Below are 53,204 nucleotides of genomic sequence, written 5' to 3' on the forward strand. Positions count from 1 at the left end.
CAATCTCTAGAATTCTACGTACAAACGCCACTCATTACGATATACATTAAGCCCTTCCTAGCAATACCCATAAACATGGCACTTGCTTTTTTGGTACTATTTCCATACATATTCATAATAATACTATTCGCATTGCTCATTGGTATATACTATGTTGATATTCGTAGAATTACCGCATCCTTTAAGAATTTGATTCGTAAAGGTACGCATTAACTATTAAATTAAACTCAATCTTTAGCCATAATAATTGAATGCTTACTTCATGGTTAATGGAAACATTTACAATAATCAATTACCACAGGAATATGTCAATGGTTTGGATGCATACGCATTGGAACCTTTACCACCATCAACATACCTAGCAATAAGCTACCAAAACGCATACCAAACAGCATTCCAAGCAGAAAGCCAAAGAGCATTAAATAATTATCAGGAAATAACATATCAAGGAATATTGAATAACCTTTATTCTGGATTTATTAATGGAACATTTGGATATAAGGAGAACTATAATGGCTTAACAATTGAGATAGGTAATGGGGGGGCTCCATTAATTGAAGATATTACTAATTATCAAGACATCCCATATCTGTTTATTTCTGTTGGATCCGGTGGAGGTTCGGGTTATATGTATTTAAACTGGATTATCGCAACTTTTGGAGTCCCTTACGAGTTAATAGTACCTTAGAAATAAAAACTAACTATAGCTTGTGCCCAACCCATATATGACAAATTTTAGATTATAACCATAGCTGTCTATCAATCCATAAGGTATTATTGTCCCATTATTCATAATTATTATTTCTCCTCCAGAAAATGTCCCCCCCATATGTTGTAGGTTCATTGTTTCTTGTAGTATTGTTCCTACTCCTGGTTGATACCATAAGTCAGATGTTCCAGATACTGTTGCTGCCTCCTTGTATCCTACATCTAGTGCGTATGCTAGTTTTGTTAAGTCACTTGGATCACTTACAACTACTGTCCAGTATCCTGGATTAATCTTATCTAATAGTATTGTGTTTCCCTGTACCGGTATTTGAATTACTCCCGTTGAATTACCAATAACTACCATGTAGCTCAATGGTATGAACTGTTGACCATTGATTGTTGTTCCCATGTTTTGTTGATTGAAGGAGTTGATTACATTGATTGCTTGATACAGCGTGCTGCTGGATACATTGTACGTGCTAACCACGTGCAAATTACCCTGAGAATCATAGTAGAACAGCTCAAACAACCCATTACTGGGCATTAAAAACACGTACGGTGCGTTGATGCTTACGTACGTGATCGATGGTCTTGGAGTGAGTGGGTGGGTTAGGAGTAAGGTGGCCACCACGGCAGCAATGATTACGATTGCGACCGCAATGCCGATGATGACTGCCCTACCCATTGCCTATTGCCTCTGTGTGGGTGAATTAAGCATTGCGCATTGGCGAGTCAAACAACCCTAACGCCTAGCTTGCTTAGGGCGTTGTTCACGTACTGACCAGCCAAGCAAGGCCTCGGTAGTTTCCAGAATGGCTTTCCTCTGCCTATTTCCTTGACCTCGATTATCCCGATCAGCGTTGGCGTTGTTGATACTGACGCTTGAATGTTCAGTACCGTGTCGGCTCTAATCAAGCCTTGACTAACGAGCCTGCGGTACATCCTGACTATGTTCGGAGCCTCGCCTAATCGCTCAATGATTAAGGCGTAGCCCGAGTCCACAAGGGTGATGAGTGATTCGGCGTTCTCCGGTGGCCAGATGAGGTTGTTGTCCCAGCAGAATTGGCGCCTTACCTTCCCCTTGATCAACACGTCGCCTGGGTTTATTGGCATTTCCTGGGTGTCGAATGCCCTTGGTGTTGTTGAGGCGATTAGCAGTAGGTCCCTTGTGACCAAAGCCACCGAGCCAAGTCCAACCACCACCGAAGCCGGAGGCCTAAAACCATAGACAAACAAGTCCCTTTTCCTAACACGCCCAACCCTAAAAACAAGCATCAAAAATCAAAGCAACAAGCTTTAAAGGGGCTGGACCTAAGGAAGCAACAAACACGTGAAACAACAAACAGCAAACCCTAGGAGTGAGTGAGTAAGATCCAATTCATGCCGGGGACTTGCTGAACAAATTCCTCGGCATCCGAGGAACAATTCCCATTGAGTCCTTGGTGTTAATAGAACAAAAAGCAGTTCATGCTAGGGACTGCTGTCTCTTGTTTAATGGCTCTCTTGATTGCGGTCTTTCGTTGATGCATTGTTTGTGCTTCTCAACCGTGGGTCTCGGTTTACCATGTGGAATTGTCCATGGTGTTTTTGGTATTGATCTTTCGGCTTGATTCTTCGAGTTGCATGGTCTCGGTTCTCCATGACACATGTTTGTGCTTCTCGAATGTGGTTTCCGTGGCTTTCGTGTTGCACGTTTCGTGGTTTTATTCCACACGGCTTCGTGGCTTGGCTTTTAAGCCAATGCCTTTTTGCTCGTTGGATGAGGTTTAGGAGTGTTAGGGTTAGGGAGGATGTTTATGAGTTATTGACTAGGCTGTCCGAGGCTGGCAACACCTCGATTAGTGAGTTGATCCGCCAACTAATCACGGCTTACCTAGCCATAAACGAGATCAGGGAAATGCTAAGGCAATGCCTAAGCCAATCAGGCATCAGCGTCAACAATAGGGTCGTTAATACCGAGTCCATTAGGGACTCCATTAGGGAGGCTCCTAAGGAGTTAATTAACGAGCCTTTAATCAACCTCGAGGATAATCCGTGGGTCCAGATCATTAGGTCTAGGGTGGCTGGCAATGAAAATTGAGAAGGATATTGAGGGGTTGGCCATCGAGAGGTTGAGGTCTAAGTTTCCCGGTAAATCAAGCTCGTGGGTTAGGCGTGCCTTGAAACGCTTCGAGAGCGGCTCGGTTAGGCAGGTAAACGAGAATGCCTGGATAGTGAGTGGTGACCCAAGGCTTGGCGACAAGTACCCGAGCTACATTGTTCGCCTCAGGATGGGAAGTACTTCTGCTCGTGCTTCGAGACCAACTGGGGAGTGAGGAGGAGAAGCGAGGTGTGCACGCACATAGCCGCAGTCATACTACACAGGGAATACTCAAGGCTACTACAGCCGATTTATGCGGCGGTAATAACCATGGAATGCGAGGGGGACTACCACCTCGAGGTCACGGACAAGGAGGTCAAGGTGATTAAGCAAGTGAAGGCATTGAGCAACGACGTCCTTAAACCAAGGTACAGGGTCACGTACATAATAACGAGCAATAACCCAAAGACGGTGAGGGTTAGGTACGCATGCGGTGATGAGGTTGATGAACAAGAGGTAACATTAAGCAAAACCATGAGGTACTTAATCGAGCTGCTATTGAGGGGTTAGTGCGTCAAGGCACTTGGCAAGCACGCTTAGCCGAGGAAGCGAGGATCAAGACCGAAGCCTCCGAACAAAAACCAACACGCAGGAAGTAGGCAGTAATACTCAACGTATCGCCGGGAGATGCGTGCTGCATTTTACCTCCCCCCCCACAGTCTTCCAAGGCATCTTGGGGGGGAGTGTCGTTACGAAGGCCCCCCTCCCACCCCCCCCTTGGCTGAACCACCCAAGCCTTCACGGCTTAAGCCTGTACTTGCCACCCTCACACCCCCCCTCCTAGCCAGTTCCTCTATGTTGGAAAGTACTGGCTTTAACAACCCAACAATCGTAAATGGCGAACAAAGCAGCGCCCCAGCCCAACCATTACGCAACCGCAACACTTTAATAATTAGGATGCCCAGGGGCTAACGCCCCACACAAGCCCTACTAGCGGGAGGTCCCGGGTTCAAATCCCGCCGGGGGGCACCACCATGGTGTTGGTTTTGTACGGTAAGTGGCGTTTATTCTTGTTTAGTTGAATAAACCTAGGTTTGGTTTTGTTAAGTCCTGTTTTTCATGTTTTCATTCCTTGAGCTGAGTGAGTTTCGTAGTGGGCTTTTACATACGGTATTGCTTTCTTAAATGGCTTAATTAATGCATAATTATCGCTCAGTATGGCTTCGTTTTGCTGTCACGTATTGCTCCTCTTAATTACGTGTTTCGATCCTGGTTCATCCTATTGTCATGAATAAAAGTAGTTATTGTGCGATGGGGTGTGTCTGTTTAGTTTGTAGATGGTTTTTGTGACTATGATGCTAGTTATTATACCTATGATTATGGCCAGTAGTACCATGGTTATGAGTAGTAGGTAGTAATTGTTGCTGGTGAGTGCGGGGGGGTGTGTCTGGGTCTCGCCTAATATGGAGGTGGGCCCTAATGAGGTTGGTGATGCTGAGGGTAGTGTGCCAATGATATAATTATTACTGGGGGGGCTTACGGCGATACAGGTGGGGGGGTAACCAGGGTTAACGTTTGTGGGGGGGATGGTATTAATCGTTGGGTAGTGCATCAGTACGCAGGTATTATTGGCCATAGCACGACCTATTAATATTGGCCTTACGTATACCGTGATTATCACGGAATTATTGCCAGGTACCGCAACCTTTAAGCCGTAGATTATTAATAACTGGGGAACCGTTTTATTGACTAATGACTCAATCACCGTGACGTTAACTGGGTATCCATACGCATTGATTGTTTTATGGAATACGCCCACCACCGTGGTGTTACTGCCAAGACTTACCTCGCCCTGGTAGTAGAGGATGTATGGTATTGAGGGTAACCTGCTTAGGTAAACCACACCGTCATTGACGCTGGTACATAAAGACCTTGGTAAAAACGGTGTATTGGGTATGTATTGGATCAATACCCATGGATCCGCGAGTATTACGGGAACTGCGCACAGAATGCCACCCCCCCGCACTAACTCACCGTTTGGTGCCTCAATACGCACCTCAACACTTGATACTGGGTACTCACTAATGGGCTTTAGCGTAATGTTTTCCCTAACCCATGAGTACATGTACGATAAGCCCCCCTACTTAGGATAATTGATAACTCGTCTCCACTCACTTCCGTGTAGCCTAGGTTGATGTCTCTTGACCAGGTGGTAGCTACTACGTAGTAATTCATTGATTGATTTATTGAACGTAGTAACCAAGTCGCTATTGGAAGACCTGAACTGGCGTTGTAAATCAGTACCCCCCCATCAATGCCGTTGTCCACCCCCCCAACTAGGTATACGGTCAACGTATCATTTCTTGGCAGTATTGCTGGGCCAATTATTACTTGGTTGTTTGTGTTCGGCTCCGTGTTGTTGAGATACGCTCCATGAACTACATAGGTCGTTAATATCATTAATGCCATTATTAATATCAATACCTGGGTCCTACTCATCAGGGCTACTTAACATGGTGGGCTTATTTTTTCTAATCATTAGTACGTGATGTTCCAATACCTAGAACTTTAAGTACTTGGGAACGGCATTACCGCGAATGCGCAATAGTGACAAGGCAAACCTAAGTGAGACGGCTCTTAGGATATACCTACTACTGATTAGAGAGGGCAAGTCCATGAGCATTAGGGAGATACAGAGGGCTCTAGGATTATCAAGCCCTGGGCAGGTTTACCATCACTTAGAGCGGTTGAGGGCTCTTGGCCTCGTTGTCAGGGACTCTGATGGCTATAGGGCTGTTAGGAGAAATGGGGGGGTTGTTGAGGGCGCAATAATTCTCTGGTCCAGCGTAATTCCAAAGTCAGCCTTCTACCTGGGGGGGTTCTCAGTAACCCTAACGATGGCCTACGTAGTCACCGTAGTGCTAGGCTTAATGAGGCTTGACCCAATGGCTTTAATAGCCTTAGTCTCACTACTTACGTTCTCAATAATTGAGTTCAAGGAACAATTCACTAAACTAAGAAGACTACTTCGAAGCAGTGACGAGGTGTTTTAACGACCAGAATATTGCTTATTAATTGTTAGAAATAATCATGGGCACGATCTTGCCCTGAACAGGCTAGATTGTTCATGGTACTGTCGGTAACAATCTTCGAGTAATGGCATTAATATTAATCCGTAGTATTTATGTAAAGCGACATATGATACGTATAACGTACACATCAATGATTACTGAATAATGTAACATCATTAGGCTCAACCACTAATAGACCATTGATTGATTAGCCATCGCGTCATGCTACGTATTATCAAATCTAACCTGGGTAGTGGTAATTACGAAATAAAAATAATAACAACAGCGAATTGTGAGGTCTCGCCCTGGTGATAATCTGCTAGGATTATCTCAGTAATTATGACCATAATGTAGCCGTGCTGATAGGTTCGGGTTTAAGGATACTATAGCCATACCGTTTATAACGCTAATCCAGTGCATTATTTCGTGTCCTTTCTATATACGGCGTCGTAAACTCCCTAATCATCGAAAGTCTTTAAGACTAATGACACGTCTTCCTCGTTCTTTAGCAACAATACGAATTTCACCCTGGAGTTTTAAATGGACGGTAACCCATTCATTATTGATAAGCGATAAATATATTACTCATAAATAAGTAACAAGATGCTCGATTACAGTAGTGCATAGGACCTGAGTGATGCGGCTTAAGTAATACCGTTTAGGTGCCAGTGGTAATTCCACAGAACTTTTATGAACATACATCCTCTTACGCCGCAGTCCTAGTATTCACAGGCTAATTGGACGCTAGACTACGGCAATACTGTTAGTATGGCATGTAATTGCGTAGACATAGACTTAAGCGCATTAAAATAATAGGAGGAACATCGGCTAATAAATAACGAGCTTCAATTCCACTTAAAATTAAGATAATCGTCAACGTATTGCCTTACCCAATAATGGTCTCCTGCAGACTCATTACTTAATTACCGTAAATTACGGCTCGTTGCGTACCAACTCTTAGAACGAGGTTTATTAAAGCCTAGAAATAATTACCACTTAATTTAAGTAATTAATGGTGACTGCATACGAACAGAGGTGTAATGAAACCAGGGTGGTTAGTAGTGATTATAATAATTACCGCTGTTGTTATTTTCCTATCTATTAAGGTTGCCTATGAACTTTCTCATCCTCGTGTTTGCCTATGCCCTGCCACATTTAGCGCGGATCTCGTTGTTTTTAATGGTGATGAACCCATACTCAATAAATCGCTTATTGCAGGTCCTCCATGCCTGTGCGCTGGCTTTCGCGGTTGGTCTCCACCAAGTGGTCTTCCATTTATAATTAGTTATCAGGTAATTAATGAGCAAAAGTGCGGTATGTTAACTAATACTACCGCGCCACCCGGCATTATTAATTACACGTGCTACGTATTATTCGGTTATGGTAACTCCACAGGCTTCTTAATCCCAACGTAAACACTCACCTCACCAGGCGCAGTAAATAGTGCCAAGGAATTGATCAGTGAGTTCCTGGTGTACAACGGCGCCAGCCTAGGTGAGGGGTTCAACGGGACTGTGAGGTTATTGATGGGGATACCCGCGGTAAGGGATTACATTGGCGGTGATAGGCTGGTTTTAATTAGTGAGGGTTTCATAACGAATACGACCAGTGTCGGGAATCACCTAGTTATTGATGTGATGGGCATTGAATATACGATGGGCGTGATTACGCGGAATGAAACGGTGATGGGAATAATATATGTAGAGTATGTCCCATTCGAGACGCAACAAGGGGGGGGTATAATGATGATGCCATTAAAGATAGCGATAAGGTTAATGCCTAGTAAGTGTTGCGGGTAATAGGTAAGGTAAGGGTTTAAAATGCGTTGTTCATTAAAATCACCATATTAGGTCAGAATCTCAATTGTTAAGCACTACATACATGAAACGCGCCAGCAACAAGGAAATGCGCGTTAGGCGTAAACTGTAGAACCAATTCAATTCTGCTCGGTTTACTTTTTCTGAACAGCCGGAGTTAGAAAAGTTTGGTGGAGTAAAGAGAAGCTGGTGGTTATGGGGGGGTTTGGGTTAAGGCTTTTGGTTGTGGCTTTGTCCGTGGTCGCCCTGGTTTTGGTGTTTGTGCTTGCACTGCACATTGTTAATGGGCCTAAGACAATTAATAGGGCGAGTCTCGGCACAGTTAATGGGCCGGCACCGATAGGCATAAACACGCCGATCTACGTAGTCGGACCAACAACACTCATTCAAGGACTGACTAGTATTGGCATTAATCAATCACTGATCAGGCCCGTGGGCCTTAGTGAATTACCAAGCCTACCAAACAATAGCCTAGTCCTCATTGATTGGTCTGTGATTGGGCCTGGCCTCATAATCAATGGGGGTGGTTTGGTTCACGTGAATGTGAGCTCAACAAACTTCAAACTAATTAGGGAGTTGATTGGGCGTGGTGACTTCGTGGTAATCCACGGAAACTCCAGTGATGTTCCGTTGATTGAGTACACACTGGCCCTGGCTTGGTCAAGGGCATACAACACGAGCATTGTGGCAATACCCATGCCAAAATACCCAAGCGCCTGAACTACGTGGCGGCATTCGGCAACAACCACGCACTAGTGATTGGGCCGCACACACTAAGTGCGGCACTAAACATAGCAAGCAAGTTCTGGATACCAATGATAATGAAAATATCAACACCAGACCCAACTGGAGAGGACATATGTTTGGAATTAATACAAACATATAGTCTACCGCAAAATGAACCTGCTCTGGTCAATAATGCATATATAATTGCCTACGGCGAACAGGCCTATAGCGATTCATATGGTAGTTTTCAGGTCGACTTCTGTACGTCATGGTCGAGTATTGTTGATCAACAATATGGTAAGTTCTCAATAGGCTATGCCGAGCTCTACAACTTCATTGAGTACATACCAAATTCAGGCACGGAGATTGAGTACCTAAAGGCCTTTCAGGACGGTTACGCGTCGTACATTGTTTATGAGTATGAGCTTGGCAAAGCCTCGCAGTTACCTGGAGACGTACAGTATATAGCTAGCACAGGCGGAGGTTATGAGCCAGGTTACTGGACAGATCCTAATTATTCTCCACAGGAATTGCTATGCTCATCATCAACAACATACACTGTTAGTGTGACCACCGGTTTCTCCATCTCGCTCTCAGGGCCTTCCGCCGGAATAACAATTTCACAATCAACCTCCAGTGGTTATAACTGCCCATACTACACAATATTCCCGAGTGGTTCACCCAGCACAGCAACGCCGTTAGGATATGTCGCGGCTAATTCAACTTGGGTCTTCACACCGCAGAATGCGCAGGCAGCCACTGCAGAGCAGGCCTACGGAGTTGAGAGCAATGGGTTCACGTATATGGGTCCGGCATATACTCCGTTGCCGACGGCATTCACAATACCGGCTGGTGCTCCGTAGTCGTTAATAGTACGTCGAGCTTTTGGCCTTGCTCTGAGGAGATCGTCTATGACATTGATTGGGATGTCTGGGTTAGCCCCCTATATGAGTACCACAGGTAGTGAGGTACCAGTTGTTTTAACCAGCAACAGCCAGGGCTTAAACATAAACAACGGCTTCTACCACACAACAAGCTGCTGGCTAGGATAACCAAACCCAAAACCCAAGTCCTTAAAACTAACGTCCTTCCTCCCTTCAACCTCCCATCATAAATGACTTACCCACTAACAATCCACAATCACAACACCATAAACAACCCTACCTGAAACCCTATCCTCTCTAGGGATCACCAATAAACTTCAAGAAGGCGATTGAGACCATGACCAATGCCCTAACGAGACAGGTAAAGGCACTACTCACCGGCTCGGTGAGCATGACGTAAAACCCCAGCCCCACTCAATTCTGCTCGACTCACTTTCTCTGAACACCCAAAGTTAAAAAAAGTCAAAGTCCATATATTTATTACTCTTGATGGGTGTGGGTTCCAGATTAGGGTTCTTGCTTGTTATTACGGTAATGATCCTCGCCCTTGCAGATGCATTACTTATTGCGGTACTTCTGAAGCCCTCGGTGATATCATCGGTGATCAATGACATTAAGGGCGCAGTAAAGATTGTACTAAGTACCACCTACAAATTTGAATTAATGAGACAGGGTGTGGCTAAGCTATCGTCGACTAAGCCGCAGCCGCTTGCCCTACCCGTCACCGCCTATGTGGTTGGGTCCAGTCAGTTCATTAATGGGTTGGTGAGTGCCGGTGCTTCTGAGTCGATGATTAGGCCCATAACCCTTGGTGAATTGTCCTCGGTGCCTAATGACTCGATTATCATTATTGATTGGAATTACATCAACGAGACTATGCACACATCCCTAAGCCAATTAGCGAGGCAATTAGAGAACGTGATAGGTAGGGGTGACCTAGTAATCCTTTACACGGCAAGCCCAGGGTGGGTTTTACCGCTTGAGGATGCAATAGCCGTGGCGTGGGGAAACCACTACCACAGCACTGTGATCGGTTACCCAGTCATGGCCGTAAACACATCAACATACATAACGGCCTTCGGAGGCAAAAACTACCTAGTAATAAGCCCAGTGCAGGTAAGCAATGAATACGCGGTAACATTGAATGGCTTAATAGGATATTGGATGCAGATCAGTGGTGTGTTGACGAATCAATCACAGTCATTGAGACTAGACCCGACCTATTATGACCAAGATCTCTGCACTGAGATACTCAATACCATAGAGAGCCAAAACCTCAATGAGTGGTTGTTCATGACGGGACTATATAAAAGCCAGGTTGACTCATACACAGGTGATTATTATCTGTTTGATTACTGCATAACCGGTACTTATAAGCCCAGTGGAACTTTGGCCCCCCCAGGTATTCCAGTTTCATATCTTGGCTTTAACAACTTAGTGACAGGTAGTGGCGGTAGTGGTGGTAATTGGGCCTACTATAGGGTTGGGGTTAACATGACAACGGCGTACTACATAGACCAGGAGAACGGCTATAACTCATACATGACGTGGACCGGGACCGATGATGAGCCGGGCAGCACTAGCTGTAGCTGGCTCAGTACTTCCGTGTTGCAGGTAATTGAACAAATAGGTTCAGAGATACTCCAGTTTATATACGACGCAGCATCGGCATCCGACCCGTCCAACCCAGTTTATTCACTAACGGCATCAGTAACAACGATTAATAGCGCCCAGGGCACTAGCAACATTGTCTGGTCCATAGGTATTGAGAACCAGAATTGGTTCTGCACGCCAGAGCAGACCCAGGCTGATTACGAGTACCCAGTGGGCTTCGGCGTGGTTAATTCACAGGGCTATTGGTACGTAAACCCAAGCACTGTGAACACGGCGGCATCGCCAGTATTATTCAGTGAAGGAAGTATATGTTTCCCATGGATTGATAATTATTACCTATGGGAATCATTTGGTAGCGAGGTTTATTTCGTGCTTCAATACAACCCAAGCGCGACATATACCGTTAGCTTGCAACGCATGTATACCGTACCACTCGGCTTCTTCTATAACTACATGACTAGCTGGATAACAACCACATGCCCAGGCTAGTACCGTGTAGTTTCCATGAATTAGCTAAAACTCTCTAATTTCATGATTTTCCCTTCATGCCATGAATGTAATAAGGTTTTTATATTTTCATATAGAGTGGGGGGGGTTCGATAAGTTATGTACTTACGTAATTGGTCGATAATAGCCACGATCACCCTACTTATGGTTATCATTATTACTATTTACTTATTTTACCTAACTCATACCTTCACCTTAACTATTACTGAGAGATTTACGAATCAAGCGGTGGCGACAAACATAATTAGTGAACAAGCGTTGATTAATATTGATGTGCCAATCTACGTTGTTGGTCCTTCAACGCTTGTTCAGGAGTTGATGGGATTAGGCATTAATCAATCACTGATCAAGCCCATAACCATTAGTGAATTACAAAACCTACCAAACAATAGCCTAGTAATCATTGATTGGTCTGTGATGAAGCCGCTGCTTTACTTAATTAATGGAACTGGAATTAATGCCACTAGTCCTGCCATTAATACCTTAGTGAACCTGCTTAAGCGCGGTGATTTGGTCTTGGTAAGCGTCAATAGGGGGGGTTCCTTACCTATTGCCGAGTTGGTCTTAACGTACTCTCTCGCCAGGACTGGCGATGTTAAGGTTAGTGGTTTCACGAACGTTAATTCGTTTCCATACCCAATTAGTCAGTACCTAATTGCATACCCAGTAATGCCCATAACGATAAACTACACATTAATCGCAGGCTTCGTTTATAGGCGTGGTGGAGTGATGGCATTGATAGTGGGCCCGTTGAGCATGCATGACATGCCTGGCCTAGTGATTGCATGGTTAATGTCCACTGGTAGATACGGCATGGTTACAGCCCCATTAAGCATTTCGGACCCAGGTTACGAAAATACGGACCCCCTGCTACGCATCTTGGCTAAGCCTATTAAACGCACCAAGTGATTCGGAGGTGTATACGAGAATGGTAAGTACATATTCATATGGGGTGCCCAAGCATTAGCCAGTGAGGTAACGCAGACCGTCATTATGAATCATAACCTCGGCATCGCCGCTGTGCAGGACAATTACGGCGACACCTTCTACTATGACTCCTGCATTTTGATCCTTAACACCACGCAGTTTTACACGGATACGCCACCGAACATACCCATTGAGTTAATGGGTGATGTTGCCTACGTGATGACCCCCCCATCCGGCGGTAATTCGCGAATTATTAATAATAGGGCATTGCCTGGGCCTGGATTATTGTATAACTTAATCAGCGGCTTCGACCTATACACTAGTTATGAGGATTATGTAAAAGGCTTGACTAACTCATTCATCATAACCACGAGCAGTGGGTACTCACCTACGCCGCAGTCATCATCTGGTTCACCATCCTTTGGGTTGAGTATAGATTATGAGACCGCCAGCATGTTTGTTGAGTATACATTGCCATCAATAAGTGGAGCATCTGAGGGCATTAGCGTAAGTACTTACCCGTCTGCCTCAGCCTACGGGCTTGATGCGAATAACTATACATGGGACTTTTACTACAGTTTCATTGGTCCTCTTGACCTATCAAGTGATGCCGACTTCATTAATGGTTTTATTGTCGGTGGTCCAGGTATGGTTGGGGGGGAGTTAGCCATGCCTAATTTCTCGCTTGGTAATACCTATTGGGTCTATGTACCATTCAACGCTGAGGTTGAGACACTATGTTGGGATGCTTGGGCCAACATGGGCTGGATGATGGGAGTCATGCCGGCATCATCAAGCATTATAGTGAGTCCAAATAATGTGAGCTTTTGGTTCTCGTCGCCACAGACAAATGCACCAAGTGGATCATGGGTTAGTGGAACAGCAATTAACAACGCGCCCCTTTGCGGTTCAGTATCCTTGAGCGCATCAAGCTGATTTAAGAAATTAAAAAGAAATAATTTTGGATTTAACATAGGAACATTGATGAGTAGTACTGAATCGCGACGACTTGTAGAGGACTACTATAAGGTATTCCCTGAGGAGATCACTATAGAGAATTTCAAAAGTATAAAGAACTTAACGTTAAAGCTCAGGCCGGGTATAAACCTGTTAGTTGGTCCCAATGGTTCAGGTAAGACGAATATTCTAGAGGCCATACACTTTTTCATGAGGGCATTGTCAAGGGATGAATTAATTAAAATACCCTACGCACCATACATACCCTATTATTGGGATCCGCAGGACCTATTCTATGCTAAAGACATTAGCAATTCACTAGGCTTTAAGCTAACTTTAAGAATAACCTGGGAGGAAGAGCACGATATATACTCAACACGTATAATCCTCTCCACGAAATTTACGTTAGCCGGCTCGAGAAATATAGAGTCTCAATGGTTTGAAATAAGTACGGATGGGTCAAGGATTGAGGTCATGGGGAATAGCCTACGTGTCTACTTAAAAGCTGAGTATGTCAAGTATTTAGAGGATTTATTAGAGGATTTAGAAGTAAGGCTTAATGATTTTAAGAAATATAATGATTATTTAGTTGGTGATTTTAGATTATTAAGTCATGGAATAGACGGAATAATGGAAATTCTTTATCCTTCTTTAGGTATAGGTGCTTCAAAAAATTACGGAAATCAGATCCTCATGATCCAACGCATATTGATACCCGCTGTTAAAGGCGATATTCTATTAATACTTAAATGGAGCAGAACTAACATTGATGAGTATAAAGGCGTAAATACACCACTTTTCTCCGAAGTATTTGATACGGTATTTTCTAAAGCAGTACTTCTAAAACACCCAGATGTAGGCGCCATTTCAGAACCTGTGCCAATACGTGGATTAGAAAGGATGGACGTTAGGGCTAGGAACTTAGTATCAATTTTATACTCACTTCGTGCTAATAAGCGCCTTGGAAAACTTGAGTGGGTACTTAGGGAATTATTCCCCCCCGAGGTGAGTATAGGCTTTAGAGACTTTGCAGGGAGGGTGGCTTTAACTATGCAGGAAAGAGGTTTAGAGCTTCCTCCGCCCAATATGCCCGATGGTCTCATTAAGGTGTTGGCTATAGCCACGGCGGTTGAGCTCGAGCCCTCTCTACTGCTTATTGATGAAATTGAGAACAGTCTGCACGCCAAGGCCTTAGAGGTGATCTTCAACTTACTTAATAATCTGGAAGTACCTGTATTAGTCGCTACTCACTCGCCAATCCTCGTGGATTTAGTGGGCCCTGAGAGGACTATAATTGTTAATAAGGACCCAAACATTGGCACTACAGCGGAGCAAGTGAGTGATATTGAGAACCTCAGGAGTAGGCTTAAGGAACTCGGTGTCGCATTCAGCGATTACGTATTTTATGGGAGGTGAATTTATTGGTTAAGAGGTTGATGATTGTTGAGGATACGTACGGTGTTGATTTCCATAGGGAACTATTACGTAAGTTGGGGATTAATATGAACTTGGAAATAAGGAGGTTACCGACTGGTAAATGCAATAATGCACTTCGAAGGAAGGTATTGGCGAATGCATTGTCTGGCTCATCGATGGCGTTTAAGGCTATCTTCGTGATCGATGAGGAGGGGGGGAAGGGCGTGAATAATGCTGTTAATGACGTGTTAATGCACATGAGGCTTGGCTCTGTATTGGGCTTGGTTTTGATAAGATTAAGTGTAGGAGGTCGCCAGAGGATGAGCTGAGACGTAATAAGGGCGATTATGAGAAGGAGTACTTGGCTGGTTGGGCCAGGGATGTTGATGTTGGAAAGTTAATGGGCGAGATGGATTTCAGGGATTATCTTAATGCCCTTAATTGGTTATTTAATGATCCGTAGTTATGAATGTAGGTTTAATAAGGCTTTAATACTCCCTTAATGATTCAATAAGTTAATGGCGATTAGGGAGAGCGACGTCATAGTCGTTACCTCACCCTACATCCCTGGGTATAGAATTGTTAAAGTATTAGGCGTCGCCCTGGGCATTACGGTCAGATCCAGGGGGGGTATTGGCGGTAGGTTTTTAGCGGGTCTCAGGGCTCTGGCTGGCGGCGAGATCAAGGAGTTCACCGAGTTGGCTGAGCAGGCGAGGAGGCAAGCCATTGAGAGGATGATTCAGCATGCGAAGGAGCTCGGCGCTAATGCGGTTATTAGCTTTAGGCTTGATAGTAATGAGATCAGCGAGTTCATGGATGAGATCATAGCCTACGGCACAGCAGTCTAGTAGAGCCTGAGCAGGGCGGTGAACGTGTGGTGATGGAGTGATTAAATGTAAGCCCTGCACCATGCTTCTTAGCAATATATCCGTGGTTTCGTAATTCGTTAACGGTATTACACATCAATAATTAGCATCTAGGTGTTAACCCCCCCCGTAATCGCAGTATTATAAGGGAGTGCTACTCATGATTAGTACTGCGTAGGTTCATTCCTGAAGTCTAATTTGTATTTTCAATATCTAGGTTGAATCGCAGTAAGTATTGCATTGTGTAATTAGCCGTTTCCCCCCCGGCTTCTTGCCATTGAGACTATCTCATTGAATTCGGTTGTATTGAAGTAATTTAACGTATAATTCACAAGCTCGGTTTTACCCTGTATTATGTATAAGATCGTATTTCCACTTGGTAATGGCGTCACTAACATAGTCTCATTGATTACCCTGATCGCCGGTAAGCCGCTGGGCAGTAGGCATATTAGCTCACTCAGGTTAGTACTTGTGCGAAGCCTAAACCCACTTGTCATGCTTTGCACCCTAGTTATATTACTAATCACTCTGAAGCAATGCACCTGCTGATCATGCCACTTAGTGGTATTTACATAATTAATGTATGATGTAATTGAGTAATTTATACTATACCCTTGTACAGCTGTGCTAAATGTAACATTACCTAGTAATTCATTGAATGGCAGATACGCCGGAAGCGCATTCAATGTTTCCAATGGTAGGCAGTTAATGCTGCCTGATTCATGCCCATCCACAACTACGTAGGCTGCCCCCCCACATAAACTACTTCCGTTTGTCCAATATGCAATTTCCTGCATGTTTATGCCAGGCGTACCAGGAAACAAACCCTCACACATGGTCCTTATCGTGTCAATGAAAGCCCTACTATTATTAACTGACCCAGCACCAAACTGTAGTATATCATTGCATTGAATTATTTGATTACCTGGACCTGACATTGTAAATTCTACATAGCTACTATTGTATATCGCCGTGAATGAACCATCACTCAATAACTTCCTGAAATTATTAACATAACTAATAGGTTGAGCGTACAGTGCAGATGAATTTAATATGATAATCACTACCGCTGCTGCAACAATTATTATTACCAGAGCAGTAATCATGAACGTACTCTTCATCATCAAACTAACCACTCATCAAATATTTAAGGTTTGTTATATACCGATATCTCTATCTCTTTTACTTTGTATTAAGCCATGACCAATAGTAGCACCATGACTATTCTGTTAACCTTATCACGATATCGCGTAACATTATTTTGTGACGCTACTCGTGTGAGCCACGATTAAATGGGCAGACAATCACAGTCTCAATCTCTAGCAATACATAACATAATTCCTCAATGTCCTTCTCGATTTTCATTGCTAACCATCGCTGACTCAGGCCTGGTTATTTGGATACATGGATTATCTTCGAAACTCATTGAGTATTCGCCAATCGACTCCCTATATTGCTCCCTAATGGAGTCTCTAATGGACTCGGTTTTGGCTATGCTAGGGCTTACATTGGCATTGGTGCTGGTCTTATCGAGGCACTGCCTGAGCAATACTCTGACCTCATTGATTGTTAAATACGCAGTGATTAGTTAGCGAATCAACTCATTAATTGACGTGTTGCTCACCTCAGATAGCCTGGCCCCTGGCCGGCAGTTCATACACGTCCTCCCTAACCCTAACACTCCTAAACCTCATCCAATAAGTAGGAAGAGACCAAAACAGTTGATTCATAAGGACAAGGAGACTACGTTGAGGATACGAACAGTTGAAGTAAGCAATGAAACTATTAAAGCGTGAAAAACGCCCCCATGCAGCCCACAGCATAGCTACTTAAATCAGGGCATAACGCAAAGGGAATTGACAAGGAGACACGGAGAAAACAACTACCGTTAATATTGCTAAAAGTGTTAGGGGGGGAGTGATTATTGCCATTTTTGAGTTTTTTGTTGCCATGCCCATCACCAGTAGCGTGATATTATGTAGTCTGGTGCTGTGTTTTTCATGAATATTGTTAGGTTGTTCATGTTTATAACCCTGGGTAGTCCCTGGGCCATGGCTATGTAGATTATTGGCTCCTCGGTTATGTACGTACCCTCCATGTAGAGCTGCTCCGCGGTTGGCGTTGCATTCGGTTCGTGTGGTATAAACCCAATCCAGTCATTATTAACCATTAACCCAACCTCCTCACCCTCACTGCCCACGTTGCATGATGGTAGGATGTATGGTATTGATGAGTATATGGCGACCTCTATCACGTCGCTTGGCGTGGCATTAATTGGTGGGAACTCAGCCACAAAGCCTGTGTGCACTACTGACCAATTCATAGCCCTGGCATACTGCCAGAAGGTTAGGGTCTTATTGCCGAGTGGGTATGTCGTGTTTACGATTGTGGCTATCGTCAGTGTTGGTGAGGCTGTGCTCGTGGCTATTAAGGTGCCATTTAAGTAAACACCCATACCCATAACCATGCCAGGCTGTGACGGCCCCGGCAGTGAGTAGTTGATTACTGTGAGTGGTACATCAATGGGTATGTTTACGTAATTGATAATCATGTTTCCATGAACATGATAAACAAGCACAATGAGTGAGTTGCCTGGAATTACAACACCACCATTACACGCTAACCCACCATAATAAATGAACTGAGGAACGGGAAGTGCGGGTAGATGCCTCGAAGAGCTTACACCAACAGACGCGTGGCTACGCCCAATAAGGACAAACTTAATAACAAGGAAGGAAACAACCAAAGCCACCACAACCAACACAGCTGCCATTATCCACTTTATTCTTGGGCCCATAATCCTCACATAAATTAATCAATGGCTTGTAGGTGCTAAACCGTGAAGGTAACCCTACCTGCCCGTTTCACTCATCTTAATACCCAAAGAAAGAAAAATCTGTGGATAAGAGGTTATGGCTTACTAACTAAAAGCTGGTATTCATTTCACGGTCGGGATGATTGGTTTAAAGGCAATCTATACTATTCGTAAGTTACCTTCACTTAACCTTTGTTATCGGTAGTTTCCCATTCCTTAGATCATTTATCAATTGAACGACCTCGCTTATCGCCGCCTCCAGTATTGTCCTGCCCTTTTCCTGGCTCGCCCTTGATGGGTATCCCTGCACAGCCTTCGTATACTCCATTGCATAGGCCTCCTTCCCATACACCCTAAACCTCACCTCAACCCACTCATCAGCCGAGCCATCCCTGGGTATCCACTTGACCAGGTCTGGGTACGCTGCCCAGACCTCACTTGTCTCATCCTCGGCAGCATGGCCTTCCGGCGTTTCCAAAACCCTTTTCCTGGCTTCCTTGGCCAGGTCTATCCACCAGTTTATGATTATTATGACTAGGTTCGTCTCCTTGGCCGCGTCCTTAGCTGCCATGCTTAGGGCGTCCGTGTTTCCTCCATGCCCGTTAATGACGACTAGGTACTTAATGCCGTTTCTGGCAACTTCCCTGAATATATCCCTATAAAGCATGTAGAGTGTCTCATTGCTTATGGATATTGTGCCGGGGGGGAACTTATCGAGTACGTACGTATTCCCATACCAAACAGTGGGCAATAGGAGTGCGTTGGCCCTCTTGGCGGCTTCCTCGGCTATGTAGGTAGCCATTAACGCGTCAGTGCCCAGTGGTAAGTGCGGTCCGTGGGCCTCGACAATACCCGTCGGTAGTAAGGCCACTGTTTTATCCACCTTCTCGAACTCAGGCCAGGTGAGTTCCCACCAACGCATTAATCAGTGATTTGGCAATACCTTAAATGCAATACTCTGAGGTTAAGGGTCCCAGTACTGCCTAGCCATATCTCTAAGTGCCAGGGCTAGTTCGAGGACTCTCCTATAATCCCTCGACTTGAGTACCTTATTGACCACGTCGAGTCTAAGTTGGCGTAACCGTGAACCACCACGTTCCTAAAGCCCACTAGCGACTTAACTAGGGCCTCTTCCTCACCCGTCATTAAGCCCTTCTCCCTTAGCTTCTTGGCAATTCCTGAGTAGCCTTCGACTGCAATGCCCATGTTTGATCATAATCGCTGGCACAGGTCAATGAAGGCCTGGGCCTGAACCTGGAGTGCGTGTATTGACGCCAGTTGGTCTCGCCAATTGTTTAGGTCATAGCCACGGTCAACTAATTCATCGAGCTTCCTAGTCATATCCTCAATAATACTAAGCAACTTATTTAGGATCGCTATCTCATCACCAACGCCTTACCCGCATTAACCACTAGGTCCAACTTCCTGGCATCAATTAAGAAGTCCTCACAAATAGAGACCCTCCTATGCATCCTCAGCCAAGCATCATCACCAGCCATGTACAGTATCACACCATCACTAAAAACCTCATGAACCAGGTAACAATCAGTACCATCACCAATGGGCACTAGATCCACCTTATCCGTACCCAGGTAATCAAACAGGTCAAAGAGTAACCGTGAATACCTACCTAGGTCAAAGCCTCCCATGAACTCCACCGCAATATCAACGTCCTCACCAAAACCCCTCCTAACTATGGAACCAAAGAGAACCGCATAGTAAATACCGTAGCTACCCCATGAAAACATCCTCAATCTACCAATCACCGATTTATCAAGCATCAGGCCCAATCTAGAGATTACATACATACTTAAAGTATTTACGTTTACCCAATGTCTATAGGTTATTACTCGCTTACAGCCCAACCGTAAGATATCTCAGCGCAGCAATAGCCTTACTGATAATAGCATTATTTTAAATCTCGTGAGTATAATGGGCATAGGCCTAGGCCTGATTATATATGCGCCAGTCATCGCCTACCTATATTACCTAACAACGCTCGCACCGAATAGGGTCTCCAATCTCAACGACGTAGACGCGCTAATACTCAGTGCGGAGCACGAATTAAATATTGCGAAGACTAGCACTTATCCAGTTGATAATTTAAGGAGGGCATTTAACTACGCAGTTAAGGCATTGGCAATTAGGGAGGGGGGGTTACCTGAGGTTCAGGATGCAGTGAGGATAGGTCATTGGACAGGTCAGTTAGTGACGAGTGCTGTAATGCGGTTATCAGATAAACTACTGACAGTGAGGGAACTATGGCTAGTCCTAGACCAGGGTTCAGTAACAAACATTAATGAGACAATAGGTAAGGTTAAGGAATTACTCAGCAGCGCCCAACCATAGCGCACAGTAGCGCTGGGCCATGAAATATAAATAGGGCAGGTAATTCAGGTAGTAACCACTACCATTAATTACGATATTCATTGTCCAGTAATATTCGACGCCCATGTGGTTTCTATAATTAAGGAGTAGGTTTATACTTACCATGTCTATTCCGTAGTAATAGCCCATGGTATACATCTTCGTTAATGCGGATAGACCCACCATCACTGGTACGGGCGTGTTATTTAGGTATACACGCATTACCAGTGTTGGTGCTGTGGTGCTACTCACGTTGTAGTAATCTATGCGTGATCCCTCGCCCGTGATTGTCATGAATGGCTTCGGCTGGGCCTGTGTTTGGGCTAGGACTGCCAGGGCTATTGAGAGGAACGCTATTGATAGTATTGCCAAGGCGATTATGCGTGCCCTGCCTACCTGCCTGGGCATAGTGGTTACCCTAATCATGGGCTTTTTTACTTCGGCTTTTCATAACTAATGCACCCTGCCTCATTCGGGCAAGCCTCCATTGGAATTACTACGTTGCTGATCTTCTCCTCACCAATCGTGGTTGATGGCCCATGGCCTGGATAGACAATGAAGTTGTTGGGTAGTTCCCTGTATAGCCTGCACACGGAATCCCTGAGCCTATCCATGTCACCTCCAGGTAGGTCTGTCCTACCGAGCTACCAGCGAAGAGTGTGTCTCCCGTGATTACGAAGCCATCGCCAATTATCGATATTGAGCCCGGCGTATGCCTGGAGTGTGCATAACCCTTAAGTTAAGCGGTAATTGTGACCCCCCCTCATCAATGAACACGGGCTCCGGCAGTTCTGGCTTTGTGAATCCCCCCCACCTTGAGGCTAATTCATTAAATACCTCCTTCAATTCCCAATCAAGCTTATGCACCACGAACGGAACGCCTAAGTGCTCGGTTAATTCCTTAACCGCACCCACATGATCAAAGTGTAGGTGCGTTGCAACTACGGCTAAGGCCCTCCTACTGCCTAGGGCATTTAGTATGGTCTCAGCCTCATCCCCAGGGTCAATTATCACGCAAGAATCACCGTTGCATATAAGGTAGCAGTTGGTTTCAAGGGGGGGTCCAACGACTATTACCTCCACGGTGAGCATTAGGATCCCTGCCCTTGGCTTGACCTACCCATTATTGACCACACCTCAATTGCGCAGGCGAGTATTGACAGTGACTGTATTGTAGCCCCCCCACGTAGTTTACGACCGACCTATTTACAAATGCCAATATCACGGCCACTATGATGAGCAAGGCACTTGCTAACCACATGTACCTCGATGCCCTATGCGTCGCAATGCTCATTAGCACTGCGTATACGCCGACCATGAGCACCAGGGCAATTATTAGGAAGGTCGCTGAGGCCATAAACTGCCTGGTGAATAGTAGGACTATGCCGATGATGATTGCGGCCACAAAAGCCGTAGGCACGTAACCCCCCTCTCAAGGCCGCCGCGTATGAGTACAATACCCAGGTAAGTGTATAGGCCCAGTATTAATGCCAGGGTTATAAGGGCCAGTATGGCTATGTTGCTGGGTATGTAGAGCATGAAGTATGGCAGCGGTATGTCCGTGTATATGGTTAGGTAGCTAGTTATGAAAAGCCATAGCAATGACGCAAAATTCACGACAACAAAACCAACATAAAACCAAACAAGCCTATCAAGAGTCTTTGCGTCTATGCCCATACTACCATATCCTCACTACGTATTTTAAATACCTTATGAACCGTGAATCCCCCCCGCCTTTTATTGAACCGCTAAGTAATCCTTTAATAATCCACGCTATCCCCCCCGTGATTGAGTTATGGACAGTAAACTACGCGGGTACTTGGCAATGATTGGCGTTTTAATTGTGTGGGGTTCCTCATACTCTATTTCCAAGGTGGCAATGCACTACATGTCGCCCTTCGTACTCACGATGTATAGGTTCGGCTTTGGTGGATTAGTACTACTCCTAATTGGCAGGGGGGGTTAACGATAAGTCGTAAGTACGTAATCAACGCATTACTCAATGGAGCTTTATTCGTGGTCTTTCTGAACCTAGCCATTGAGTATAGCCTGAACCCAGCCCTGGTCTCGGTGCTTGTTTATACGCAGCCAATTTTTGTGCTAATACTATCAATAATACTATATGGCGAGAGACCAACAATGCTGCAGGTAATCGGCATCATACTAGCGTTCATCGGTTTATTAATAGCCGTTGGTGTCTATAATTTCGATATTGGTGATGCAATTGCAATCCTCGGTGGCTTCATATGGGCTTTAGGCACCCATTACTACAGGAGAAACCTCGCTAAGGAGAATCTCATTAGGTTGAATGCGTCAATGGCGGTGATCTCAGCATTAATAGCCTCACCAACGTTGCTCATTAATCCATACATGGCATTATCACTGGATGCCGTAGCGTGGGGGAATACTCGTGGCCCTAGTGGCTCAGGTAGCGGGGTTTCTACTGTGGTTCTTGGGTGTTAAGGACCTTGGTCCCATGACCGCTAGTTCAATTTCAATACTCGTACCTGCATCTGCATATTTATTCGCCCTATTAATACTTGGTAAGGCCCCCACGGAGATGGAGGTAATAGGCTCGGCAATAACACTCACCGGCGTCCTAATATCACAGTTAAGGGCCTGATGAATCTCATTGACCCTGTAGGTTCAGGGTTTCGTAAAGAACCTGCTGACCGTTTGTGAACACCGCCTCTGCTGTGTTTATACCGTAGATCCTCGAATCGCCGTTATAATTCACGGTGCAGTTTCCAACCCTCAACGCCGCGCCTACGTAATGCGTCCCATTACTAATTATGGTTAATAATGCCGAGCTCCCAGGCGGTATGGCGCATCTATTGCTTGACACGAAGTCGACATTGTTGATTATGATGTATGCCAGTTCTACGTACTCCGTGCCTGAATTAATGATTATAAATGTCGCGTTATCCTGTGACATACTTGGGCCCTCAATCATTACCCTAACGCCAAATGACCTTGATGCATTGCCGGCGATCCCAAACACCCAAACTGCTATTGCTATGGTTAATGTTATTGCTACGGCCACGAGTATTATTATCGTTACTGTTTCACTCAACCCCCCCTCACTCATCGTGGTTATTAAGTTTCAATTCCCCCCCTTAATAAACATTATTCTTAATAAAATTAAGTCACGATCAGCAGTAAAAACGTTAGTAAGGATATAGTCATGAAGAAACAACTTATACCAAGTTTAACCATGAATTACGAGTTGATATAAGCATTAAGGACTTAACCGCGGTACTCGTTGCCATCGGCATGGTCCTAATACTAACGTTGATCGCTTTACTGAATATGCAGAGTGCACCATTTTCAACAGGTTCATGGACTAGTATTGTATTAACAATAAATTATTTAGTCAATGTTCGTGTTAGTTGCTTTGTTTGGATTTGATGCATTGGTAGGGTTTTCACGTTTCAGTGGGGGGGCGTTTGGTGAACATTGATCTGGACCATGTCTCTGTGCGTGGCATACCCTTTACAACAATAACTTCAACGAACAAACCTCACCAGCGAGCTTATCCCTACCCAACCACACAGCCTACGCAATAACCACGAAACCCACACCCAAAAATAACAACAAATAACCAGCACAAAACACCCAGCAGTTTCCTAAGCTCCGGAGTCAGGTAATGGGCTTTAAGAACCAATACACGAACCAGCTCTGCGGTGGTTAATACTCGTCTTACGCATTATGTACGTGCAGGTGCAATACTACTCTCCATTAACCTGGTCATTACCTTCGACGTTAATTCGTACGTCACAGCTATGTTTGAGTTCAGAACCCTCAACTGATTACTTATGAAGTCGAGTCTGTCGACAACCTCCTTACGTAGGTCATCGATCTTTCTACCTAATTCGTCAAATCTGACGTCAATTTTCTTACCCAACTCATCTATCTTATTGCCCAATCCATCAACCTTATTACCTAGTCCATCAATTTTCTTGCTCAATTCATCGAGCCTATTCATCATTGCGTACATGAGTACTAACTCTGCATCCTCCCTCGAGACTTCCTTCCTACTAATCCAATTGGGTAATTGGGCAATAACGTAGTCCACACCCTTACTGAGGAGTAGGCTCATTAACTCACTTAGGTCCATACTAATTAAATTGGCCTCAAGCCTTAATTTAAGCCTTATTTTTAGGGCGTTTTTGAATAATGAATATATCTGCAGTATTTATTTACAGTAAGCCTTATAATTGTATTCGATTAATAGTTTACAATGAGTGTAGTACTGTCTGTTAGGATACCCAGGTGGTTGAAGGAGGAGTTGGATAGGCTTGGTATTGACTACTCGAGGGAGATTAGGGAATTCCTTGAGAGGAGGGTTCGTGAGGAATTGGCGAAGAGGCTTGAGGCTAGGTATGAGGAGCTTTTGAGGGATTCACCGCTGATAAGGGGTAACCTTGCCGTAGAATTCATTAGGGAGGATAGGAATGCCAGGTAGGCAGATCGTATGTGATGCAAGCGTTATAGTTAAGTGGGTTATTAAGGAGGATTACAGTGACTATGCCGAGAGGATACGTATTGACCATCTTAATGGTCGCATCACAGTCGCTATACCATCAATAGCCATCGCCGAAGTAGCCAGCGCCCTGAGGAAGTATTATCTACGTAAATTAATAAGTGAGGATTATATGAGGAGAGCCCTGGACTTATTGAGTAATAGTTTATTGCGTGTTTACGATGTTACGTGGGGCTCAGTAATTAGCGCGAGCGAGTTATCTATTAAGTACGGCATTTCGATATACGATGCCATATACGTGGACCTAGCCATGAGACTTAACACAGTCATGTACACGGCTGATGATGTATTAGTGAAGTCGTTAGGTGTTAATCAATATATGAAGCACGTAATTGATTATGCCCCGTGACGTGGGCATTTAGTAAAGTATTGTTGGGTCCTTCCTGAGCGAGGCTTCCCAGAACATTATCTCGAAATTAACGCTGTCCTTAAATGCCCTCTCCATATCAGGTGTTATCTCATACTTATCCAGCGTCCTTAGGATGATCTCAACCCTAGACCAGTAATCGCTCGATACGTAGAACTCGGCCCATGCATTGAATATGGCGTTGCCAGTACCAACAACATACTTACCAATCTCGTGGTAACCCCCCCCATGCATGGCGCCCATGCCGCGAGGAACTGGGGCCAACCCAATGAGGCGTAGTAGTGTAGATGCCTAATGTATGCGTAATTAACCAGGTTGAACCCTGTATTATTAACTTCCTCCTCTGTTATTGATAAGTCACGGAATAACCTCTCATGAACCTCCGCACCCCCCCTCTCCACATTGCTGAATACAGCCGTTAACACGTCGATGGCCTCATTAAGTGGGGCCTTGCTCGCAGCCTCAATCACGGCCTTCTGCATTTCCCTCACGTACTTCGTATCCTGAATTAGGTAATACCTAAAGACGTCCATTGGTAATGAGCCATTCCTTAGTCTCTCAACGAATTCATGCCTAGTATATTTATTCCATAAGTCACCCACCAATTCCCTGAGCTTCCCGTGGGTACTAACCATATGCTTAATTTCACAATTATCTAGTTATTAAATATTATTAACAAGTTTATCGAACATTAGGACTGCACCTGCTAAGTTCGTTAATGACATCGATTGGGTTCCTCTCAACAATCCTCTTCCTAACATACTTAACCCTTTCACCACTCCTCCTGTCAATGCCCTCAAGCTCAACTCTAGCCCTAACCAGGCATGTACCAAGGGATTCCCAGGTAAGCCTTGGACCACCCAAGGCCTTTATTACGTCACCTATATGCGGAGTACTCTCTGGCGGGACCACCCTACTCCTTTGGGCTATCTCAACGTGGTAATTATTGAAGCCAACCCTAACGCGGTAAAGCATGTACTTGGCAACGTCACGGCAATTATCATTAAGTGGAATAACCCTGGCGTCAAAGTAGAGGACTCTACCGAGGGCGTTACTAATCACGGCTGATGCAAGGCCAGCCATTGAACTGATTAGCTTGTACTCACGCCCATTAAACGGCACATAACTAAGGAGGAAGACATTAATCTCATCGCTAATCACGAGTGCGTACTCGCCGGAGAAGGCCCTCATTAATTCAACGGCAGCCTTAATCAATGCCCTATGGACCCTCTCATCCCTGGGCCAGTTAAAGTCCTTAAGCGCCTTGCCAAAGCCAGCCCCCCCATCAAGCCTAACGACTATTGGCGGCTTAACAACATTAGTAACTACCCTGGAGTCGAAATCCCTCTCCAACTCCACGGGATTAACATTAATCAATAGGTTAAGCACGTCAATGCCGTCCATTAAGCTCACGGATTAATCAGGTAGAAGCCATTTAAAAATAAGCCCATGAACAACCAACGTAAAGCAATTAATGTAACCAACGAAGCATTTTAAGTGAACACCCGAGCTAAAAAAGTCCAGCTACGCGCCATACTTAGTATGACCGGCATAGACTGGCTCAGGATAGACCCAGCCCAGTTAAAGGATAGGCTCTACACCTATGGTGCAATTGCTCTACTAATAGTCACGGCATGGCTCGTAGGTATACACATATATCAACTAATAAACCCACTAACAATAACAATCGTGCTCGCAATGCAACCAGGAGGAAACAAATCGCAAACAACTATTGCGTACCAATGTGGATGGAGTTGGTCATCTCCATCAGCACCGCCAGGCGCTACCGTAGCGTTTGATGGTACGTGCGAATATGACTATACACTTGGTTTTGCCCAGTATTATTTTGAAGTTTATATATACGATCCATACGGACCACCAATTAACCCAGCACCATATGGTACTGTAACATTACCCGTAGAATATGGGTACTAAAACTGAAAGCGTGACTTTAAATTACATTTACTATAATGGGCAGTATGCATGGTATTGGGGGCACTGGCGAATTGAATTATTGGAATCCAGTAATTCCTATCGGCGTTATAGCAGCATCAATAAGTGGTTACTGGACACCTAATGCATCATATACGTATGAGGGATGCGTCTATGCAGGACCAACATTCGGGATGAATCTTGGCTCACCAGGCTGTGCATATTTATCAGTGGGTTAATACGGTGAACATAATGCGTAAATGCATAATAATTTAAAACATGATTTCTTACTCATGGTGGGTATTATGAACAAGAAACTTCTAATTAAATGCATCTACGCCGTCGTGATCACTCTCTTTCTAAACCCAATGCTATCTATTATTGGGTTATTTACATCATCACCGCAAGTATTATCGCTCACTATTGCCTTTACTATCATTTATTCGGTAATAACATTGATATTAATTCCATATTTATTTCACGATGTTGTGAGCAATTTCAAAGACTCTCTCATCTATACGGCACCGATATTTTTAGTATCGCTATTTAGCGTAACATTTCAAGGGACATACTTAGGCATAACTGCGGCTTACAATAATATAAATGCGATAATGAGAGGTATGCTTGAAATAAATTCCTTCAACTTTAATACAATCATGCAGAATCTACAACTTGCATTGGCATCGCTCTACACAATGCCTCTTTCAGTAGCTTTATGGTTCCTAATGGCATATATAACAGATACATGGGCTAAACTCTATTTAAAGAAAAAGAAAATTCAATTACATACACATCACGAATAAAAGCTCAATCATAAATAAAAATATAAAAATTTATTATAAAAACATCCATAATTACCTAAAATTATTTAAACCATAATATACTTTTCAATACGACATATCTAATTGAGAGGGGGTGCACATAAGTTAACACTTAACCTAAGTAAAATAGTCACGAGATATCCTAATAGTATCACATATACGTGAACTATAAATTTAAGTGACTTAAGTGACACCATAGCTTTATTAATTAAAGTAACGATTTAAGATCAGCATATTGGAATTAGTTAAGCTTTAATTAATGGTTATTCAACACCAGCAACATTACTCATGAGGTATATGTCGGGTAAGATCGTTAGTAGCACCATTTTAAATGCATAGCACTTAAGCATGCATTAAGTTACGTAATTAAAAATTATTAACTAGGTTTTAGTGATCATAAATAGTAGGTGATGTTAAGCGGGGGGGACGGATCTGATGGGTGAGGACCCAAGACCTGCGCGCTGACGCATCTTCATTAAGTCCTTGCAGGTTGTATGTGCAAGGTTTTTAGTTGGGTATGGGAGTATACAATTTTGGCGTGGTAGTGTGATAATTAATGATAAATTAGCAATGGCTAGGAGTTATGTAAATATTCTAAGGTCGATTAGGGATAGAGTGAGGACTGTTGATGATTTAAGTAGGGATTTGGTGCTTAGGGGGGGTGCCGTTGAGCGTTACCTACACTTAGCCGTTGAATCCCTCATTGATGTGGGTATGAGGTTGTGCTCAATTCTCAATCTTAGTAAACCCGAGAGGTATAGGGATGTTGCAAGAATATTGGTGAGCGCCAATGTCCTTAGTTATGAAACTGGTAAGTTGTTTGAGTTATGGATTGGCTTTAGGAATGTGCTTGTCCACGGCTATGCCGTGAGAGATCCCGAGATATTAATTGAGGCTTTAAGTGAGGTTGATGAGTTAGATAGGGTAATTAATGAGATTAGTAATTTCGTTAGGAATAGGTCAATAGATCCCGATAATAATCAATCTATTACCAGCGATAGAGGATTTATTAACATAATAATCAATAGGGCTAAGCAGGTATTGGAGAGATCTAGCTCTGTGTTATTCGCCTACGTATTTGGTTCATGGGTAATTGGTAGGGCGTTCCCAGGAAGTGACGTGGATATTGCCATATTCACTAGCGAGGAATTGAGTTGGAAGGAACTCATGGGCGTGGCAATGGACCTGGAGGACTCACTAGGATTGAAGATTGACCTTGTACATCTCAATAGGGCACCGTTGTTGCTGGCGTACGAGGTTATGAGCAAGGGCATCTTGATCCTGGGTAGATCCCGAAAGGAGGATTGACTTTGAGACTAGGATCGTTAAGGAGTTCCTGGACTTCAAGCCGAGACTCACTCAGTATTACAATACGGTGCTTAATCCTTGGTCATAATTAACGCGTTTAGCACCGCCCTACCGATCCTGAGCACGGTATCTCTCAACTCACTTGCCGTTAGGAACCTGCCTGCCCTACCCTCGGTCAGGTTATTACTCACTATAAGCACCGCTGCTGTCTTCACGTTCCTAATGAGACCTAGGAGAAATAGTATTGCGGTCTCCATCTCAACGCCCAGGAAACCCCTCGAACCAAGTACGTTGACTAAATCCTCCTCCGCATAGAACGCATCGCTACTGTATACCGGACCAGTCCAGATCCTCACACCCGTCGATTCGAGACTCCTCACCAACTCACTCATTAGGTGGTAATCAGGTATTGCTGGGTAGCTATGAAACTGCCCAGGTACTGCGTGTATATTCCTCCGTAGTTGTATGCGGAGCCCGTGGGTACAACCACATCGCCAATGCCTATCTCCCTCCTAAGCGCCCCCCCTGCGGTTCCAAGGCGAACAATGAACCTGGCACCCATGCTTATCAACTCCTCAATCACTATGGCGGCCGATGGAGCTCCGATTCCATGGGTCGCCACAGTGATGTCAACACCATTGTACTTGCCTGTGTACGTTATTAACCCCCCCCTATTCTCATTAACGAGCCTCGCACCAACGAGTAACTCACTTAATTGTCTCGCCCTCTCTGGGTCACCAACTATTACCACCCTCTCGGCAATATCCCCCCCAGGATTAACCCTTAGGTGTATTGGCGTGAAGGTCACCTCACCATGTCAAGTACTGGCGTCTTACCGAAGTCCCCAAGGTCGACCTCAGCCTCACTGCCTGGGTATGGGATTAACCTAAGCCCAATCGACCTGCGCTTAATACCAACTATCGTATGTAAATCATTGATTAAGCCTTAATGAGCGATAATTGGCTGCTTGGTATTGGTACCATATCAACACCGGCTACGCAGGTCATCGTGTACTTAACAAGCTTGGAGAATATGACTAAGCCTTCCCTAGCCCTCGCCTTCAATTGCTCATCCTCAGCAAGCGGCAGCATTACCTCGTTAAATCCAGTCACCCTAAATTGATTGGATGCTTCCCAAATGGCCTTGTTCAATTTATAAATGGCACTTAACGTGCCAGGTCCACCGAACCTAATCCCATAAATCCTCTCAATGGCATCGACAACGGACTCCTCACCCCCCCAGGGTGATAGTGAGACGTCGATCCCCCCCAGGTAATCAATGCCCAATTCACTTGCAATCTCCCTACCAATGTCCTCGGCGGTCTTAAATACCCTGGTAAGGTCATTACGTAGATTACGCTCATTACTTAACTCGCTTGGGTATAGTATCGATAGGGCTATGCCATGGTTATTGCCGAGGTTTATTGAGTCTGGGTAGTATGGCGTGAGTATTGCGTCGCCGATTAATGCGGCGATCCTCCTGGACAAGGCCCATTGATTTAGCTCCACAAGTTTCTTAAGCACGTTTGTAAATAACTCGGTGTTGTACTCATTCAATTCCTTGAAATCACCAACCCAAATACTCAGGTAACTCCCCCCCGACTCAATGAATGCATTAACCACCCTCTCTAGCTCGAACCTTGACTCCATGGCTATATTTAGCGATGCATGAATGTACCCAAGGTCAGCGCTTACCTTATTTATCGTTGTTGATAATTCCTCGAAGTCCCAGGACGGCTCAATGAAGGGTAGTGTGACCCTCCAGGTCCTTATCTCAATCCCTCTCCTACCACTAACGTTGCTTATTACATTACGTAGCTTAACCAATTCCTGCCTAAGCTCATCAGCATTAACCCTGCCATTCTCCACGGGGTAAAACAACGTAACTGCGCGGATAATCATTAACTCAGTAGTGGCTTATTCTCATTTAAGTATTGTCATTAATTAGTAATAATATGTTAGGTAGTGATTGTGCTCGTTAATAAACGAACCCCCCCTTGCATACGCACTGCAGACACCCTTCAATGGGCACTTGTCGCACTGCGGCTTGTCCCTAATGCATACAGTCCTCCCAAACTTCCATAGGAAGTCATCCAACGCTATTGGGTCCAGCTTACCAATCCTAATCACCGCGTCCCAGGCGTCACGGACTGCAACCTAAGTTCAACATCAAGCTCCCTACTAAAGTGCATATCACGTCTCATCAGCTCGAGAACCCAATCCTCAAGCCTTACGATGCCGAGCCTATAGGCAACCCTCGTAAGGTGATTATCAATTGGTAGCTTAACTTCCTGCGGCTTAACCTTTAGTAACCCACGTAGCACCAGGAACTTAATCAATAGGTACGCTTTCTTCCTTACGGGGTCCTCATAGGCTGCCATATCGGATAACCTATCAATCAACTCCTCAACACCCGAGACATGGAAAAGCCTAATCGTTGTCCCATAATTCCTAAGCACGTAAGAACCCACATCCCTAAGCAGGTAAGCCCTAACACCATAATCCCAAACAGGTCCATAATCACCAACGAGCCAATCCCTAACCACCGCGGGATCAAGCCTCCTTAGGCTGGCTGGACTGAAGAAGGAACTATCCCTACTAAACATCTCCATACCCAACCTCCAAAGTAGGTCAGAACCCGTGAAAACCTCATCGCCAACCCGCCTCGTGAATTGCCGATCCCCAATATTCGTCCTATGGTCGATCGCCACCATAGCCAGGAAGTAATTGTACGTGGCCTCTATATCCGCATCCTTAGGCGGGTAAAACCTTGAATCGAAGGCGTCGGACCTACGTAGGTCCAGCGATGCCAGTGCCTTGGCTACTTCGATAATTTTGTCCAAACTAAGTGTTGCGGGTATCCTAGCCATAACTAACTAGGTACTTTGGTGCTTATAATCCCTACGTAATTATGACAACCAATGAATACCTAGTAGTACTTCCTAAACCCTAGCTGCGGTGCTACCTCCCTGAAGCACCTCCTGCATAGGTAAAGCCCGTACTTCCTAATGACTGCCTCGTGAGTACCACATCTTTGACACCTAATTACGGCCCTCCCATACTTACGCTCCTTGGGTGGCTTTATCTTCGCCATTCACGTTATCGGAAGAAAGCCCAGTTAAAAGTATTTTTGCCCGTGAAAAATTAAATAGTTAGCAATCTGCCTCAATTTGAATGGCAACAACGATAGTCAGTACGGTGGAATTACCTGAAAAGGCTAGGGAACTGCTAAGGAGTTATAATGTCAACCTCTACGAACTACCGAAGTTGGGTAAGGAAGAACAATCAAGCGCATTATCCAGCGCCGAGATACTAATGTGCTGGTGCGGTAGGGAGTTTGACCTGACCAGCAATATTAAATCCATGCCCAGGCTAAGGGTGATACAGACGTTCTCAGCAGGTGTTGACCACCTACCATTCACAGCAATACCAAGCAATGTAGAGATCTACAGCAATGCGGGGGCTTACTCGGTGCCCGTTGCCGAGCATGCGTGGGCCATGATATTAACGCTCGCCAAGGGATTGCACAAGCCCGTACTAAATGCCAGGGAGTACCTAGGTAATGAATTAACGAGCCCGCGCAAGATCATTGAGTCAACACTACTCGTCCTCGGCACTGGCGGTATTGGTAGGGAGATTGCGAGGATTGGTAAGGAGGGGGGGTTCAGGACCTACAATATCGGCATTAATAGAAGCGGTAGACCAGCCGAGTACTTCGATGAGGTTTATCCAACGAGTAAAATAATCGATGTACTGCCAAGAGCCGACATAGTGGCAATAGCGTTACCACTGAATAAGCATACGAGGGGGGGCTTAATCGGCGAGAGGGAGCTTAGGGCATTAAAGCGTGGCGCCATTGTTGTGAATGTCGGCCGCGGTGACGTGGTTAAGGAGGAGGACCTGTACAGGGTTCTTAAGGAGAGGCAGGACATTAGGTTTGGCACTGATGTTTGGTGGGTACATGATGGGCATGAGGAGATACCACCGAGGACGCCATTGACGGCATTACCTAATTTCCTGGGTACACCGCACATAGCTGGTGGGGGGGCTCAGAGGGAGATTGCTGAGTACGCGATGATTAGGGCTGTGGAGAACGTAATTAAGTACCTTAGGGGGGGAGAGACGCCCATGAATAAGGTCAATAGAGACGATTACGTTTAGATCACGCCCATGAAACAACACATCGCCTAGCCCTCACTTAGAAATTTCTAACCATGGCTATCAACACGGCATCACCGTAATACCTACTCCTCCCAATACTCACCATGATCAAACATCACGTTTAGGTAATTCCTAGGATAATACCTATTGGTGGTTTAGACCCCTGGACGCTCCTCGATAGGGAATTAATATTCATGGGTAAGGATGGGGGGGTGACTGCTAGGCGGCACTCTATTGATCAAATTGATTGAATAAGGCGGGCAGGAACCTGGCACCATCACCGCCAATATTAACATCCACGATGTACGGCCTAGAACTAACGAAGTAACCCTTAACAACGGCATAATCACCACCCACCACCTGAGCCCTAACAACATTACCACCCACAACAACCCTCATACCCCCCCAGCAAATGGGCACAGACACCACTCATCGAATCCCAACCACTAACTCCACATAATCAACCAGGATACGGGGGTTTTAAGCCCGTGGGCCCTTGGGCGGGGTCTTGGCAGTTTAAGTTCTTCATTGCCTTGGCTATTGACCAAGCCCTCTCGATATTACCCTCGCTCGTTGCTTCGTTAAGCATCCTCCTAAGCACTCCACAGACCTTAGCGGCAAGCTCCGGATACTTCTTTATTACGTCCATGCCCATGTAGACTGTGAACTTACCACCTCGTATGCTCAACTCTACGTCATAGCCAGTACTCTTAAGTCTTTCCTGAACCGCCACAGCAGCCTCATGGCTCTTACGCACAGTCTTCAACTCAACGTAGCCATCTTTAGTCACATGCACATTCATTGATATACCATCAATGACCTCAATTGATGACCTACCCAACGGCTTAACCCTCGCGTTAGCCAACTCGATTAAGCCCCCCCTAAGCTTATCCGCATCAGATAGTTGACTCAACTCCTCAATCAAAGCCTTAATCAATGGGTTACTAAGCCACTTTCGGGTGAGGATGATGGCCTTTGAGGAGTAAATGCCGATTATCTTCGCTTTCAAGCACTTTCTATCACGTTCCTTGAACCCTAAACCACCCATCCTATCAACGACGCCTTTCCATAATCCATACTTCGAATAGCCAATTGTAAGACTAATGCCTTCCTCTCCCTTCTTGGCGATGATGCTGGCATCGCCGAGCACTGCAAATAGTAGGAACGTCGTGAATCCCTCATCGTCAAGCTTAGACGCCTCCTCGGCGATCTTGGTCTTACTCTCAGTTAAATCCTTGTAGTTCATTGCCGTTAGGTGCCACGTAATTTTTACATCACCATTATTTACGCCTAAGCCGTTTATGCACACGCGGTTCTCCCCCCCAGGCCATATCAACGGCCAAACCATGACCTGCCAAAGATGGTCAGTGGTCATTTCTGGATAGCCCTCCTTATGAATTGCCCCCCATCCGTGAGCATTAGGCCGTACTGCATTGGTCTCAAGACGCCATCACCGAAGAGCTTCGGCGTAACCACATCCACGCCACCGAGCTCAGTCAGCGATATAGTCACCGTCACGTCTCCTGACCTGACAACCCTCTCAACCTTAACCACCAGGTGCTTAGTGTATAGGTGCGCCATGAAGCTCCTATCCTCATTGAATGGGTCACCCCCCCTAATGATTATTGCCGCCTCACCACCCCCCCTTAACTTCTCAATCAACTCCACTAGCTCTGGCTTATACCTCCTCAGCCACTTCTCGCGTGCTCTCTCGGCCAACCTTAGCATTTTCCTACCAGCATTGATCATCGCTATACTTAGGTTGGCAATACCCTCGTCACTGACATCCTTGATTTTCTCCTCCATAGGCATCAACCAATTTCTTAGAGCGTTGATGGCGTTGTCGAATGGCGTTGTTGATTCGTTTAGTAGCACGTTTCTGTGCTTCTCGACTCTATTCATGAACTCATTGATCAGTTTCATTGTTTCTTCAACAACCCTTGGGTCGCTAACCTCCTCACCGCACTTCAATCTCCTCGAGCCCTTAATTCTCACACCCCAGCATATTCTTAGGCCGTTAAGAGCCATGGAGACATCCATGAATTTAACTCCCAACCAAACTAATAAATCACTATCAGGGAAGTACCGAACAGATTTAAGTAGGTGATTGAATGGAGTACCTTGGTCCACGTTGAGAGGCTCGTGAAGGCTTAGGTATGATGGACATTACCGCCCATGTCTCGAGACGAGTTGGGAAATTCACAGAAAGAGCGAGGTTTGCACCTACATAGCAGCCGTAATACCGTGAAGTATGACGGAGATTACCGCCTCGAGATCCTTGACAAGGATGTTAAGATCATCAAGCAAGTGAAGCTAATGAGCAGTGACGTTGTTAAGCCAAGGTACAGGATCACGTACGTAATAGTGAGCAATAGCCCAAAGACAAAAAAATAAGGTACGTCTGCGGTGATGAAATAAACGAGCGAGAGATAGCCCTAAGCGAGGCAATGAGGTACATGGTCGAGTTATTAATAAGAAGTTAATGTGTAAGTGCTATGGGATGTCCTCATCGTGGGTTTGAACCTATGATCAGAGGAAGCCCTCGCCGCACATGACTAGCCAGGGAGTCTTCCAGGCTGACAACCAACACCTCGTAATGCATGAAGAGTTTAGACAGCGATACTTGAAATGGTTTACCTTATCAGTATTATGGGTGATGAGTTACGAGGGTTGGTTGAAAATACTTAATAATTTGTTTCTCTACCTTTGCATATATGGGTGAGTGTTGCCCTGGTGGCTCTATCTCCGCTGGGGATGCCACTAGGGTTGCCTATGACTATGTTTATAGCATGTATAGGGATCAGGCGTTTTGGAATATGTATAGGTTAAGCCTAAAGGTTGTTAGGGCTTATAGGTATGGCTGTGTGTATAACGTAATAATCAACGTAACACTAACACCAATATCACTAGCCTTCGACAGGGGGGGAAATCCAGTAAGGAGGACCCATAGGGTTCAGGTCGACCCATGTACAGGGGGGGATATCATAAGTGTCACGTAGTGCACTTACGTAATGTCCTCATTCAAAATCTAGTGCATTAGTGAGTTGATGATTATTAGTGCGACTGCTGTTATTAATGCACTTACGATGGTGTATGTCGTGAAAGTTAGGGCTTTGTTTGCGGCTTCAATAATCACGTAATCCGTTGATGTGGACCTTATAATAAGCAGTATGGCAATGATGATTACAAACCCAAGCACTATGCCCACTGTAAAACCACCCCCCCGATGCCCATTGTATGACTTGAATTCATTAAAGGATGCCGCGGCTATGATTACGCCAATCACCACCGACAGCACCATTAGGAATACTGTCACATTATGCACATACTCAATACTCATAAAATTACTTAATGAGAGTATTATAACGAATGCAATGAATAGGGTGAGTGGTATTGCGAAACCAATAACCATACCCTGCCGCAAACTCGACACCACAATTACGTAATAGAAACCACCTAAATTAACTTAACGGTGTTCACCCTTTTCATGCCTCTCATAATACTTATCTATACCCATGGCAATTAGTGTTAGGCCGGAGCCAATCATTGGACCAGCAATACTTGATAGATTAATTGACTGTGTTGGTGATGGTAATGCCGACAGCATCATGCCCATTGTTGTTGTTAATATGCCTATAGCAATAACCTCAAAACGACTATCAAGAACATTAAATGCACTACTTGATAGAATAAAGGTCGATAATGTAAAAGTATGTTTAGGAAATGGGAAAGTAAGGTGTGTGGAGTATTGAGTGAGAAATTTTGTAGAGGGAGTGTGACTTCAGGGATATGGAAGAAGTTTAGAGATATAGTCTTTGCGGTTGTATTTTCATTCTTTGCAATAATACCTCAGGCTTTAGCAATTGGCGCGGTCTTTAGGTATTACTTAATGTATGTGCATCATATCGTAATTACACTATTTACGTTCATATTCTTAGTTCTCCTCGCAATATGTGTACTTATTGCTGATATATTGTTAATAATTTTAATTCATTGCAGTATTCCCGGTCCTCATTCATGGTTGATTCCTATTTTAGTGCTTCAATCGGTTTTTGCCGGTATCTTTATGGCTTACTTCCTGCCCTTCTTAATAATAGATTACTCATTTTCATATACATTTAACGAGTTCTTGACTTACCTTTGTATGAGCTCACCAGTAATGATAATGACCTTCTCTCAAGCTATAATGTACTATAAGATAAGAATTAAAGTTTAAAGAACTAAAAGTTATTATGTTAAGTTATATTAAGTATTTGATGATGAGAGTATGAAACCTTTAAGGCCCTGTACATTTCCGTACTTAGCTACATCATCTTCCTTACCTAACCTTCACCTTTCTCTTAACCTCATTAATTATCATTATGTAAAGTATTTTAAGTACTATTTATGGCATTACCTGTGCAACGGTCTGACTTAATTACGTACTTACCTAAGGATGTTGTTTATCACGATGGTTCAACCGCAACCCTATCTCTTGATTATGTTTTAACTGAGGGGGGGAATTTAAGGCTGTACGTACCTCCGGGTAAGATGGAGGATGTAGTAGGGGGGGCTTTAAGGAATGCTGGCTTTAAGGACGCTATACTACGGATTCCTAAGGGTGAGAGGTACTCCCTCTCGCTAAGGCTCGGTGATGCATGGGACTTCACGTTAGAATTTATGAGGATGGCTTTATAGACTGTCATTTTGAGGTTAGTAGAGAATACCTTGAGCATCTAACCCATAGGTCGGTCCCATGCATTTACGAAGTATTCATGCTTTATAGAACTGTATACGATAAGTTATACGTATTCGATAATGCGGCTAAGAAGTGGATAGTAAGAATAGAAAGTAATTATAAAATCAGATTACCACCACCATCTACATCAACGGAGTGGAAACCAATTGTTGTTATGGGACTCACTATGGTAGCATTAATACTATTGTTAAACTACGCACTATCACGACCTGAAAGAGAAAAAGACCAAGCTATATAGGGCATTAAATAATACCTACACGGAAAAATATTAATTGTTATAGTAATACCAGAATAATAACAGATTAATGCATAAAATAAGTTTAAGTATAAGTATACTGTTCGATTTTTGACCAATATGCTAAGTTCATCAATGATGAGTTTAATGGATGCCTTATTGATTTCACTCTATGCATTGCTGGGCATTAATGCGTTTTCCACACCACGCTATGTACATGAAGCCAAACAAGTGCTTGAATCCTTAGAAAAAGCATTATTAATTTCCCTCATTTTCTTTTTAAATATTTATCTGATTTACAATATTACTATTACTAACATTAATATATTCATTACAGAAATATTGAGGGAGGTGCTTATAAATTTCTTTGGCATTTCAACCTATTATCTTTTTGCAAATATAAGTCGGTGTGGACGAATGGGGGGGCGATGTAGTTTAGCAAGCATTATGAAGTATCTCATGTTCATGATTTTAATTATGACTCTCATTATCTATCTATGAATTAAACCTAAACCATGGCAGCTTACAACGAGACCCTAATTTCTAAAAACCCGAAACTCATTAAACGAGGTTAGGAAGCCTTAGCTCACACGGCAATAAGGAAGCACAGAAAACCAAAACAATAAATCAAACATGAATAAAAACACCTAAACCCAGGCGCAATGAGATAAAAACCAAAGAGAGCAAGTAAAAATCCTATTAAATTTATTAATTTCGCCCAATCAACTAGTAAGTTTTAGATCATTGCTATTCCACCCCCCCAGAAGCCATTAGACAAGGCCTACATAGAAGCCCTCCTTCTCGAGTTCCTCACGGACCTTGTCCGGGAAGTCTATTGGCTTTATGAGGGGTTCCCTGGAGAACACCCTAAGCATTGCATTTAGTATGTCATTGTTATGTGGGTATGGCTTCTTCTTAACCATTATTAGCAAGGACTCTAATGATACCCTTAAATTAGTAATTTCCTATAAAATTCGTGGTCATAGATTATGTAATAAATAAATAGTGGTAGGTAGATCATTGGTATTACATTTACGTAATTAATCGATGATTCTGTAGATGATCCACTGCGTTCATTGATTAGCCTTATCGCCGTTCTATTAATCATGAACGATACTTTTACGTATGCCATCTTATAGTTTGTTATGAAGTAATTGCTGTGAGCCTTGACTATAGCTACTATGGTTATGTTTATTGGGAATACATAGTCATAATTACTGAACATGCAGGTGAGTAGGAAGCCATTTGGCACTGGTGTGTGGGGACCTGCCGATAATGCGGGTATGTACGTCCACGAAACCTCATCCGCCTTAATAACGGTCTTCACTGCCGTGCCCCCCCGATAAGTAACCTGTGACTCAGAGCCAAGTGGGTTTGGTGGTATTGTCGGTATTTCGTACGGTATGGAATATATGGTCTTACCCGTGCTCGTGGGTGCCACGGTTATTAGATCTAAGCAGGAATTGGTGCCGATGCTTACCTTGATGTAGTAGGGTGGAAGATACACCATTACATAACCAAGTATGAGTATGGAGTTGGGTACATACGTCTGATTGGTAATGCCGATATCCACCAGTGAGTAATTAAGTAACGCCATGTACTCCATGGGATGCTTACCACTGAGGACTAAGCCGGTCACTGGGTCTAGCCCGCCGTACTGTGGGTTTAATGATGCGGATAATAACGATGATAGCGTCACCAGGGCTAATAATGATAGCGCTATTGACCAGGCGATTATCCTTATTACGTGTATCCTCGTAAAGTTAACGAATTTACTATCCACCATGCTTATGTTTGGCGTGAGCCAGGCGATGAGGAGTAGTATGTACGATATTATCATTATTAAGGCACCAACAATGGCTATGTATAGTATTGCGCCTATCATTAGTGCAATACCTGCATACCTATGTAACCTACTTAACCCATTAATCGCATGGTATATGTAGTACGAGAACGCAATTATCAACGGCCACACAGCGACTATTAATGCGTATACTAACGCCGCTTGATTAAATGGGTACCTAAGCCATAATGCATGCTCGGTGATAAGTATGTAATTACGGAGTATGAACTCACGGTAACCTTAACAATGCCATAAAGCCCAAGTATTATAGCGGTAGTGGCGTAATTAAACGCAATAATGACTACCATGATTATCAATGCGATCTTAGCATTATTAAAAACGACCCATTAATCCAAGCTCCTTGAAGAGATATAGCAACATCACTAAACCAAGCACTGTGAATACTTCGTGACCTACGAACTTAATTGAGCCTATTATCAGTAGGATTGAGGATAGGGCGCCGAGTAGCCTTGTATTAGTGATTGATTGAGATCGTTCATTACTCATTATTGATAAATAGCATTAATCTAATTATATCTTTTGCTCTGTCATAGTTTGTCCTGCTCATAATTTTTAAGAAGGAATGCCCTCGTTAACTCCTTACCGAGGTACATGGCGTGTGAGTAGTTAGTGAAGTGATTACTATTCTTGAGCGTGTTATATGCCTCCTCAAGTGATTTAAACGAGAATCTCCTATGTAGTGAGTTCGTGATTGGCAACCTATGCTCAACAACCACGGACTCGCCCTCCCTCATAACCAGGAAGTTACCCCTCGGGTCCTCAACGAACTCACTGAATACATTGGCGTTTCTCCTCACGAACTCCTCAGCCCTACCCAGGTCTTTGGTGTATATCCTAGCTGAGAATGGCATTACGGCTATGGAACCCACGCTATACCAGGCGTTGAACTCCCTGTTCAGGGTCTCGACGACTTTCTTCGCAAGAGACCACCACCTATATAACTGCCTGCACCAGTCATTGAGCACGTCCACACTCCTCAAATAAACCACTTGATTGTAATAGTCACCACTTATAACACCCTGAACCAGGTAATCACCCCCGTAATAAACAGCATTGACCGAGTACGGATTAATCCTCAACTCCCTGACTATGGCATCAACCACCTCGGCAGGAGGCTCAAAACCCCTAAGCCCAGTCTCGCTAAGTCTCCTGAATGGGTGTGGCTTACCCATCGAGTCTATGACCACAAGCGGCGTTATCAACTCCCTATAATCACCCTTATCAAAGCCGTAATTTAGTACCAAGTCAACGAGCTTAACCCAGGACCTGTAGGTGTCCCTCTCATAAATAAAGCCGCCAACCAGCGGCAGAACCCAACCACCGTCATGCTCATTTTCACGAACCTCCACATTCATTAATGGTCTAACGGGCTTGCGCCCAGGCCTGTAGTTCTCATGGACGACCTTTATCAATAAGTCGGCATTACGCGCCTTAAATGCCTCCCTAAGGTCTATCACCCTCACCGTAGACCTAACACCATCAGCAATATCCCTGTCCACGAGCAAGACATCCAACACGCCATCCCTAAAGAACCTAATCAGTAAATCACCAACACCATTATAGTCAAGGCCAAAGACTATCAGTGTGTCGACCCAGTTAAATCTTGATAGGGTGGCTACCATGTAGTTAATACCTATCGGTGTGTATAGATTACCGATTATACCCACGAGTTTAATCGAATCACCAAGCAGCCTCTTCACCTGATCAATACCACTCCATAAAGTCACAATGGCTATGTTGGAATCCTCATTAATCACCTCATAATTAAACCTCACAACTTCCGTAGCAATGGGCCAGTTATAATACTTGCCATCATAACTAAGGGAGAATGCTGGGTATTAAGCTCGGTATTAACAATGCAATAGATATTATGAACATTAAGGCCCAAACCCTAACGTCACCTCTAAACACCCTAAATCCATCAAGCACTATACCGGGCAGGGCCAGCGGTAACAGGTTGAAAAAGCCCAGCCATGCATTGATCGCGTATATGAGGCCGGCATAGTAGGAGAATGGGCCAGGTAGTAATAATGATAGGGGTAGGAAGACCACGGCAAACACAATGTTCGTAGCAGGGCCCGCAAGCGCTATCCTTAACTCATCATTTCTCGTGGGGGGGTAGCCCCCAAACCTTTGGACCAATCACCGTGGCACCGGGTGTGGCTATTATGAAGTGGAGGAAGGATGTTGCCAGGGCAAGTAGAAGCCCAATCCACCAGGCCTTGAAATACGCTATGTAACCCAACCTCCTCGCCACCTCCCTATGCATCAGCTCATGGCCGAGGAAGCCAGTCAATACTGCAATAAATGTGGCCATTAAGCCGCCAACGCTAAGTAATGTGCTGAAGAGGTTTGCGAAGGCTATTGTCATGATAATTAAGGCAATCACGATATCCCTAACCTCATGCCTATACGGCCTAAACGGCACTCCATAACCACCACCCCAATAATTAATGTTCATCAAGACGTGGTGATTAGATAATTATTAAAGCCTTTCACTCAGACCCATCAATACCTCTTTAAACAACCTATTAAACACGAAGGGGGGGCCCTCGTACGCGAATGCCGTAACCACACCAACCATGTTCGCACCACTCCTCATTAAATCAATCACCTGCCATCCATGGAAGACACCGCCAAGCCCAATGACCGGGTTCCCAAAGCCCCCCCACCTCCTAACCTTGATGATCAACGACTTAACAATTGGGTAGATCGGGTAGCCGCTTAATCCGCCATAACCAACGGAAATCCCAGGCTCCTTAGTTGGCAGGGTATTGGCTATTGTTAATCCAAACCCACGCTTACCAGCCATGTTCACAACCCACCTGTAAAACTCAATATCAACCCCCCCAAGGGGCAGTTTTATGAATAACGTACCTGGAAATGCCTCGACACCCCTAAGCAATTCACCTAGATACTCCCTATCCGATATCCATGAGCCACGGTAAGTAGGGCTACTAATATTTAACTCCACGGCATCCACGCCATAACCCCTCAAATTATTAAGCATGTACATAAACTCACCGATTGAGAACCCCCGCCAAGCTGACAATTACGTAAGTACCGAGTCTACGCAGTCCATTGAGAATACTCGGTAATCGACTTATGAAGTCTATGAAGCCCCTTGATGGTAAACCCATGGCATTAACCATGGCCTTTAAACCAGGGTACTTAACGATGCGTGGTTTTGGATTACCAAGACGCGGCTTAAGCGTGATTGAGCCAATGGTTATGAAGCCAATACCCGCTGATGTGATCCGTGACGCCAGAAATCCATCCTTATCAATCCCCCCCGCGCCAAGTCCCAGTGGATTCTTAAGGAGCCTGCCGTTAACTTCGATTGGCATCTCAATGCCACGGCTGCGGTAATTAACAATACCACTCCTAATGAGTGCATGCGATGTCTCGTAGGTGAACTCAGGAGGTAGGTAATTAATTAGTTTGAGTACCTGGGTTAACACGCGTGCTCACCAGGTAATTAATTATTGAATTACGTAACTCATCACTGATTAACCCATTCTTGACGAGAATGTCGATCATCTCCGTAATCCGAAGTAGGGCAACAGCGTTAACGCCCTCCCTCCTAATTGCATCAAGCCCGCCCTGCTCCCTATCAATGAAGGCCGCCGCCACAACCACATCACCACCGTGACTCCTAACAACCCTAATAGCCCTAATTATCGAGCCTCCCGTGGTCACCACGTCATCGATTACGGCAACCCTCATACCCTGCCTCAAATCGCCCTCGACAAGCCTCGCCATACCATGCTCCTTAGCCTCCTTCCTAACGTAGATAATGCCCTTACCAAGCTCATAAGCAACCATTGAGGCCCAGGGTATACCCGCCGTCTCTATGCCCGCCACAACATCGATGTTGAAGCCCGATAGTAAATCGGCCATAGACCTAACCAACTGCCTATAAATGCTTGGGTGGGTTATTGCGAGCCTTAAGTCAATATAGAGTGGGCTCTCAATACCGCTGGTTAATTTGAACCGCCCAAACTTGATTGCGCCTATCCTGTAAAGACTTATTGCCAATTCATCGCCTGGCATCGCCATCACGTCAGTCCAAAGTACTTCTCAATGTCGTTGAGTTCATGTATTGTGCCGCAGTAATCACATATGAGCTTTAGCGGTTCCCTAGACAGTACCCGGAACCTACTCCTTACGGGCTCCCTTTGTTGATTCGTTACGCACCTCGGGTTCTTACACTTGAGCAATCCCTCAATAACGTCCGGTATCGCCACCTTGAACTTGCTGACTACCTCGTAATCCCTTATTATATTCACGGTGGCCGTTGGCGCGACGAGAGCCACTAGATTAAGCTCATCCTTAGTTAATTCCCTGCCCTCGATCTTAACGATATCCTTAGTGCCCAGCTTCCTACTCTCCACATTCATAACCAACGCCACCCTAAACCCCCCCTCACGACCACTTATGCCCAGTAACCGAAGCACCAAAAGTGCCCTACCGGCTGGTATGTGGTCGATCACCACGCCATCCCTAATCTTACTAATTATCAACTCCCTCTTACTACTCACGGCCTATCACCCGCAAGCACGAGCTTCAGCAATGCCATGCGCAGGGGAACACCTAGGCTGGCTTGTTTGAAGTACCTGGCCTGCGGCATGTTGTCGACGGCGAAGTCAACCTCATCAACCCTTGGCAGTGGGTGAAGTATTATTAGGCTTGGTTTACCCCCCCTCTCGATCAACTTGGGCGTTACCTTGTAGGCGCCTTTAACCTTCTCGTACTCCATTGGGTCAGGGAACCTCTCCCTCTGTATCCTGACGACGTAAAGCACGTCCAAGTCATTAATCACGCCGTATGGGTCATCAGTCCAGTCATACTTCATACCCCTCGAATTCATGAACTCAACAAGCTCCTGCCTGGGCCTGAGTAGTTCTGGCGATATCAAGTGAAGCTTAACCCTGTAGTAGGACAGGGCCTGGACCAGGGAGTTGACGACCCTCGCATACCTAAGGTCGCCGAGTATCCCGATGGATAGGCCATCAATCACCTTAAACTCCCGCCAAATCGTGTACAGATCAAGCATTGCCTGGGTTGGGTGGTTCTGGGAACCATCACCGGCATTAATCACTGGTGACTCCGCAACCTCAGCCGCGAACTTAGCAGCGCCCTCAAGGCTATGCCTAATCACTATGGCGTTTGCGTAAGAATCAAGCATCCTAATCGTGTCAGCAAGGTTCTCGCCCTTAGCCATTGACGTAGCCTCAGTACCGCTGAAGCCAATTACTCTACCACCAAGCCTAAGCATGGCGGTCTCAAAGCTAAGCCTAGTCCTGGTGCTCGGCTCGAAGAAGGCCAGGGCGAGGACCTTATCACTGAGGATATCAAGCCTGGACTTGGCATACCTCTCCATGTTAAGAGCCTCAGAAAACAAAACCTCAAAATCCTCCCTACCGAAATCCAGCACGCTTATTACATCCTGATTAAACCAAGCCATGTCTAATTTTTATATTTTAATTTAAATTAAACTTTCGTTCTAAAAACAAATAAATATATAATGCATCTCGTGCATTTATGTACTATAAGAAATAGAAATCAACTATGATTATTCATTCACGGAATAAAATAATACTAAGGATACGCAATTCTTCTGCCTGGTCCCTCTGTAGGTGTCCTGGGCAAACCATCGTATATTCTAATTATTCCTTATTCCCTTTACTTTATCATCCTCAATTTGATAGAGAGCTTCATAAAGTTTGGGCACGACCCTAACCCTAGGGCCCAGGCATACACCTTTTTACTTGGTCTATAAACACCGTAGTGAACCTCAATTACCTTCGGCATACTTACCTCCTCACCCACAGCTCTCCTCGTCTCTTTTTGTTTGATCCTTAACCCTCCTTGGTTAGGGGGCCTTCTTTTTGCCTTTCCTCGTCATTCCTACTCATCTGACTTACTTAACCTCGGGCAGATCTCCGCAGGCCTTATGGAACCATTATGCGGTCCTCGACCCATGCGTCCTCAATCATTAACTATCGCACTAAGCCAACATACGTTGGTAAGGTGTATTAACGAGGAATTTTCAACCCCCCCACTCGACTCACTTTCTCTGAACACTCAAAGTAAAAAAAAGCTCTGTGAAATAGATGATTTTGATAATTATGAGCCTAAGAATAAAGTGGATAATAGCGGCTGTGGTAATCGTTGTTGCTGTTATAGTTTCTTTATTTGCTAGTAGGCTCATTATGGGGGGGCCCATTATGAATCATACTACTAAGCTTCCTCCTACACTGGTACCGCATTCGATTATTTATGGTAGTGTTGCTTGTAATGATTCTTATAATGTTCTTGTTCCTGGCAACACGACGGTAGTCCTCGTTTATCACGTTCACGGTAATTTTACCATTAATGACGTATCCCTAGTCATCGACTTTCCACTAAGTATCATCAATGAGACTCTGTCAGTGGCATTTAAATTGCCGAATCCAGAGAATGCCATGTGGCTTGGCATTTACGTAAATGGCAAGTTAACGGCCTTTGATAATCAATCTGACCCAATCATTGCGTTGATTAACGCAATTGACCAGCCTTACCCATATGTCTATTACAATACAACAACGAAGACTTATGAAAGCGCACCAGGCAAGTTAACGACATTTTGGCAGTTCGTCAAGGCTGAGAACATACCAGCAATATACACGGACTTCAACGTCGAATTTTCGGCCATCCACGTCAAGTCAGGTGATACAATCGTGATAGTTCTATACTCGGCAGTACCTTACGCATTACCTGTGTGCGGCATAACCAGCGAAGCAGAGGAGGTTCAGTCAATGGTTAGGAATAACTTAATTGGCTTCTCGCCGCCAAGCCCAAATGCGGTACCGACAGTCCAGCAGTTGGTTGGAGCTGGTCAGTACATAACTGAGGTACCCACGATATACCTAATGAGCAAGCCGCCAGTCGCCAGAAACCCGGAGACAATAGGCATAAGTGGTATAAAGCCATACATGAACAACACAGCACCAATATATATAATGGCATATTCCGGGTTTGGCGGGTGATGAGTATGATAGCGAGAAAATCAGAGATAACCACTATACTCACTTTAACGCTTTTTATGATATTAACTATAGTAACGGCATCTACTAAAGTAGTTGTGGCATGTACATCACCAATTGGTGGATGCAATTACGAAGTTACCACAAACGGAGTAACGCCAAGCTATGTTGGAGCTTACGCAGAAATAACAAACACAATGACCGTACAATCCTATACATCATCAACAACGAATTGGATAACGTTACAGTATAACCCAGACACGTACATGGTATTTTATAATCCATTTGATGGAAGTACAGGGAAGTGGGTTCAGGGAACCATTGCCTTCTACGTAGCCACGAATCCGCCAGGTAATGCTAATAGTTGGGGGTATGGATATTTCTTGGTACAAGTGTATAATGTATCTTCTAACTATTATGAGTGGGAAAATTATCTCTATATAACTATTAATGGTCAGTATTACATACCGTGGCCACTTATTTCTGGTGCTTGGTGGTATATTACGTATAATGTTGGTAATAATGGTTTAATTTCCTCAATCTCCGCGGGATTATACATACCAAACAAGGGAGGATGGGTTGGAAGTATTTCTGTTCCATCTCAGCATACAAATCGTTGGTACAGGTCTAATGTTGTTTGGGCCGGTGCCAATAGTGGTTCTGTGACTTTTAATTCTGGTGGTTCTGGCACGTTTTATTACTGCTCTAATTTACCACTTTATCAAGGTCCGTTGGCCCAGAACACTGCTGAGAACTCTAATGTGCAGTATACGCAGATATACACAGTGCCGATAAATCCATACCCATACCCACCTTCATCACCATGGACTTGTATAAGCTACGAGGAGGTATACCAAGGCTTCCAGACGTAGTTTGATTCCGCGATTAAGAGTCCTCAATCCAAAATCACCACCCTCTTTCTCCTTCCCTCCTCCAACCTTCATTCTCGTCAAACGCTAACAGCTGATTTGATAGAGACTTCTTCGAAAAGGTGAGTGGAATACCGCTATGGACCTATTACCTTAATGGTGAATTTACCACCATGCATAACCCTAATAGTGTTGCTTGATATCATTTCATACCTACAGTCACTGCATTGAACCTCTCTGGGTGTAATTGGTGAATCAATTAATAATTCGTACTGCCCATTCCCAATGGGCTTACCTGGGCCTTCGTAATTAATCACGAGCTCCTTACCCTTCATTAATACACTCACGTTCTTAACCAACCCATGTATTGTCAATATATTGCTAGCCGTAACTCCACGCCTCAGTAAATCCACGGGCATGCCCCTGAGTAGTATTGGTGCTTCAAACAAATCATTTATTATTAAGTCCCTGATTAGCATTATGAAGTCCGCTGCAGCCCAGCCATGCGGTGCATCGCCCTGCCCACCCCCCTCTCGGTTATTATTGATATTCCCTCAGCCCAGCCGTAGGTTGGTGATGCGTGATTAACAATCCATGTTAAGTACTTACCCACCCGCTCCCTATCACCAAGTATCGCCCAGGAATGCGCTAGGTTCATCGTTAGGTAACTACCGTAAGTACCCCCCCACTGGTGGTATTCACTAGACCACCATTTAGCCCATACAACTCCTCAGTGACCTCAAGCGTTCTCCTGACCAATGGGTTATCGAGTGGTAATGCCATTGTTGGCCACACAACCGCTATGACCCTAGTCATCGCCGAATCAGCAACCCTCTCTGGCGCAGGCACTATGTACTCAACGCCGAGCCTCGCCCTAACAACATTTATCGAATTAATTAATACATCCACGAACTCCCTATGCAACTTCTCAACCCACTCATAATCCTCATGACCCGCATCCCTAAGCACCCTGCCCCCCCAACTCCCTCAACCCGGCTATGGCCCACATATCATCCCAGTAATGGTGGTCCATGGGCCCCCCCGTGTCCTCGGCAGACCAGGACGGCGGTAACAAACCTCTTATCGACTCATCGCCAGTAACCTCCCTATTCGTCTCCAACCACTCAACCCCACGCCTAATCACTGGGTACCACCTCCTCAATGCATCGTAATCCCTCGTTAACTGTACATACTTGCTCACGGCCCATAAGACCTGCCCATTGGCGTCATACTCCTTCACTTCGAAATCCACTGCCTTGAAATAACCGCTTACGTCAACCCTCCTTAACAGTTCCTCAACAACGGCCTTGCCCATGTCCGTTAGGTTAGACATTGTGAGGGCCGTGGCCATGTATGAACCATCCCTTATCCAGAAGAGGTGGTATATCAATGGACCCGGCGTTATCTTACCCCCATCCCAAAGCATTACCAGGTTTGCGGTTGATTGACGGAGAATATCGCCAATGACGCTACCGTTTATTGATACTGAGAACGACCTCCCATTTATTGAGTCCCAATTACGTAATTCCGCAACCACATCATCATCACTGACCGCCTTGACTAAGGTCCTATTGTGTGGGGGTATTCCTGAGTGGGTCCATCGGGGCCTTAACCCTGAGTCTCCACTCATTACTCTCATTAATAATGGCATTAAAACCAAGGGCTGCGTGAGCCCAGCCTAATTCGTCATTGGTGTAAAGCTCGCTGTTAAGCCTACCAAGGGCTGCATCCTCACTCGCATCCTTATTTGCATCGTATGAACCAAATTGCGTTGGTTCCTTATCTGTGGTTAAGGCTAATTCGCCATTAATCGTTATGAACCACCCATCGCCCTCGACGCCCGCGCTCCTCACCTCGACCATGTGATCGACATTGTACGGCCTAGTCACCAAATAAATAATGTAATTGCCCGGTAAACCAGTTATTCCAAGGTCAATAATTAGCACATCAACCCCCCCAGACCTACTGGCTACCGTTGACCTCGTAACAACCCTCATAAGGCCAAGGTCCCATTCATTGATTATTATTGGATAACCAGGTCTCTCGAGGTATTGCCTAAACGATCCATGCAAACCCGGCATGTAAAGCCTTGATCCGTCGTAGATCCACACCTCGAATGCAACGTTTTTACGGACCATAAAGAGCATTGCCGGGTCTATCACGGCCTCATTAACACCCTGAACACTACCAACCATGCCCCAATCCTTAAAGTGAATATTCCTAAACGGCATTAACTGGGCGGGTTCAAAGCCCCCTGCCGGTAGGCTCTAATTGCTGTCTCAGCCATCTTGGCCAGGCCCAATTAGGTCTCCTGTAGTATAGGCCCATTATGAACATGGAACTGCCGAAGCTGTTTAAGGCGGACTTGATGAACTCATCAACATCCCTACCCCCCCACATTTTGGCTGCATGTTCAAACCGTTTACTGACGTGGCTCATTCTGCTTCTTGAAGCATTAATTTAGGGCATTTTAATAAATTCCCCCCCAATTAGAACCTTGCGTATTGTGAATCAATACGATTTTACTCTGCATAATAATTAAACTGGTTATACCCAACCTATTGGAAAAATTTATTTTTGCTAAATAATTCAGTGCTCACTGTAGAGTCATGGTGAGGGTTTACCTTCATGAAGTTACGAAGATATTTGGAAAGAACGTAGTGGCACTAAATAAGGTGGAGCTTGAGGTAAGGTCTGGAGAGTTCATGGTTGTAATGGGGGGGCCGTCAGGTCATGGAAAGACAACGTTACTCAGAATCGTGGCAGGCCTTGAGGAACCAACTGAGGGCGAGGTATGGATAGGTGATACGCTCGTTGCATCACCGAGAAAGGGCATATTCATACCGCCAAGGGATAGGAACGTGGGTATGGTATTCCAAAACTGGGCCCTTTATCCGCACATGAAGGTCTTCGACAACATAGCCTTCCCATTAAGGATTAAGAGACTTCCAAAGAATGAGATCGAGAAAAGGGTTAGGGAAATAGCTGAGGTCCTTGGTATAGCTGAAACACTAGATAGGTACCCGAGGCAGTTATCAGGTGGTCAGCAGCAGAGGGTGGCAATCGCAAGGGCGTTGGTTAAGGAGCCCCCAGGTGCTCCTCATGGATGAACCATTCAGTAACCTTGACGCCAGGATCAGGGTCATGGCAAGGGCATTCGTTAAGGATATCCAGAGGAAACTTGGGATAACCACAATACTCGTGACCCACGACCCAGCCGATGCATTGACCCTGGCAGATAGGATCACAGTACTTAGGAGGGGCTCCATTCAACAGATCGGTCTTCCCAACGAGATTTATGATAAACCAGTAAACGTGTTCGTGGCAAACTTCATAGGTGATATAAACCTATTTAATGGCTTAATCATTGGTAAAGGCAACAAGGTCTATTTCGATGGTGGTGATGTGAAGATTCAATTACCACCTAGTATAAACGTGCAAGGTAACGAAGACGTGATTCTCGGTATAAGGCCCGAGGATGTGGTTCTGTCTAAGGAAGTCATTAATAATAATGACTTAACCTATGTTGGTAAGGGCATTGTTGAAATATCGGAATTCGCTGGCGGTAAATTCAACGTGATGGTTAAGCTACAAAGTACTGAGGTTAAGGTTGTCTCATCAACCAGCTTTGGACTTGGGGAACCCGTACACATGTACTTCAATATACATAAGATAAAGATATTCGATAAGCAAACGGAGAAGTTACTATACGGATAGAGACCCTGTTAAAATTTTAATACTTTAGTGAACCAACGTATTGACCTAGATGGCGTATAAGGTCAAGGACGTATCTCTCGCCGAGAAGGGACGCTTACTCATTGATTGGGCCGAGAGACACATGCCAGTTTTAATGAAGATTAGGGAGAGATTCATTAAGGATAAACCGCTTGAGGGCGTTAAAATATCGGCTAGCCTACACGTGACTAAGGAAACCGCAGTTTTGGTCCGGACACTAGTCGCTGGCGGGGCCACAGTAACCCTAGTGCCCTCAAACCCACTATCCACGCAGGATGAAGTCGCAGCCGCACTTGCTGAGGAGGGCGTACACGTGTATGCATGGAAGGGCATGAATGAGAGGGAGTACTATAACGCGATTGGTTTTGCCATTTCCCAGGAACCGGTCGTTACCATGGACGACGGTGCCGACCTAACCGTAACACTGCATAAGCTTGCCCTTGGTGTTAAGAGCAGTGAGACGAACTACGCATTGGAGACAGCTGGTGACAGGGACTTCGCTAAATTAATAAGTGGTGTTTACGGCGGTACTGAGGAGACGACAACCGGCGTCATTAGGCTGAGGGCAATGGCGAAGGAGGGAACGCTCAGATACCCAATAATCGCCGTTAACGACTCATACACCAAGTACCTATTTGATAATAGGTATGGAACTGGGCAATCAACATGGGACGGGATACTTAGGGCCACGAATATACTAGTCGCGGGAAAGATAGTCGTTGTCGCCGGTTATGGTTGGGTTGGCCGTGGAATAGCCATGAGGGCTAAGGGCCTTGGTGCGCGTAGGGTAATAGTCACCGAGGTAAACCCTGTAAGGGCGCTTGAAGCTGTCTTTGATGGATTCGAGGT

Annotated in this window: 79 protein-coding genes and 4 pseudogenes (1 of these 83 running past the window's edge); 34 read left to right on the forward strand and 49 right to left on the reverse strand. The window is 44.8% G+C overall.

All coding sequences use genetic code 11. The features are described 5' to 3' along the window. On the forward strand, nt 1-213 hold a 213-nt coding region (locus tag JCM11216_RS07730), incomplete at its 5' end, for a hypothetical protein (protein ID WP_054853829.1). Between the two features lie 49 nt (nt 214-262). Continuing rightward, entirely contained in the window at nt 263-688 is a 426-nt protein-coding gene (locus tag JCM11216_RS07735; protein ID WP_243675723.1) for a hypothetical protein, read from the forward strand. 9 nt (nt 689-697) lie between these two features. On the opposite strand, the gene JCM11216_RS07740 is transcribed toward JCM11216_RS07735, so the two are convergent. The 3 genes from JCM11216_RS07740 to JCM11216_RS17890 all read right to left on the reverse strand — a co-directional run bounded on the left by JCM11216_RS07740 (nt 698) and on the right by JCM11216_RS17890 (nt 2,422). After that, entirely contained in the window at nt 698-1,393 is a 696-nt protein-coding gene (locus tag JCM11216_RS07740; protein WP_054853831.1) for a hypothetical protein, read from the reverse strand. A gap of 47 nt (nt 1,394-1,440) precedes the next feature. Next, nucleotides 1,441-1,983 (reverse strand): hypothetical protein, encoded by a 543-nt coding sequence (locus JCM11216_RS07745; protein ID WP_054853832.1) that lies wholly within the window; start codon nt 1,981-1,983, stop codon nt 1,441-1,443. A gap of 190 nt (nt 1,984-2,173) precedes the next feature. Then, a complete protein-coding gene (locus JCM11216_RS17890) occupies nt 2,174-2,422 on the reverse strand; it encodes a hypothetical protein (protein ID WP_243675724.1) in 249 nt (82 codons plus the stop codon). Between the two features lie 45 nt (nt 2,423-2,467). Between JCM11216_RS17890 and JCM11216_RS07750 the strand changes: the two genes are divergently transcribed. Genes JCM11216_RS07750 through JCM11216_RS07755 form a run of 3 tightly spaced genes read left to right on the forward strand, consistent with a single transcriptional unit; the run spans nt 2,468 to nt 3,358 of the window. After that, nucleotides 2,468-2,788: a ribbon-helix-helix domain-containing protein gene (locus JCM11216_RS07750; RefSeq protein ID WP_054853833.1), complete on the forward strand. Its 321-nt coding sequence runs from the start codon at nt 2,468-2,470 to the stop codon at nt 2,786-2,788. Beyond that, nucleotides 2,778-3,023, forward strand: a complete 246-nt coding sequence (locus JCM11216_RS17895) for a hypothetical protein (protein WP_243675725.1) — start codon at nt 2,778-2,780, stop codon at nt 3,021-3,023. Before JCM11216_RS07750 ends, JCM11216_RS17895 begins: the two co-directional genes overlap by 11 nt. Further along, on the forward strand, nt 3,020-3,358 hold the full coding sequence (locus tag JCM11216_RS07755) for a hypothetical protein (RefSeq protein ID WP_243675726.1): 339 nt from the start codon (nt 3,020-3,022) through the stop codon (nt 3,356-3,358). The genes JCM11216_RS17895 and JCM11216_RS07755 overlap by 4 nt, the downstream gene beginning before the upstream one ends. Nucleotides 3,359-3,537: 179 nt before the next feature. On the opposite strand, the gene JCM11216_RS07760 is transcribed toward JCM11216_RS07755, so the two are convergent. From JCM11216_RS07760 to JCM11216_RS07770, 3 genes are all read right to left on the reverse strand, one after another. Continuing rightward, on the reverse strand, nt 3,538-3,723 hold the full coding sequence (locus JCM11216_RS07760) for a hypothetical protein (protein ID WP_054853834.1): 186 nt from the start codon (nt 3,721-3,723) through the stop codon (nt 3,538-3,540). Nucleotides 3,724-4,073: 350 nt separating this feature from the next. Next, nucleotides 4,074-4,913, reverse strand: a complete 840-nt coding sequence (locus JCM11216_RS07765; RefSeq protein WP_054853835.1) for a hypothetical protein — start codon at nt 4,911-4,913, stop codon at nt 4,074-4,076. Then, on the reverse strand, nt 4,880-5,287 hold the full coding sequence (locus tag JCM11216_RS07770) for a hypothetical protein (protein ID WP_054853836.1): 408 nt from the start codon (nt 5,285-5,287) through the stop codon (nt 4,880-4,882). Before JCM11216_RS07770 ends, JCM11216_RS07765 begins: the two co-directional genes overlap by 34 nt. Nucleotides 5,288-5,385: 98 nt before the next feature. Here JCM11216_RS07770 and JCM11216_RS07775 point away from each other — a divergent pair, with 98 nt between their 5' ends. The 11 genes from JCM11216_RS07775 to JCM11216_RS07825 all read left to right on the forward strand — a co-directional run bounded on the left by JCM11216_RS07775 (nt 5,386) and on the right by JCM11216_RS07825 (nt 15,555). Further along, nucleotides 5,386-5,841, forward strand: coding sequence for a helix-turn-helix domain-containing protein (locus JCM11216_RS07775; protein ID WP_054853837.1), 456 nt, complete (start codon nt 5,386-5,388; stop codon nt 5,839-5,841). A 1,079-nt stretch (nt 5,842-6,920) separates the two neighbouring features. Beyond that, nucleotides 6,921-7,274, forward strand: coding sequence for a hypothetical protein (locus JCM11216_RS07780; RefSeq protein WP_243675727.1), 354 nt, complete (start codon nt 6,921-6,923; stop codon nt 7,272-7,274). Between the two features lie 57 nt (nt 7,275-7,331). Further along, nucleotides 7,332-7,658, forward strand: coding sequence for a hypothetical protein (locus JCM11216_RS07785; RefSeq protein WP_243675728.1), 327 nt, complete (start codon nt 7,332-7,334; stop codon nt 7,656-7,658). Nucleotides 7,659-7,865: 207 nt separating this feature from the next. Next, nucleotides 7,866-8,396: a hypothetical protein gene (locus JCM11216_RS07790; protein ID WP_054853840.1), complete on the forward strand. Its 531-nt coding sequence runs from the start codon at nt 7,866-7,868 to the stop codon at nt 8,394-8,396. Beyond that, entirely contained in the window at nt 8,333-9,265 is a 933-nt protein-coding gene (locus tag JCM11216_RS07795) for a hypothetical protein (RefSeq protein ID WP_243675729.1), read from the forward strand. The genes JCM11216_RS07790 and JCM11216_RS07795 overlap by 64 nt, the downstream gene beginning before the upstream one ends. A gap of 516 nt (nt 9,266-9,781) precedes the next feature. Further along, nucleotides 9,782-11,389 (forward strand): hypothetical protein, encoded by a 1,608-nt coding sequence (locus tag JCM11216_RS07800; RefSeq protein ID WP_243675730.1) that lies wholly within the window; start codon nt 9,782-9,784, stop codon nt 11,387-11,389. Nucleotides 11,390-11,506: 117 nt separating this feature from the next. After that, nucleotides 11,507-12,316: a hypothetical protein gene (locus JCM11216_RS07805; RefSeq protein WP_054853843.1), complete on the forward strand. Its 810-nt coding sequence runs from the start codon at nt 11,507-11,509 to the stop codon at nt 12,314-12,316. A gap of 84 nt (nt 12,317-12,400) precedes the next feature. Then, nucleotides 12,401-13,270, forward strand: a complete 870-nt coding sequence (locus tag JCM11216_RS07810; protein WP_243675731.1) for a hypothetical protein — start codon at nt 12,401-12,403, stop codon at nt 13,268-13,270. Nucleotides 13,271-13,318: 48 nt separating this feature from the next. Continuing rightward, entirely contained in the window at nt 13,319-14,707 is a 1,389-nt protein-coding gene (locus tag JCM11216_RS07815; RefSeq protein WP_054853845.1) for an AAA family ATPase, read from the forward strand. Nucleotides 14,708-14,712: 5 nt separating this feature from the next. Continuing rightward, complete coding sequence (locus JCM11216_RS07820) at nt 14,713-15,036, forward strand: hypothetical protein (RefSeq protein ID WP_243675732.1); 324 nt, start codon at nt 14,713-14,715, stop codon at nt 15,034-15,036. A 189-nt stretch (nt 15,037-15,225) separates the two neighbouring features. Continuing rightward, on the forward strand, nt 15,226-15,555 hold the full coding sequence (locus JCM11216_RS07825) for a heavy metal-binding domain-containing protein (protein ID WP_054853847.1): 330 nt from the start codon (nt 15,226-15,228) through the stop codon (nt 15,553-15,555). 266 nt (nt 15,556-15,821) lie between these two features. On the opposite strand, the gene JCM11216_RS07830 is transcribed toward JCM11216_RS07825, so the two are convergent. From JCM11216_RS07830 to JCM11216_RS07850, 7 genes are all read right to left on the reverse strand, one after another. Next, entirely contained in the window at nt 15,822-16,697 is an 876-nt protein-coding gene (locus JCM11216_RS07830) for a hypothetical protein (RefSeq protein ID WP_054853848.1), read from the reverse strand. A gap of 218 nt (nt 16,698-16,915) precedes the next feature. Next, nucleotides 16,916-17,122, reverse strand: coding sequence for a hypothetical protein (locus JCM11216_RS17900; RefSeq protein ID WP_243675733.1), 207 nt, complete (start codon nt 17,120-17,122; stop codon nt 16,916-16,918). A gap of 408 nt (nt 17,123-17,530) precedes the next feature. Then, complete coding sequence (locus tag JCM11216_RS07835) at nt 17,531-18,370, reverse strand: hypothetical protein (protein WP_243675734.1); 840 nt, start codon at nt 18,368-18,370, stop codon at nt 17,531-17,533. Nucleotides 18,371-18,569: 199 nt separating this feature from the next. Then, nucleotides 18,570-19,310 (reverse strand): creatininase family protein, encoded by a 741-nt coding sequence (locus tag JCM11216_RS07840; protein WP_054853850.1) that lies wholly within the window; start codon nt 19,308-19,310, stop codon nt 18,570-18,572. Nucleotides 19,311-19,396: 86 nt separating this feature from the next. After that, nucleotides 19,397-19,594, reverse strand: coding sequence for a DUF86 domain-containing protein (locus tag JCM11216_RS17905; RefSeq protein ID WP_243675735.1), 198 nt, complete (start codon nt 19,592-19,594; stop codon nt 19,397-19,399). A 6-nt stretch (nt 19,595-19,600) separates the two neighbouring features. Beyond that, nucleotides 19,601-19,750 (reverse strand): hypothetical protein, encoded by a 150-nt coding sequence (locus JCM11216_RS17910; protein ID WP_243675736.1) that lies wholly within the window; start codon nt 19,748-19,750, stop codon nt 19,601-19,603. Between the two features lie 14 nt (nt 19,751-19,764). Further along, complete coding sequence (locus tag JCM11216_RS07850) at nt 19,765-20,169, reverse strand: hypothetical protein (RefSeq protein WP_054853851.1); 405 nt, start codon at nt 20,167-20,169, stop codon at nt 19,765-19,767. A 142-nt stretch (nt 20,170-20,311) separates the two neighbouring features. Here JCM11216_RS07850 and JCM11216_RS07855 point away from each other — a divergent pair, with 142 nt between their 5' ends. Then, entirely contained in the window at nt 20,312-20,737 is a 426-nt protein-coding gene (locus JCM11216_RS07855) for a hypothetical protein (protein ID WP_054853852.1), read from the forward strand. On the opposite strand, the gene JCM11216_RS07860 is transcribed toward JCM11216_RS07855, so the two are convergent. From JCM11216_RS07860 to JCM11216_RS17930, 5 genes are all read right to left on the reverse strand, one after another. After that, entirely contained in the window at nt 20,714-21,181 is a 468-nt protein-coding gene (locus JCM11216_RS07860; protein WP_054853853.1) for a hypothetical protein, read from the reverse strand. The genes JCM11216_RS07855 and JCM11216_RS07860 overlap by 24 nt on opposite strands. An 8-nt stretch (nt 21,182-21,189) precedes the next feature. Beyond that, entirely contained in the window at nt 21,190-21,369 is a 180-nt protein-coding gene (locus tag JCM11216_RS17915) for a hypothetical protein (RefSeq protein ID WP_243675737.1), read from the reverse strand. Nucleotides 21,370-21,445: 76 nt separating this feature from the next. After that, complete coding sequence (locus JCM11216_RS17920; RefSeq protein ID WP_243675738.1) at nt 21,446-21,847, reverse strand: MBL fold metallo-hydrolase; 402 nt, start codon at nt 21,845-21,847, stop codon at nt 21,446-21,448. 31 nt (nt 21,848-21,878) lie between these two features. Continuing rightward, complete coding sequence (locus JCM11216_RS17925; protein WP_243675739.1) at nt 21,879-22,175, reverse strand: hypothetical protein; 297 nt, start codon at nt 22,173-22,175, stop codon at nt 21,879-21,881. Next, on the reverse strand, nt 22,136-22,432 hold the full coding sequence (locus JCM11216_RS17930) for a hypothetical protein (protein WP_243675740.1): 297 nt from the start codon (nt 22,430-22,432) through the stop codon (nt 22,136-22,138). The genes JCM11216_RS17925 and JCM11216_RS17930 overlap by 40 nt, the downstream gene beginning before the upstream one ends. A gap of 148 nt (nt 22,433-22,580) precedes the next feature. Here JCM11216_RS17930 and JCM11216_RS07875 point away from each other — a divergent pair. Both JCM11216_RS07875 and JCM11216_RS17935 read left to right on the forward strand, forming a co-directional pair. Further along, nucleotides 22,581-23,218, forward strand: a pseudogene (locus JCM11216_RS07875) (DMT family transporter). Continuing rightward, complete coding sequence (locus tag JCM11216_RS17935) at nt 23,208-23,378, forward strand: hypothetical protein (protein WP_243675741.1); 171 nt, start codon at nt 23,208-23,210, stop codon at nt 23,376-23,378. The pseudogene JCM11216_RS07875 and the gene JCM11216_RS17935 overlap by 11 nt, the downstream one beginning before the upstream one ends. A 6-nt stretch (nt 23,379-23,384) precedes the next feature. Here JCM11216_RS17935 and JCM11216_RS07880 read toward each other — a convergent pair whose 3' ends face one another. Both JCM11216_RS07880 and JCM11216_RS07885 read right to left on the reverse strand, forming a co-directional pair. Continuing rightward, on the reverse strand, nt 23,385-23,843 hold the full coding sequence (locus tag JCM11216_RS07880) for a hypothetical protein (protein WP_054853854.1): 459 nt from the start codon (nt 23,841-23,843) through the stop codon (nt 23,385-23,387). 618 nt (nt 23,844-24,461) lie between these two features. Continuing rightward, nucleotides 24,462-24,872 carry a hypothetical protein gene (locus JCM11216_RS07885; protein WP_054853855.1) on the reverse strand — a complete coding sequence of 137 codons (411 nt, stop codon included), beginning with the start codon at nt 24,870-24,872 and terminating at the stop codon, nt 24,462-24,464. 123 nt (nt 24,873-24,995) lie between these two features. Here JCM11216_RS07885 and JCM11216_RS07890 point away from each other — a divergent pair, with 123 nt between their 5' ends. Further along, entirely contained in the window at nt 24,996-25,220 is a 225-nt protein-coding gene (locus JCM11216_RS07890; protein ID WP_054853856.1) for a hypothetical protein, read from the forward strand. After that, complete coding sequence (locus JCM11216_RS07895) at nt 25,210-25,647, forward strand: type II toxin-antitoxin system VapC family toxin (RefSeq protein ID WP_054853857.1); 438 nt, start codon at nt 25,210-25,212, stop codon at nt 25,645-25,647. Before JCM11216_RS07890 ends, JCM11216_RS07895 begins: the two co-directional genes overlap by 11 nt. Nucleotides 25,648-25,775: 128 nt before the next feature. Here the strand turns inward: JCM11216_RS07895 and JCM11216_RS07900 are convergent, their stop codons facing one another. After that, a complete protein-coding gene (locus tag JCM11216_RS07900) occupies nt 25,776-26,300 on the reverse strand; it encodes a hypothetical protein (RefSeq protein WP_243675742.1) in 525 nt (174 codons plus the stop codon). A gap of 46 nt (nt 26,301-26,346) precedes the next feature. Continuing rightward, entirely contained in the window at nt 26,347-27,069 is a 723-nt protein-coding gene (locus tag JCM11216_RS07905) for a tRNA(His) guanylyltransferase Thg1 family protein (RefSeq protein WP_054853932.1), read from the reverse strand. 138 nt (nt 27,070-27,207) lie between these two features. On the opposite strand from JCM11216_RS07905, the gene JCM11216_RS07910 reads away from it, so the two are divergent. The 4 genes from JCM11216_RS07910 to JCM11216_RS07925 all read left to right on the forward strand — a co-directional run bounded on the left by JCM11216_RS07910 (nt 27,208) and on the right by JCM11216_RS07925 (nt 29,726). Beyond that, the gene (locus tag JCM11216_RS07910; protein WP_054853858.1) at nt 27,208-27,600 is read left to right on the forward strand and encodes a hypothetical protein; all 393 of its coding nucleotides are present in this window, start codon (nt 27,208-27,210) and stop codon (nt 27,598-27,600) included. Between the two features lie 35 nt (nt 27,601-27,635). Then, complete coding sequence (locus JCM11216_RS07915; RefSeq protein ID WP_243675743.1) at nt 27,636-27,836, forward strand: hypothetical protein; 201 nt, start codon at nt 27,636-27,638, stop codon at nt 27,834-27,836. Between the two features lie 249 nt (nt 27,837-28,085). Then, nucleotides 28,086-28,400 carry a hypothetical protein gene (locus tag JCM11216_RS17940; RefSeq protein WP_243675744.1) on the forward strand — a complete coding sequence of 105 codons (315 nt, stop codon included), beginning with the start codon at nt 28,086-28,088 and terminating at the stop codon, nt 28,398-28,400. Nucleotides 28,401-28,964: 564 nt separating this feature from the next. Beyond that, entirely contained in the window at nt 28,965-29,726 is a 762-nt protein-coding gene (locus JCM11216_RS07925) for a DUF86 domain-containing protein (protein WP_243675745.1), read from the forward strand. 71 nt (nt 29,727-29,797) lie between these two features. Here the strand turns inward: JCM11216_RS07925 and JCM11216_RS07930 are convergent. The 5 genes and pseudogenes from JCM11216_RS07930 to JCM11216_RS07945 all read right to left on the reverse strand — a co-directional run bounded on the left by JCM11216_RS07930 (nt 29,798) and on the right by JCM11216_RS07945 (nt 32,819). Continuing rightward, nucleotides 29,798-30,477 (reverse strand): annotated as a pseudogene (locus tag JCM11216_RS07930) (purine-nucleoside phosphorylase). Between the two features lie 187 nt (nt 30,478-30,664). Continuing rightward, a complete protein-coding gene (locus JCM11216_RS07935) occupies nt 30,665-31,627 on the reverse strand; it encodes a DUF711 family protein (RefSeq protein ID WP_243675746.1) in 963 nt (320 codons plus the stop codon). 42 nt (nt 31,628-31,669) lie between these two features. Beyond that, nucleotides 31,670-31,855 (reverse strand): hypothetical protein, encoded by a 186-nt coding sequence (locus JCM11216_RS17945; RefSeq protein ID WP_243675747.1) that lies wholly within the window; start codon nt 31,853-31,855, stop codon nt 31,670-31,672. Further along, nucleotides 31,852-32,595 carry an iron-sulfur cluster loop gene (locus JCM11216_RS07940; RefSeq protein ID WP_243675748.1) on the reverse strand — a complete coding sequence of 248 codons (744 nt, stop codon included), beginning with the start codon at nt 32,593-32,595 and terminating at the stop codon, nt 31,852-31,854. Before JCM11216_RS07940 ends, JCM11216_RS17945 begins: the two co-directional genes overlap by 4 nt. Before the next feature lie 59 nt (nt 32,596-32,654). Further along, complete coding sequence (locus JCM11216_RS07945) at nt 32,655-32,819, reverse strand: 30S ribosomal protein S14 (protein WP_013336226.1); 165 nt, start codon at nt 32,817-32,819, stop codon at nt 32,655-32,657. Between the two features lie 80 nt (nt 32,820-32,899). Between JCM11216_RS07945 and JCM11216_RS07950 the strand changes: the two genes are divergently transcribed. Next, nucleotides 32,900-33,886 (forward strand): 2-hydroxyacid dehydrogenase, encoded by a 987-nt coding sequence (locus JCM11216_RS07950; RefSeq protein ID WP_054853863.1) that lies wholly within the window; start codon nt 32,900-32,902, stop codon nt 33,884-33,886. 231 nt (nt 33,887-34,117) lie between these two features. Here the strand turns inward: JCM11216_RS07950 and JCM11216_RS07955 are convergent, their stop codons facing one another. Genes JCM11216_RS07955 through JCM11216_RS17955 form a run of 3 tightly spaced genes read right to left on the reverse strand, consistent with a single transcriptional unit; the run spans nt 34,118 to nt 35,881 of the window. Next, on the reverse strand, nt 34,118-34,312 hold the full coding sequence (locus tag JCM11216_RS07955; RefSeq protein ID WP_243675749.1) for a hypothetical protein: 195 nt from the start codon (nt 34,310-34,312) through the stop codon (nt 34,118-34,120). A 34-nt stretch (nt 34,313-34,346) separates the two neighbouring features. After that, nucleotides 34,347-35,261, reverse strand: a complete 915-nt coding sequence (locus tag JCM11216_RS17950) for a hypothetical protein (protein WP_243675750.1) — start codon at nt 35,259-35,261, stop codon at nt 34,347-34,349. Continuing rightward, nucleotides 35,258-35,881: a hypothetical protein gene (locus JCM11216_RS17955; RefSeq protein WP_243675751.1), complete on the reverse strand. Its 624-nt coding sequence runs from the start codon at nt 35,879-35,881 to the stop codon at nt 35,258-35,260. The genes JCM11216_RS17950 and JCM11216_RS17955 overlap by 4 nt, the downstream gene beginning before the upstream one ends. A gap of 249 nt (nt 35,882-36,130) precedes the next feature. Here JCM11216_RS17955 and JCM11216_RS17960 point away from each other — a divergent pair, with 249 nt between their 5' ends. Continuing rightward, a complete protein-coding gene (locus tag JCM11216_RS17960) occupies nt 36,131-36,280 on the forward strand; it encodes a hypothetical protein (RefSeq protein WP_243675752.1) in 150 nt (49 codons plus the stop codon). Nucleotides 36,281-36,600: 320 nt separating this feature from the next. After that, the gene (locus tag JCM11216_RS07965; RefSeq protein ID WP_054853865.1) at nt 36,601-36,885 is read left to right on the forward strand and encodes a hypothetical protein; all 285 of its coding nucleotides are present in this window, start codon (nt 36,601-36,603) and stop codon (nt 36,883-36,885) included. A 29-nt stretch (nt 36,886-36,914) separates the two neighbouring features. Here JCM11216_RS07965 and JCM11216_RS07970 read toward each other — a convergent pair whose 3' ends face one another. Next, entirely contained in the window at nt 36,915-37,319 is a 405-nt protein-coding gene (locus JCM11216_RS07970; RefSeq protein ID WP_243675753.1) for a hypothetical protein, read from the reverse strand. Nucleotides 37,320-37,401: 82 nt separating this feature from the next. Here JCM11216_RS07970 and JCM11216_RS17965 point away from each other — a divergent pair, with 82 nt between their 5' ends. Next, a complete protein-coding gene (locus JCM11216_RS17965) occupies nt 37,402-37,638 on the forward strand; it encodes a hypothetical protein (protein WP_243675754.1) in 237 nt (78 codons plus the stop codon). Nucleotides 37,639-38,284: 646 nt separating this feature from the next. Then, nucleotides 38,285-38,563, forward strand: a complete 279-nt coding sequence (locus JCM11216_RS17970) for a hypothetical protein (protein ID WP_243675755.1) — start codon at nt 38,285-38,287, stop codon at nt 38,561-38,563. Nucleotides 38,564-39,629: 1,066 nt separating this feature from the next. Here the strand turns inward: JCM11216_RS17970 and JCM11216_RS17975 are convergent. From JCM11216_RS17975 to JCM11216_RS18000, 12 genes and pseudogenes are all read right to left on the reverse strand, one after another. Beyond that, entirely contained in the window at nt 39,630-39,782 is a 153-nt protein-coding gene (locus JCM11216_RS17975; protein WP_243675756.1) for a hypothetical protein, read from the reverse strand. Between the two features lie 26 nt (nt 39,783-39,808). Then, entirely contained in the window at nt 39,809-40,825 is a 1,017-nt protein-coding gene (locus JCM11216_RS07990) for a hypothetical protein (protein WP_243675757.1), read from the reverse strand. A gap of 29 nt (nt 40,826-40,854) precedes the next feature. Then, nucleotides 40,855-41,010 (reverse strand): hypothetical protein, encoded by a 156-nt coding sequence (locus tag JCM11216_RS17980; protein ID WP_243675758.1) that lies wholly within the window; start codon nt 41,008-41,010, stop codon nt 40,855-40,857. 25 nt (nt 41,011-41,035) lie between these two features. Continuing rightward, nucleotides 41,036-41,209, reverse strand: a complete 174-nt coding sequence (locus JCM11216_RS17985; protein ID WP_243675759.1) for a hypothetical protein — start codon at nt 41,207-41,209, stop codon at nt 41,036-41,038. A gap of 41 nt (nt 41,210-41,250) precedes the next feature. Further along, nucleotides 41,251-42,498: a hypothetical protein gene (locus tag JCM11216_RS07995; RefSeq protein WP_054853870.1), complete on the reverse strand. Its 1,248-nt coding sequence runs from the start codon at nt 42,496-42,498 to the stop codon at nt 41,251-41,253. A 43-nt stretch (nt 42,499-42,541) separates the two neighbouring features. Continuing rightward, nucleotides 42,542-42,865, reverse strand: a complete 324-nt coding sequence (locus tag JCM11216_RS17990) for a hypothetical protein (RefSeq protein WP_243675760.1) — start codon at nt 42,863-42,865, stop codon at nt 42,542-42,544. Beyond that, a complete protein-coding gene (locus tag JCM11216_RS17995) occupies nt 42,825-43,184 on the reverse strand; it encodes a hypothetical protein (RefSeq protein ID WP_243675761.1) in 360 nt (119 codons plus the stop codon). The genes JCM11216_RS17990 and JCM11216_RS17995 overlap by 41 nt, the downstream gene beginning before the upstream one ends. A 24-nt stretch (nt 43,185-43,208) precedes the next feature. Then, nucleotides 43,209-44,070 (reverse strand): annotated as a pseudogene (locus JCM11216_RS08005) (dihydroorotate oxidase). 85 nt (nt 44,071-44,155) lie between these two features. Continuing rightward, nucleotides 44,156-44,782, reverse strand: coding sequence for an orotate phosphoribosyltransferase (pyrE, locus tag JCM11216_RS08010; RefSeq protein ID WP_054853871.1), 627 nt, complete (start codon nt 44,780-44,782; stop codon nt 44,156-44,158). Further along, entirely contained in the window at nt 44,782-45,264 is a 483-nt protein-coding gene (pyrI, locus tag JCM11216_RS08015) for an aspartate carbamoyltransferase regulatory subunit (RefSeq protein ID WP_054853872.1), read from the reverse strand. Before pyrI ends, pyrE begins: the two co-directional genes overlap by 1 nt. Next, on the reverse strand, nt 45,261-46,190 hold the full coding sequence (gene pyrB, locus JCM11216_RS08020; RefSeq protein WP_054853873.1) for an aspartate carbamoyltransferase: 930 nt from the start codon (nt 46,188-46,190) through the stop codon (nt 45,261-45,263). Before pyrB ends, pyrI begins: the two co-directional genes overlap by 4 nt. Nucleotides 46,191-46,408: 218 nt before the next feature. Next, complete coding sequence (locus tag JCM11216_RS18000) at nt 46,409-46,555, reverse strand: hypothetical protein (protein ID WP_243675762.1); 147 nt, start codon at nt 46,553-46,555, stop codon at nt 46,409-46,411. A 299-nt stretch (nt 46,556-46,854) separates the two neighbouring features. On the opposite strand from JCM11216_RS18000, the gene JCM11216_RS08025 reads away from it, so the two are divergent. Continuing rightward, nucleotides 46,855-47,754: a hypothetical protein gene (locus JCM11216_RS08025; RefSeq protein WP_243675763.1), complete on the forward strand. Its 900-nt coding sequence runs from the start codon at nt 46,855-46,857 to the stop codon at nt 47,752-47,754. A gap of 95 nt (nt 47,755-47,849) precedes the next feature. Beyond that, complete coding sequence (locus tag JCM11216_RS08030; RefSeq protein ID WP_243675764.1) at nt 47,850-48,623, forward strand: hypothetical protein; 774 nt, start codon at nt 47,850-47,852, stop codon at nt 48,621-48,623. 134 nt (nt 48,624-48,757) lie between these two features. On the opposite strand, the gene JCM11216_RS18005 is transcribed toward JCM11216_RS08030, so the two are convergent. The 6 genes from JCM11216_RS18005 to JCM11216_RS18030 are packed head-to-tail and all read right to left on the reverse strand — an operon-like array spanning nt 48,758 to nt 51,059. Beyond that, complete coding sequence (locus tag JCM11216_RS18005) at nt 48,758-49,099, reverse strand: hypothetical protein (protein WP_243675765.1); 342 nt, start codon at nt 49,097-49,099, stop codon at nt 48,758-48,760. Beyond that, nucleotides 49,099-49,278, reverse strand: coding sequence for a hypothetical protein (locus JCM11216_RS18010; protein WP_243675766.1), 180 nt, complete (start codon nt 49,276-49,278; stop codon nt 49,099-49,101). The genes JCM11216_RS18005 and JCM11216_RS18010 overlap by 1 nt, the downstream gene beginning before the upstream one ends. A gap of 2 nt (nt 49,279-49,280) precedes the next feature. After that, complete coding sequence (locus JCM11216_RS18015) at nt 49,281-49,589, reverse strand: hypothetical protein (RefSeq protein WP_243675767.1); 309 nt, start codon at nt 49,587-49,589, stop codon at nt 49,281-49,283. Then, nucleotides 49,582-50,250: a hypothetical protein gene (locus tag JCM11216_RS18020; protein ID WP_243675768.1), complete on the reverse strand. Its 669-nt coding sequence runs from the start codon at nt 50,248-50,250 to the stop codon at nt 49,582-49,584. Before JCM11216_RS18020 ends, JCM11216_RS18015 begins: the two co-directional genes overlap by 8 nt. Beyond that, nucleotides 50,189-50,815, reverse strand: coding sequence for a hypothetical protein (locus JCM11216_RS18025; RefSeq protein ID WP_243675769.1), 627 nt, complete (start codon nt 50,813-50,815; stop codon nt 50,189-50,191). The genes JCM11216_RS18020 and JCM11216_RS18025 overlap by 62 nt, the downstream gene beginning before the upstream one ends. Before the next feature lie 49 nt (nt 50,816-50,864). Continuing rightward, the gene (locus JCM11216_RS18030) at nt 50,865-51,059 is read right to left on the reverse strand and encodes a hypothetical protein (RefSeq protein ID WP_243675770.1); all 195 of its coding nucleotides are present in this window, start codon (nt 51,057-51,059) and stop codon (nt 50,865-50,867) included. A gap of 170 nt (nt 51,060-51,229) precedes the next feature. Here JCM11216_RS18030 and JCM11216_RS08040 point away from each other — a divergent pair. After that, a pseudogene (locus JCM11216_RS08040) lies at nt 51,230-52,337 on the forward strand (ABC transporter ATP-binding protein). Between the two features lie 49 nt (nt 52,338-52,386). After that, nucleotides 52,387-53,204 carry the 5' portion of an adenosylhomocysteinase gene (gene ahcY / locus JCM11216_RS08045; RefSeq protein WP_054853876.1) on the forward strand. Its footprint extends 502 nt past the window's final position, so only the first 818 of its 1,320 coding nucleotides appear in the window; its start codon is at nt 52,387-52,389; the stop codon falls past the right edge of the window.

This window comes from Vulcanisaeta distributa JCM 11216, from assembly GCF_001315985.1.
Classification (GTDB): Archaea; Thermoproteota; Thermoprotei; order Thermoproteales; family Thermocladiaceae; genus Vulcanisaeta; species Vulcanisaeta distributa_E.

What these genes read in the sequence shown, in the direction of transcription:
- JCM11216_RS07735 (WP_243675723.1), top strand. Translation starts at nt 263, where the DNA reads ATGGTTAATGGAAACATTTACAATAATCAATTACCACAGGAATATGTC.
- JCM11216_RS07740 (WP_054853831.1), bottom strand. Translation starts at nt 1,393, where the DNA reads ATGGGTAGGGCAGTCATCATCGGCATTGCGGTCGCAATCGTAATCATT.
- JCM11216_RS07745 (WP_054853832.1), bottom strand. Translation starts at nt 1,983, where the DNA reads ATGCTTGTTTTTAGGGTTGGGCGTGTTAGGAAAAGGGACTTGTTTGTC.
- JCM11216_RS07750 (WP_054853833.1), top strand. Translation starts at nt 2,468, where the DNA reads ATGAGGTTTAGGAGTGTTAGGGTTAGGGAGGATGTTTATGAGTTATTG.
- JCM11216_RS17895 (WP_243675725.1), top strand. Translation starts at nt 2,778, where the DNA reads ATGAAAATTGAGAAGGATATTGAGGGGTTGGCCATCGAGAGGTTGAGG.
- JCM11216_RS07765 (WP_054853835.1), bottom strand. Translation starts at nt 4,913, where the DNA reads ATGTACTCATGGGTTAGGGAAAACATTACGCTAAAGCCCATTAGTGAG.
- JCM11216_RS07770 (WP_054853836.1), bottom strand. Translation starts at nt 5,287, where the DNA reads ATGAGTAGGACCCAGGTATTGATATTAATAATGGCATTAATGATATTA.
- JCM11216_RS07775 (WP_054853837.1), top strand. Translation starts at nt 5,386, where the DNA reads ATGCGCAATAGTGACAAGGCAAACCTAAGTGAGACGGCTCTTAGGATA.
- JCM11216_RS07805 (WP_054853843.1), top strand. Translation starts at nt 11,507, where the DNA reads ATGTACTTACGTAATTGGTCGATAATAGCCACGATCACCCTACTTATG.
- JCM11216_RS07810 (WP_243675731.1), top strand. Translation starts at nt 12,401, where the DNA reads ATGAATCATAACCTCGGCATCGCCGCTGTGCAGGACAATTACGGCGAC.
- JCM11216_RS07815 (WP_054853845.1), top strand. Translation starts at nt 13,319, where the DNA reads ATGAGTAGTACTGAATCGCGACGACTTGTAGAGGACTACTATAAGGTA.
- JCM11216_RS07825 (WP_054853847.1), top strand. Translation starts at nt 15,226, where the DNA reads ATGGCGATTAGGGAGAGCGACGTCATAGTCGTTACCTCACCCTACATC.
- JCM11216_RS07830 (WP_054853848.1), bottom strand. Translation starts at nt 16,697, where the DNA reads ATGATGAAGAGTACGTTCATGATTACTGCTCTGGTAATAATAATTGTT.
- JCM11216_RS07835 (WP_243675734.1), bottom strand. Translation starts at nt 18,370, where the DNA reads ATGGGCCCAAGAATAAAGTGGATAATGGCAGCTGTGTTGGTTGTGGTG.
- JCM11216_RS07840 (WP_054853850.1), bottom strand. Translation starts at nt 19,310, where the DNA reads ATGCGTTGGTGGGAACTCACCTGGCCTGAGTTCGAGAAGGTGGATAAA.
- JCM11216_RS17905 (WP_243675735.1), bottom strand. Translation starts at nt 19,594, where the DNA reads ATGGGCATTGCAGTCGAAGGCTACTCAGGAATTGCCAAGAAGCTAAGG.
- JCM11216_RS07850 (WP_054853851.1), bottom strand. Translation starts at nt 20,169, where the DNA reads ATGCTTGATAAATCGGTGATTGGTAGATTGAGGATGTTTTCATGGGGT.
- JCM11216_RS07860 (WP_054853853.1), bottom strand. Translation starts at nt 21,181, where the DNA reads ATGATTAGGGTAACCACTATGCCCAGGCAGGTAGGCAGGGCACGCATA.
- JCM11216_RS17915 (WP_243675737.1), bottom strand. Translation starts at nt 21,369, where the DNA reads ATGGATAGGCTCAGGGATTCCGTGTGCAGGCTATACAGGGAACTACCC.
- JCM11216_RS17920 (WP_243675738.1), bottom strand. Translation starts at nt 21,847, where the DNA reads ATGCTCACCGTGGAGGTAATAGTCGTTGGACCCCCCCTTGAAACCAAC.
- JCM11216_RS17930 (WP_243675740.1), bottom strand. Translation starts at nt 22,432, where the DNA reads ATGGGCATAGACGCAAAGACTCTTGATAGGCTTGTTTGGTTTTATGTT.
- JCM11216_RS07880 (WP_054853854.1), bottom strand. Translation starts at nt 23,843, where the DNA reads ATGAGTGAGGGGGGGTTGAGTGAAACAGTAACGATAATAATACTCGTG.
- JCM11216_RS07885 (WP_054853855.1), bottom strand. Translation starts at nt 24,872, where the DNA reads ATGGACCTAAGTGAGTTAATGAGCCTACTCCTCAGTAAGGGTGTGGAC.
- JCM11216_RS07890 (WP_054853856.1), top strand. Translation starts at nt 24,996, where the DNA reads ATGAGTGTAGTACTGTCTGTTAGGATACCCAGGTGGTTGAAGGAGGAG.
- JCM11216_RS07895 (WP_054853857.1), top strand. Translation starts at nt 25,210, where the DNA reads ATGCCAGGTAGGCAGATCGTATGTGATGCAAGCGTTATAGTTAAGTGG.
- JCM11216_RS07900 (WP_243675742.1), bottom strand. Translation starts at nt 26,300, where the DNA reads ATGGTTAGTACCCACGGGAAGCTCAGGGAATTGGTGGGTGACTTATGG.
- JCM11216_RS07905 (WP_054853932.1), bottom strand. Translation starts at nt 27,069, where the DNA reads ATGGACGGCATTGACGTGCTTAACCTATTGATTAATGTTAATCCCGTG.
- JCM11216_RS07910 (WP_054853858.1), top strand. Translation starts at nt 27,208, where the DNA reads ATGACCGGCATAGACTGGCTCAGGATAGACCCAGCCCAGTTAAAGGAT.
- JCM11216_RS07915 (WP_243675743.1), top strand. Translation starts at nt 27,636, where the DNA reads ATGGGCAGTATGCATGGTATTGGGGGCACTGGCGAATTGAATTATTGG.
- JCM11216_RS07935 (WP_243675746.1), bottom strand. Translation starts at nt 31,627, where the DNA reads ATGATTATCCGCGCAGTTACGTTGTTTTACCCCGTGGAGAATGGCAGG.
- JCM11216_RS07940 (WP_243675748.1), bottom strand. Translation starts at nt 32,595, where the DNA reads ATGGCTAGGATACCCGCAACACTTAGTTTGGACAAAATTATCGAAGTA.
- JCM11216_RS07945 (WP_013336226.1), bottom strand. Translation starts at nt 32,819, where the DNA reads ATGGCGAAGATAAAGCCACCCAAGGAGCGTAAGTATGGGAGGGCCGTA.
- JCM11216_RS07950 (WP_054853863.1), top strand. Translation starts at nt 32,900, where the DNA reads ATGGCAACAACGATAGTCAGTACGGTGGAATTACCTGAAAAGGCTAGG.
- JCM11216_RS17950 (WP_243675750.1), bottom strand. Translation starts at nt 35,261, where the DNA reads ATGACCACTGACCATCTTTGGCAGGTCATGGTTTGGCCGTTGATATGG.
- JCM11216_RS07965 (WP_054853865.1), top strand. Translation starts at nt 36,601, where the DNA reads ATGGGTGAGTGTTGCCCTGGTGGCTCTATCTCCGCTGGGGATGCCACT.
- JCM11216_RS17965 (WP_243675754.1), top strand. Translation starts at nt 37,402, where the DNA reads ATGGCAATTAGTGTTAGGCCGGAGCCAATCATTGGACCAGCAATACTT.
- JCM11216_RS17975 (WP_243675756.1), bottom strand. Translation starts at nt 39,782, where the DNA reads ATGGTTAAGAAGAAGCCATACCCACATAACAATGACATACTAAATGCA.
- JCM11216_RS17980 (WP_243675758.1), bottom strand. Translation starts at nt 41,010, where the DNA reads ATGGTAGTCATTATTGCGTTTAATTACGCCACTACCGCTATAATACTT.
- JCM11216_RS17985 (WP_243675759.1), bottom strand. Translation starts at nt 41,209, where the DNA reads ATGAGTAATGAACGATCTCAATCAATCACTAATACAAGGCTACTCGGC.
- JCM11216_RS17995 (WP_243675761.1), bottom strand. Translation starts at nt 43,184, where the DNA reads ATGAACATTAATTATTGGGGTGGTGGTTATGGAGTGCCGTTTAGGCCG.
- pyrE (WP_054853871.1), bottom strand. Translation starts at nt 44,782, where the DNA reads ATGGCGATGCCAGGCGATGAATTGGCAATAAGTCTTTACAGGATAGGC.
- pyrB (WP_054853873.1), bottom strand. Translation starts at nt 46,190, where the DNA reads ATGGCTTGGTTTAATCAGGATGTAATAAGCGTGCTGGATTTCGGTAGG.
- JCM11216_RS08025 (WP_243675763.1), top strand. Translation starts at nt 46,855, where the DNA reads ATGAGCCTAAGAATAAAGTGGATAATAGCGGCTGTGGTAATCGTTGTT.
- JCM11216_RS18005 (WP_243675765.1), bottom strand. Translation starts at nt 49,099, where the DNA reads ATGCTAATCAGGGACTTAATAATAAATGATTTGTTTGAAGCACCAATA.
- JCM11216_RS18010 (WP_243675766.1), bottom strand. Translation starts at nt 49,278, where the DNA reads ATGAACCTAGCGCATTCCTGGGCGATACTTGGTGATAGGGAGCGGGTG.
- JCM11216_RS18020 (WP_243675768.1), bottom strand. Translation starts at nt 50,250, where the DNA reads ATGAGTGGAGACTCAGGGTTAAGGCCCCGATGGACCCACTCAGGAATA.
- JCM11216_RS18025 (WP_243675769.1), bottom strand. Translation starts at nt 50,815, where the DNA reads ATGGTTGGTAGTGTTCAGGGTGTTAATGAGGCCGTGATAGACCCGGCA.
- JCM11216_RS18030 (WP_243675770.1), bottom strand. Translation starts at nt 51,059, where the DNA reads ATGAGCCACGTCAGTAAACGGTTTGAACATGCAGCCAAAATGTGGGGG.